General features: G+C 69.6%; 61 protein-coding genes (1 of these 61 running past the window's edge). 51 read left to right on the top strand and 10 right to left on the bottom strand.

What is annotated here, in order from left to right; all coding sequences use genetic code 11:
* Positions 1 to 94: 94 nt before the first annotated feature.
* A complete protein-coding gene (locus APZ21_RS34910) occupies positions 95 to 706 on the top strand; it encodes a hypothetical protein (protein ID WP_040712486.1) in 612 nt (203 codons plus the stop codon).
* 201 nt (positions 707 to 907) lie between these two features.
* Here APZ21_RS34910 and APZ21_RS31235 read toward each other — a convergent pair whose 3' ends face one another.
* Positions 908 to 1,456: a hypothetical protein gene (locus APZ21_RS31235; RefSeq protein WP_156371422.1), complete on the bottom strand. Its 549-nt coding sequence runs from the start codon at positions 1,454 to 1,456 to the stop codon at positions 908 to 910.
* A gap of 262 nt (positions 1,457 to 1,718) precedes the next feature.
* On the opposite strand from APZ21_RS31235, the gene APZ21_RS31240 reads away from it, so the two are divergent.
* The 38 genes from APZ21_RS31240 to mobF all read left to right on the top strand — a co-directional run bounded on the left by APZ21_RS31240 (position 1,719) and on the right by mobF (position 39,249).
* Positions 1,719 to 2,789: a DUF4192 domain-containing protein gene (locus APZ21_RS31240; RefSeq protein ID WP_051030114.1), complete on the top strand. Its 1,071-nt coding sequence runs from the start codon at positions 1,719 to 1,721 to the stop codon at positions 2,787 to 2,789.
* Positions 2,790 to 3,056: 267 nt separating this feature from the next.
* Positions 3,057 to 4,088 (top strand): DUF4192 domain-containing protein, encoded by a 1,032-nt coding sequence (locus tag APZ21_RS31245; RefSeq protein WP_040712482.1) that lies wholly within the window; start codon positions 3,057 to 3,059, stop codon positions 4,086 to 4,088.
* A 325-nt stretch (positions 4,089 to 4,413) separates the two neighbouring features.
* A complete protein-coding gene (locus tag APZ21_RS31250) occupies positions 4,414 to 5,292 on the top strand; it encodes a phosphoadenosine phosphosulfate reductase domain-containing protein (RefSeq protein ID WP_239476953.1) in 879 nt (292 codons plus the stop codon).
* Positions 5,293 to 5,394: 102 nt separating this feature from the next.
* A complete protein-coding gene (locus APZ21_RS31255) occupies positions 5,395 to 5,937 on the top strand; it encodes a hypothetical protein (RefSeq protein WP_040713614.1) in 543 nt (180 codons plus the stop codon).
* On the top strand, positions 5,934 to 6,290 hold the full coding sequence (locus tag APZ21_RS31260; protein ID WP_156371423.1) for a hypothetical protein: 357 nt from the start codon (positions 5,934 to 5,936) through the stop codon (positions 6,288 to 6,290). Before APZ21_RS31255 ends, APZ21_RS31260 begins: the two co-directional genes overlap by 4 nt.
* Before the next feature lie 141 nt (positions 6,291 to 6,431).
* Positions 6,432 to 7,241, top strand: a complete 810-nt coding sequence (locus APZ21_RS31265; protein ID WP_082393604.1) for a methyltransferase — start codon at positions 6,432 to 6,434, stop codon at positions 7,239 to 7,241.
* Positions 7,242 to 7,361: 120 nt separating this feature from the next.
* Complete coding sequence (locus APZ21_RS31270; protein ID WP_051030271.1) at positions 7,362 to 8,615, top strand: hypothetical protein; 1,254 nt, start codon at positions 7,362 to 7,364, stop codon at positions 8,613 to 8,615.
* 171 nt (positions 8,616 to 8,786) lie between these two features.
* Positions 8,787 to 9,416 (top strand): hypothetical protein, encoded by a 630-nt coding sequence (locus APZ21_RS31275; RefSeq protein ID WP_156371424.1) that lies wholly within the window; start codon positions 8,787 to 8,789, stop codon positions 9,414 to 9,416.
* 54 nt (positions 9,417 to 9,470) lie between these two features.
* Positions 9,471 to 10,205: a hypothetical protein gene (locus tag APZ21_RS31280; RefSeq protein WP_040713620.1), complete on the top strand. Its 735-nt coding sequence runs from the start codon at positions 9,471 to 9,473 to the stop codon at positions 10,203 to 10,205.
* A 91-nt stretch (positions 10,206 to 10,296) separates the two neighbouring features.
* Positions 10,297 to 11,715, top strand: coding sequence for a DUF3560 domain-containing protein (locus APZ21_RS31285; protein WP_063719986.1), 1,419 nt, complete (start codon positions 10,297 to 10,299; stop codon positions 11,713 to 11,715).
* Between the two features lie 195 nt (positions 11,716 to 11,910).
* Complete coding sequence (locus APZ21_RS31290) at positions 11,911 to 13,446, top strand: ATP-binding protein (RefSeq protein WP_040713622.1); 1,536 nt, start codon at positions 11,911 to 11,913, stop codon at positions 13,444 to 13,446.
* Positions 13,447 to 13,629: 183 nt separating this feature from the next.
* Positions 13,630 to 14,160: a hypothetical protein gene (locus tag APZ21_RS31295; protein ID WP_040713624.1), complete on the top strand. Its 531-nt coding sequence runs from the start codon at positions 13,630 to 13,632 to the stop codon at positions 14,158 to 14,160.
* Positions 14,161 to 14,249: 89 nt separating this feature from the next.
* Positions 14,250 to 15,233 carry a DNA-processing protein DprA gene (locus APZ21_RS31300; protein WP_040713628.1) on the top strand — a complete coding sequence of 328 codons (984 nt, stop codon included), beginning with the start codon at positions 14,250 to 14,252 and terminating at the stop codon, positions 15,231 to 15,233.
* Positions 15,230 to 15,853 (top strand): magnesium chelatase domain-containing protein, encoded by a 624-nt coding sequence (locus APZ21_RS31305; protein ID WP_040713629.1) that lies wholly within the window; start codon positions 15,230 to 15,232, stop codon positions 15,851 to 15,853. The genes APZ21_RS31300 and APZ21_RS31305 overlap by 4 nt, the downstream gene beginning before the upstream one ends.
* 51 nt (positions 15,854 to 15,904) lie before the next feature.
* Positions 15,905 to 16,555, top strand: a complete 651-nt coding sequence (locus APZ21_RS31310) for a hypothetical protein (protein ID WP_040713630.1) — start codon at positions 15,905 to 15,907, stop codon at positions 16,553 to 16,555.
* Between the two features lie 177 nt (positions 16,556 to 16,732).
* Positions 16,733 to 17,563 carry a class I SAM-dependent methyltransferase gene (locus APZ21_RS31315; RefSeq protein ID WP_051030273.1) on the top strand — a complete coding sequence of 277 codons (831 nt, stop codon included), beginning with the start codon at positions 16,733 to 16,735 and terminating at the stop codon, positions 17,561 to 17,563.
* A gap of 51 nt (positions 17,564 to 17,614) precedes the next feature.
* Positions 17,615 to 18,187, top strand: coding sequence for a hypothetical protein (locus APZ21_RS31320; protein WP_040713632.1), 573 nt, complete (start codon positions 17,615 to 17,617; stop codon positions 18,185 to 18,187).
* Between the two features lie 58 nt (positions 18,188 to 18,245).
* Entirely contained in the window at positions 18,246 to 18,707 is a 462-nt protein-coding gene (locus APZ21_RS31325; RefSeq protein ID WP_040713633.1) for a hypothetical protein, read from the top strand.
* Positions 18,708 to 18,814: 107 nt separating this feature from the next.
* The gene (locus APZ21_RS31330) at positions 18,815 to 20,053 is read left to right on the top strand and encodes a hypothetical protein (protein WP_040713635.1); all 1,239 of its coding nucleotides are present in this window, start codon (positions 18,815 to 18,817) and stop codon (positions 20,051 to 20,053) included.
* 31 nt (positions 20,054 to 20,084) lie between these two features.
* Complete coding sequence (locus APZ21_RS31335; protein WP_040713637.1) at positions 20,085 to 20,303, top strand: hypothetical protein; 219 nt, start codon at positions 20,085 to 20,087, stop codon at positions 20,301 to 20,303.
* A 57-nt stretch (positions 20,304 to 20,360) separates the two neighbouring features.
* The gene (locus APZ21_RS31340) at positions 20,361 to 20,678 is read left to right on the top strand and encodes a hypothetical protein (RefSeq protein WP_051030274.1); all 318 of its coding nucleotides are present in this window, start codon (positions 20,361 to 20,363) and stop codon (positions 20,676 to 20,678) included.
* A gap of 105 nt (positions 20,679 to 20,783) precedes the next feature.
* Positions 20,784 to 22,718, top strand: a complete 1,935-nt coding sequence (locus APZ21_RS31345; RefSeq protein WP_051030275.1) for a ParB/RepB/Spo0J family partition protein — start codon at positions 20,784 to 20,786, stop codon at positions 22,716 to 22,718.
* Between the two features lie 94 nt (positions 22,719 to 22,812).
* Positions 22,813 to 23,145, top strand: coding sequence for a hypothetical protein (locus APZ21_RS31350; protein WP_040713638.1), 333 nt, complete (start codon positions 22,813 to 22,815; stop codon positions 23,143 to 23,145).
* Entirely contained in the window at positions 23,142 to 24,014 is an 873-nt protein-coding gene (locus APZ21_RS31355) for a bifunctional DNA primase/polymerase (protein WP_162240401.1), read from the top strand. Before APZ21_RS31350 ends, APZ21_RS31355 begins: the two co-directional genes overlap by 4 nt.
* 30 nt (positions 24,015 to 24,044) lie before the next feature.
* On the top strand, positions 24,045 to 24,806 hold the full coding sequence (locus tag APZ21_RS35285) for a hypothetical protein (RefSeq protein ID WP_063719987.1): 762 nt from the start codon (positions 24,045 to 24,047) through the stop codon (positions 24,804 to 24,806).
* Positions 24,803 to 25,240 carry a DUF3085 domain-containing protein gene (locus tag APZ21_RS31365; protein ID WP_051030276.1) on the top strand — a complete coding sequence of 146 codons (438 nt, stop codon included), beginning with the start codon at positions 24,803 to 24,805 and terminating at the stop codon, positions 25,238 to 25,240. The genes APZ21_RS35285 and APZ21_RS31365 overlap by 4 nt, the downstream gene beginning before the upstream one ends.
* A gap of 122 nt (positions 25,241 to 25,362) precedes the next feature.
* Positions 25,363 to 25,695: a hypothetical protein gene (locus APZ21_RS31370; protein ID WP_040713640.1), complete on the top strand. Its 333-nt coding sequence runs from the start codon at positions 25,363 to 25,365 to the stop codon at positions 25,693 to 25,695.
* A 102-nt stretch (positions 25,696 to 25,797) separates the two neighbouring features.
* Positions 25,798 to 26,733, top strand: coding sequence for a DNA processing protein DprA (locus APZ21_RS31375; protein ID WP_051030277.1), 936 nt, complete (start codon positions 25,798 to 25,800; stop codon positions 26,731 to 26,733).
* Between the two features lie 142 nt (positions 26,734 to 26,875).
* On the top strand, positions 26,876 to 27,409 hold the full coding sequence (locus APZ21_RS31380) for a single-stranded DNA-binding protein (RefSeq protein WP_040713641.1): 534 nt from the start codon (positions 26,876 to 26,878) through the stop codon (positions 27,407 to 27,409).
* Between the two features lie 213 nt (positions 27,410 to 27,622).
* Positions 27,623 to 27,829, top strand: coding sequence for a hypothetical protein (locus tag APZ21_RS31385; protein ID WP_040713642.1), 207 nt, complete (start codon positions 27,623 to 27,625; stop codon positions 27,827 to 27,829).
* Between the two features lie 91 nt (positions 27,830 to 27,920).
* Positions 27,921 to 28,442 (top strand): hypothetical protein, encoded by a 522-nt coding sequence (locus APZ21_RS31390; protein ID WP_156371426.1) that lies wholly within the window; start codon positions 27,921 to 27,923, stop codon positions 28,440 to 28,442.
* 17 nt (positions 28,443 to 28,459) lie between these two features.
* Positions 28,460 to 28,888: a hypothetical protein gene (locus APZ21_RS34555; protein WP_040713646.1), complete on the top strand. Its 429-nt coding sequence runs from the start codon at positions 28,460 to 28,462 to the stop codon at positions 28,886 to 28,888.
* A gap of 143 nt (positions 28,889 to 29,031) precedes the next feature.
* Positions 29,032 to 29,424, top strand: coding sequence for a hypothetical protein (locus APZ21_RS34560; protein ID WP_040713648.1), 393 nt, complete (start codon positions 29,032 to 29,034; stop codon positions 29,422 to 29,424).
* Positions 29,425 to 29,453: 29 nt separating this feature from the next.
* Complete coding sequence (locus tag APZ21_RS34565) at positions 29,454 to 29,831, top strand: hypothetical protein (RefSeq protein ID WP_040713653.1); 378 nt, start codon at positions 29,454 to 29,456, stop codon at positions 29,829 to 29,831.
* A 402-nt stretch (positions 29,832 to 30,233) separates the two neighbouring features.
* Positions 30,234 to 31,826 (top strand): hypothetical protein, encoded by a 1,593-nt coding sequence (locus APZ21_RS31410; RefSeq protein ID WP_054816793.1) that lies wholly within the window; start codon positions 30,234 to 30,236, stop codon positions 31,824 to 31,826.
* A gap of 101 nt (positions 31,827 to 31,927) precedes the next feature.
* Positions 31,928 to 32,344, top strand: a complete 417-nt coding sequence (locus APZ21_RS31415; protein WP_054816794.1) for a hypothetical protein — start codon at positions 31,928 to 31,930, stop codon at positions 32,342 to 32,344.
* 133 nt (positions 32,345 to 32,477) lie between these two features.
* Positions 32,478 to 32,888: a DUF4326 domain-containing protein gene (locus APZ21_RS31420; RefSeq protein WP_051030278.1), complete on the top strand. Its 411-nt coding sequence runs from the start codon at positions 32,478 to 32,480 to the stop codon at positions 32,886 to 32,888.
* A 310-nt stretch (positions 32,889 to 33,198) separates the two neighbouring features.
* Positions 33,199 to 39,249, top strand: a complete 6,051-nt coding sequence (gene mobF, locus APZ21_RS31425; protein WP_063125126.1) for a MobF family relaxase — start codon at positions 33,199 to 33,201, stop codon at positions 39,247 to 39,249.
* 115 nt (positions 39,250 to 39,364) lie between these two features.
* Here mobF and APZ21_RS31430 read toward each other — a convergent pair whose 3' ends face one another.
* The 3 genes from APZ21_RS31430 to APZ21_RS31440 form a co-directional block, all read right to left on the bottom strand.
* Positions 39,365 to 39,766 carry a hypothetical protein gene (locus APZ21_RS31430; RefSeq protein WP_156371427.1) on the bottom strand — a complete coding sequence of 134 codons (402 nt, stop codon included), beginning with the start codon at positions 39,764 to 39,766 and terminating at the stop codon, positions 39,365 to 39,367.
* 61 nt (positions 39,767 to 39,827) lie between these two features.
* Positions 39,828 to 40,652 (bottom strand): SAM-dependent methyltransferase, encoded by an 825-nt coding sequence (locus APZ21_RS31435; RefSeq protein ID WP_040713660.1) that lies wholly within the window; start codon positions 40,650 to 40,652, stop codon positions 39,828 to 39,830.
* A 38-nt stretch (positions 40,653 to 40,690) separates the two neighbouring features.
* The gene (locus tag APZ21_RS31440) at positions 40,691 to 41,587 is read right to left on the bottom strand and encodes a helix-turn-helix domain-containing protein (protein ID WP_040713665.1); all 897 of its coding nucleotides are present in this window, start codon (positions 41,585 to 41,587) and stop codon (positions 40,691 to 40,693) included.
* Between the two features lie 215 nt (positions 41,588 to 41,802).
* Here APZ21_RS31440 and APZ21_RS31445 point away from each other — a divergent pair, with 215 nt between their 5' ends.
* From APZ21_RS31445 to APZ21_RS31490, 12 genes are all read left to right on the top strand, one after another.
* Positions 41,803 to 43,290, top strand: coding sequence for an NsdA family TPR-like regulatory protein (locus tag APZ21_RS31445; RefSeq protein WP_156371428.1), 1,488 nt, complete (start codon positions 41,803 to 41,805; stop codon positions 43,288 to 43,290).
* Between the two features lie 10 nt (positions 43,291 to 43,300).
* Positions 43,301 to 44,209, top strand: a complete 909-nt coding sequence (locus APZ21_RS31450; protein WP_051030280.1) for a phosphotransferase — start codon at positions 43,301 to 43,303, stop codon at positions 44,207 to 44,209.
* A 484-nt stretch (positions 44,210 to 44,693) separates the two neighbouring features.
* Positions 44,694 to 45,587, top strand: a complete 894-nt coding sequence (locus APZ21_RS31455) for a hypothetical protein (protein ID WP_040713669.1) — start codon at positions 44,694 to 44,696, stop codon at positions 45,585 to 45,587.
* Positions 45,584 to 46,132, top strand: coding sequence for a hypothetical protein (locus tag APZ21_RS31460; protein WP_156371429.1), 549 nt, complete (start codon positions 45,584 to 45,586; stop codon positions 46,130 to 46,132). The genes APZ21_RS31455 and APZ21_RS31460 overlap by 4 nt, the downstream gene beginning before the upstream one ends.
* Positions 46,129 to 46,722, top strand: coding sequence for a hypothetical protein (locus APZ21_RS31465; protein WP_063125125.1), 594 nt, complete (start codon positions 46,129 to 46,131; stop codon positions 46,720 to 46,722). The genes APZ21_RS31460 and APZ21_RS31465 overlap by 4 nt, the downstream gene beginning before the upstream one ends.
* Before the next feature lie 50 nt (positions 46,723 to 46,772).
* A complete protein-coding gene (locus APZ21_RS34570) occupies positions 46,773 to 46,955 on the top strand; it encodes a hypothetical protein (protein ID WP_156371430.1) in 183 nt (60 codons plus the stop codon).
* Between the two features lie 39 nt (positions 46,956 to 46,994).
* Positions 46,995 to 47,189 carry a cold shock domain-containing protein gene (locus APZ21_RS31470; RefSeq protein WP_040713673.1) on the top strand — a complete coding sequence of 65 codons (195 nt, stop codon included), beginning with the start codon at positions 46,995 to 46,997 and terminating at the stop codon, positions 47,187 to 47,189.
* A complete protein-coding gene (locus tag APZ21_RS31475; RefSeq protein ID WP_040713676.1) occupies positions 47,186 to 47,803 on the top strand; it encodes a TetR/AcrR family transcriptional regulator in 618 nt (205 codons plus the stop codon). Before APZ21_RS31470 ends, APZ21_RS31475 begins: the two co-directional genes overlap by 4 nt.
* A 3-nt stretch (positions 47,804 to 47,806) precedes the next feature.
* Positions 47,807 to 47,956 (top strand): hypothetical protein, encoded by a 150-nt coding sequence (locus APZ21_RS34575; protein ID WP_156371431.1) that lies wholly within the window; start codon positions 47,807 to 47,809, stop codon positions 47,954 to 47,956.
* Positions 47,957 to 47,969: 13 nt separating this feature from the next.
* The gene (locus tag APZ21_RS31480; RefSeq protein WP_275426237.1) at positions 47,970 to 48,800 is read left to right on the top strand and encodes an SAM-dependent methyltransferase; all 831 of its coding nucleotides are present in this window, start codon (positions 47,970 to 47,972) and stop codon (positions 48,798 to 48,800) included.
* 343 nt (positions 48,801 to 49,143) lie between these two features.
* A complete protein-coding gene (locus APZ21_RS31485; RefSeq protein WP_156371432.1) occupies positions 49,144 to 50,874 on the top strand; it encodes a hypothetical protein in 1,731 nt (576 codons plus the stop codon).
* A 344-nt stretch (positions 50,875 to 51,218) separates the two neighbouring features.
* Complete coding sequence (locus APZ21_RS31490; RefSeq protein ID WP_156371433.1) at positions 51,219 to 51,899, top strand: hypothetical protein; 681 nt, start codon at positions 51,219 to 51,221, stop codon at positions 51,897 to 51,899.
* Between the two features lie 233 nt (positions 51,900 to 52,132).
* Here the strand turns inward: APZ21_RS31490 and APZ21_RS31495 are convergent, their stop codons facing one another.
* The 6 genes from APZ21_RS31495 to APZ21_RS31520 form a co-directional block, all read right to left on the bottom strand.
* Positions 52,133 to 53,677: a flavin-containing monooxygenase gene (locus APZ21_RS31495; protein WP_082393609.1), complete on the bottom strand. Its 1,545-nt coding sequence runs from the start codon at positions 53,675 to 53,677 to the stop codon at positions 52,133 to 52,135.
* Entirely contained in the window at positions 53,674 to 54,342 is a 669-nt protein-coding gene (locus APZ21_RS31500; protein ID WP_040713683.1) for a GNAT family N-acetyltransferase, read from the bottom strand. The genes APZ21_RS31495 and APZ21_RS31500 overlap by 4 nt, the downstream gene beginning before the upstream one ends.
* A gap of 103 nt (positions 54,343 to 54,445) precedes the next feature.
* On the bottom strand, positions 54,446 to 55,111 hold the full coding sequence (locus APZ21_RS31505; protein ID WP_040713685.1) for a GNAT family N-acetyltransferase: 666 nt from the start codon (positions 55,109 to 55,111) through the stop codon (positions 54,446 to 54,448).
* A 34-nt stretch (positions 55,112 to 55,145) separates the two neighbouring features.
* Positions 55,146 to 56,003: an MBL fold metallo-hydrolase gene (locus tag APZ21_RS31510; RefSeq protein ID WP_051030282.1), complete on the bottom strand. Its 858-nt coding sequence runs from the start codon at positions 56,001 to 56,003 to the stop codon at positions 55,146 to 55,148.
* 169 nt (positions 56,004 to 56,172) lie between these two features.
* Complete coding sequence (locus APZ21_RS31515; protein WP_156371434.1) at positions 56,173 to 57,090, bottom strand: hypothetical protein; 918 nt, start codon at positions 57,088 to 57,090, stop codon at positions 56,173 to 56,175.
* Positions 57,087 to 57,671: the 3' portion of a hypothetical protein gene (locus APZ21_RS31520; RefSeq protein ID WP_040713688.1), read on the bottom strand. The gene runs 294 nt beyond the window's last position; the window shows 585 of its 879 coding nt (coding positions 295–879); its start codon lies beyond the right edge, outside the window; the stop codon is at positions 57,087 to 57,089. The genes APZ21_RS31515 and APZ21_RS31520 overlap by 4 nt, the downstream gene beginning before the upstream one ends.

A 57,671-nucleotide genomic window follows, 5' to 3' on the forward strand; every position in this document is an offset into this window, starting at 1 on the left:
CGGCGGTGTTCAATACGATTTGCCAGAGGTTTCATCGCAGGCATCCCCGCGTCGCCGTGAGGTCGACGTGGTTGCCCGATCGGGAGATCCGCGGATGGAGATCGACATCACCTGCCCGAGTTGCGGGCGGCTGGACTGGGTGCAGAGTGTGCCCGCGTTGTGCTCGGACGGGACCGCAGTCTCGTTCGGCAGCGGATCGTATTCGGGGTTCGGTATCTCGAGCGGTGGGTTGGTGCCGGTGTTCGGCACCATGACCGTCGATCGCACCCATACCTCCGCGTTGGCCGGTAGTTTCGCTCGCGAACCCGCCTGGAAGCCGACGCGACGGCTGACCCGTTGGGGCTGTCTGTTGCTGATTCCCGCGTTCTTCATGGCCCTCGTCCTGACCCTCGGCATCATCTTCTCCACGGACCCAGGAGGAGGCCAGGTGAACATGGCTCTGGCAGGGGTGTTCATGGTCGGGTTCACCGCGTCACCGGGCCTGTTGTGCCTGGCTGTCGTGTGGGCTCGCTGGCGTCACAACAACCGGATCCGGCGCGGGCGCCCGGCTGCGCACGGGCTGTGGCGGGCCGGGTTCTACTGCCATCGGTGTGGTTGGGCGTTCTGGCCGTATTCGCCGGTGGCGGGTATTCCGGTGCGACAGCCGTTGTCGCCGCAGCAGTTCCGCGGGTATGTGTGGCAGGTCGGCCGCTACTTCGTCAGCTGATCCACCCTCCTGTAGCACGCATCCCATCGGCGGATACTCACCCCGTTCATCCTCGAACGAATCGCCGTCCCTGAGTCGGTGAACTGTTGCGAGGTCGTTGGCAATGCTGTGTTTCAGCGTCGGCCAACGAGCCAAGCGATTCGGTGCTCGCTGACGGTGTGACGCGCAACTGATCCGAAGTGGTCGCTGCCGAGCCCGGCGTCATGTCGATTGGTCGGTCGGTGCCGAGTCACCCGCTGTCGTCGGTGGTCGAGCACTGCCGGTACCGGCCTGTGGCTCCTCGGTCTGCACGGCGTGGTCGGGGGTGGTGTCGGTCGGTGCGGCGACGTCGGCGGACTCGGCTGGCTCGTTGGGCTGTGTTCGAGCGAGGGTGATGAGTTGGCGGACTTGTTTCGGGGTGATCTCGAGCAGGTCGGCGACGTCGTCGTCGGTGTGGCCGGGCTGGTCACGAATGATCGCCGCCGCGTGGCCCTGGTCGGCGCGCAGACCCGCGATCTGGGTAGCGGCTTCGTCTTCGACGACGCTGATCCGGCGTCGTAGTTCGGTGATCTCGGCGTCGCGTTTGGTCTCGCACGCGGTGATCGCCTGCCAGTCGGTGAGGTAGCGGCGCACCGCCGCGGACACTTCGCGGTCGCGTTCGCGGGCGAGTTCGCGGCGTCGGCGCACCCGCTCACGTGAGCGCTGCACCCGCTGGGTCATTTCCGGTGATCGAGCCGTGCGCGGCGAGCGCGGTGGTCGACGTTCAGCCATGTGCTGACCTCCAACAAATCCGGCCAGCCTGCTGATCCTCCACCACCGATGCTACTCCCCGCCCGCGGGCGTGATCACCGATCGTGTCCTCGCGTCCGACAGACGACCACCGCGACGTCACCGCCCTGTTCAGGGTCGTCCCCCGACCGACAGGCATCGACGGCGCTCCGCGGTGCTTGCTCGCTGTGGCGTTGCGCTGCGGCCCCTGTTCCCGCACACCGCCATCGACATCCCCGTATCGCTCACCGAAAGGAGTTTCGCCGTGTCCACCCCCATCCCATTCCCGTCTGCGAGCCGGTTGATCGCGTCGGTGCCCGGCATCATCGGGTTCCTCCCGCAGCGATCGTTGATCCTGATCCTGATCCCGGCCACGACCGATCCCGGCCACGACGAGCCGGCGGCGCTTCCCCACTTCGATCTCACCGAGGATCCCGCCTCGATCACCGACCGCCTCGCTCCCCTGCTCACGACGCTGGGTCCGGCGATCGGTTACGTGCTCGTCATCGACGACCGACTACACCCTCCACACCACGACCCGACCACGACCACGACCGGCCAGATCCGCCATCACCGCCTGGTCGAACACGTGGTGCGCGCGTTGACCGACAGTTCTGTCCGGTGGCAGGGGAGCTTCGCGACTACCGCGATCGTGGCGGGCGGGGTGTGGTGGTCGCTGTCGGGGCCCGCCGATTCCGGGACCCTACCCGACCCCGCTCACTCCCCCTTCGCGCGCGAGCGCGCGGCGCTCGGGGTACCGGTGCTGGCGTCCAGGACCGCGCTGGCCGACTCGCTGGCTACCGATCCCGCACTCGCCGAACAGGTCTCGGCGGCACTGCCCCAGGCTCTCGCCGACGTCCACGGCCGCCGCGCGGGGATCGCCCACGCCGAGGCGATCTCGGATCAGGACCGTCGTGACCTGGAAGCGGTGCTGTATGCGATCGCCGATCACGCCGCCGGGGAGGAGTTCACCGCGGGTCGCCTCGCACGGCTGGGGGCCGCGCTCGGTATCCCGGCGGTGGAGCGATGCCTGCCCGCGACCGCCGCCGGTGCGCACGCCGTCGCGGCCGAGGGCTTGTGGGTGTTGTTGACCCGCAGCCTGACCGGCCCCCACCGCGCCCACCCGGCGGTTCTGCTCGCCCGCAGCGCCCACCTGCGCGGCGACGGCGTGCTGGCCCGGATCGCCGTCACAACAGCGCTGGAAGCCGACCCCGCCGACCTCTACGCCCGCCTGCTCTACGCCGTGATCGAACGCGGCCTGCCGCCCCGGGCACTGAACCGGCTCACCCGCTCGGCCACCACCGCCGCCGCCGACCTCGGCATCACCATCGGCTGAGAACCCCGGCATCCGCTACTCGGCCGCCGGGGTCCGCGCACAGCCACCCCGCGCCCGGCGCATCGCAGCACCGGCACCTCCGCCGAATCGGCGAAAAACGGGTTGCCGTACCGATATCAGCCGCTCAGCGCAGCCGCAGCCGAACCGAAATCGTCTGTCACACCCTCGGATACGTGCCTGTAGCCGAACTACGCAGCCGCGATGGACACCACGGCAGCGGCGGCACTCCCATCTATCTCCCTATCTCCACCAGCGAAGGGATCTCTCGTGCTCGACTACGAAACGCCGTCCCCGCCGCGCGAGTGGATCACCTCGATCCACTCCGCGTTGGACTTCACCCCGACCCGATCACTCATCGTGATCGGGCTCCCCGACCAGCACACCGACCAAGCCCGTGCTTCGGTGTCGTGCGTCGAATTCAGCGCCAGCGCACCGATCCTTGCTGCGTGGCTGCGACGCCGCCTCGCCTCCGCCGATACCGGGATCGGATACGCGATCCTCATCGACGACCGCCTCACCCCCACGACCACACCCGAATCCGACCATCCCGGATACCGGCTGACCGAATACCTCACCGACGCATTCGCCGGAGGTCCTGTCCCGATCGCGGCGAGCTGGGCGACCCACGCACTCACCCCCGACCAACCCTGGTGGCCGCTGCCCGCGACCGAGGACTCGACCACGACACGGCACCTCCCCGCCACGCTTCCCGCCTTGTCCCACACCCAACGCTTGGGCGAGGTATTGACACCGGACCTCGACCTGTTCGACGCGGTCACCGCCGAGCTCCCGGCCGCGCTCGACGCACGCGCGTGCCGCCTCTGGGCCGACCACGACGAGCACGTGCGCGATCTCGACCGCCGCGACCTGGAACTGGTCCTCGAGACGATCGCCGATATCGACGACGGCGCCACCCCGACCGCGCGGCGACTCGCGCGCGTCGCTGTCGCCCTGTCGGTTCCCGCGGTCTCCCAATGCCTGCACGCCACCGCCGCGAGCGAATACGCCGACATCGCCGAGACGTTGTGGGCACTGTTGGGTCGCTGCCTGAACGGGCCGCTGCGCGCGACCCCGGTGATGTTGCTGGCCTACAGCGCGTTCCTGCGCGGTGACAGCGAACTGACCGCGGTCGCGACCTCGGTCGCGCTGCACGCCAACCCCGGCGAAATCACCGCACGGCTGATCTACGCCGCCTTCGACAACCCCCTGCTCGCCGAGTCCCTCGACATCAACGTGCGTTTCGGCGCCGCCGCCGCGACCGACCTCGGAATCACCATCGACCACACCGGCACCGACTGAACCACCGCGCCGTCCGACGACCCGCCGCCGGCCCGGCGCGCGGTCACGCCACCGCGCCAGCGATCCCCTCGGGCCGCACCACACCCGGCGCGACCTCACCGGCACCGCCCAGTCACAGGCCGCCACCCGACGGGATCGACACCTACCCGACGCGATCGACCGACTCCGGTTACCGGGTGCTCGCGTCTTCCCGCCTCTGCTTCGCCCTGGCGGGCGACTTCGACCGAGAAAGGCGGTCCGTTCCGTGCCCATGTCCATCATTACCGGCCCCGCCGTATCGCGTGGCACCCGCCGCGCCCGCCGCCCGGTCATTTCCCTTGGTGCGGTGGATTTCTCGCTCGCACCGGGCCCGGACCTGCTCGACTACGACCACTATCTCCTGTCGCTGTCGAGCGGCAAGGACAGCCAAGCGATGGCAGATGTCCTGGTCGAGGTGTTCCACCGCCTCGGCGTGCTGGACCGGGTCACCACCGTCCACGCCGACTTGGGCCGCGTCGACTGGCCCGAAACATCGGCGCTCGCGCGAGAACACGCTGAGTACTACGGGCTGCGCCATGAGGTGGTAGCCCGCACCGGCGGCGATCTGCTCGACCGCGTCACCGAACGCGGCAAGTGGCCATCGCATAGAAACCGTTGGTGCACAAGCGATTTCAAGAGATCACCGGCGCGGCGGGTGATCACGATGCTGGTCGCGGAATCCCGCGCCGCCGGGATCGTCGACCGCCCGATCAAGGTCTTACACGCGATGGGTCATCGGGCCCAGGAATCGCGGGAACGCAGCAGACGGCCCGCGTTCGTGCACGAGCCCGGCCGGACGTGTCCGTGCCCGTCGTGTGCCGCCGCCCGCGCGGACGGGAATCCTCCCAAGGGCGGTGTCTCGAACTCGCGACGGATCGTGGACACCTGGCTGCCCATCCACGCCTGGGACCTGGCCACGGTGTGGGCACGGATCGCGGCGGCGGGCACCCGGCCACACAGTTCCTACCGGGCTGGATTCGGGCGAGCGTCGTGTGTGTTCTGCATCTATTCGTCCAGGTCAGGGCTGGTTCGGGCCGCGCGCCTGCACCCGGAGTTGGCCGCGCAGTACGCGGCGGTCGAGGCCGAGATCGGGCACCGCTTCCGGGTGGATGTGTCCATGGCCGAGGTGATCGCCGACGCCGCCAGCGATACCGGTGCCGGGGTGGTCGCCGACCGGATCGACTGAACCCGCGATGACCCGCCGCTGCGACCGGCTCCGGTCCGTTTCCTGGCACGCCGAGCCTTCCCTCTCCACGCATCATCCGAACTCGCAGAAAGGCGAGAGATTGTGAGTGACAACGAGATCGACGCCTATCACCCCGATTTCGATCCGTACATGCCCGATGAGCATCGGATCGAGGACGCGGTGAAGGTGTACATGGTGTTCGAGGACGGCCGCTGGTGTCTGGACGCGTTGATCCAGCAGGGCGATCCCCTCGACGAGGTGACCGGCACCCGGTGCAGCTACGAGCAGCCGCGCGAGGATTGCGCGGTCTGCTCGACCCCGCAGGGCCTGGCCGCTGTCGAGGCCGCCGACCGCGCCCCGATGCCCACCCCGCGCGAGTTACTGGACATGCTGGCCGCGGAGTTCGGTGTCGTTCTCGTACCGGCCGCGATGGCAGGACCCGGACCCCACATCACGCGCCTGAGCGCGCAGATCCAGCAACTGCTCAACAGGCGCAGCGAAGTCGACCAACTCGGCGAACAACTGCGCGAAGCCTTCGTCGCCGCGGTCGAACTGGCGACCTACCTCAACACCCAGCCCCGGCACGGACGACTGCACACTGTGCGGTCCCTGATCGCCCGCATCACCAGGAACCCCAGCTCATGACCCACCCTGCCGGGGTGGCGGCGGCCTGCGGGTGCCCCGAGTCCGCATCCTCGGTCGTGGGCGGTGTCCATGTCCGCCATCACCCGCGGTGTCTGCACGGTGAACCCCGCCGCTACGTCTGGTCCTACGCGGGCGCCTTGTACACCGGCAGCCTGGCCGACTACGGCGAGCACTTCGAATCCCTGGACCCCGACGCCCGCCACCGGCTCACCGCCGCCGGGGACGAGTTACGCACCTGGACCGAGCACTACCAGCTGCACGTCACCACCACCATGACCCCTGAGCACCGCGTGCTCTGTCGCCTCGCCGTCACCGGGGAATGGGTCGACCTGCTCATCGACATGTCCCGTTGACGCCCAGGCGCGCCGGCGCAGCTCCGGACGTTCGAGTCCGCCGACGCCCCGCCGAGTGCGCGGCCCGCGGTGCGGCGTCGCCCCGACGGCGGGCTGCCGAGCCCCTCGTGTCCCTGCCCCCAGTGTGAAAGGTGATCATCGATGGCTGTCAGAACCTCGGTGCCGGTGCCCGAGTTCGCTCGCGAGATCCTGGCCGAGTCTCGCATCGAGGGCAACAACCTGGTGTTGCCCCAGCAGTTGAGCCACGCCGACTACCGGAAGATCAACAGGGTCATCGAATCCATGGGCGGGCGATGGAACCGCCAGGCGCGCGCCCACGTCTTTCCCGACGATCCCACCGAGATCATCGCCGCCGCCCTCGCGCGCGGCGCGACCCCCAACACCGACCGGAAAGTCCTGACCGGGTATTTCGCGACTCCCGAACCGGTGGCCCGCCATCTCGTGGCCGGTCCGCATGCCGGGATCGCGGCTCTGCCGCCGGGTGCGCGTGTGCTCGAGCCCTCAGCCGGGGACGGTGTGCTGGTGCGGGCGATCCTGGCCACCAACCCCGGCGTGGAGATCACCGCCGTCGAACCCGACCCCACCCGTGCCGCCGCGATCGACTACGACCCGCGGGTCACCATCGTCATCGACGGATTCGACGAATTCGCCGCCACCGCGGAACCCGGGTACGCCGCGGTGGTGATGAACCCGCCCTTCGCATTACCCGGGCGGGCGACGGTGTGGATGGACCACCTCTACACCGCCTGGAACCTGCTCGACCAAGGCGGGCAACTGCTGGCCCTGGCGCCCGAGAACTACACCTACCGCGCCGACCGCGACCACCACGCCATGCGCGAGTTCATCACCGCCCACGGCGGGTACGAGTCACTGCCGCCCGGATCGTTCGCCACCTCCGGCACCGGCACCGCCGCCGTGCTCCTGCACGCCCGCCGCCCCCACGACCACTGACACCGGCACTCATCCGAACCACCGGTCTGCACCGACGCCGGGCCACCGCTGTCGATTCCGGCCAAGGTCGCGGTCCTGTGCACGCCGGACCGCGTCATCGTGCTGAAAGGAACGGCTCCCATGCGCGAGGACGTCGAGGGATTGTTCCCTCTCGCAACGCTTTTCGGTGACGAGGCGATGCCGATATGCTGGTCGTTCGGATTAGGCGTCGATAGCGCCGCCGGCGTTACCCGCACGCTGCTCGATCCGGGGTTCCGGCCCCCGCAGTTGCTCGATGATCTGTCGAACCTCACCGTGATGGTCGCCCAAACCGGTGACGAGTGGCGAGTGACCAATGACCTTGTCGCCCAACATATCCTGCCGCTGCTCGCTGCCCGTCGGGTGCGTTTCGTCGAAGTCGCGCGCGCCGGTCCGAGTGTCGCCGATGGGATCGTGGTCCTGCAAGACACCCGGACCCCGACCCGGCTGCATCCCGACCCCGACGAGCACGGCTTCTACCCGCTCTCGGCCGAGCACCGCGGCAACGGCGTCATGCCCACCCTGGCAGGGCGCGCCTGCTCGGCCAAGGCCAAAGGCCAGCCCCTAGATGCTTGGCGCGCAACACATTTGGGTCCGCGACCCTACATCCACGCGATCGGTTATTCCGCAGAGGAGTCGGGGCGGATCGCCCGCGACACCTCGGTCACGATGGGCGGGCGCCGCCACCCGATCTACCCCTTGTACGAGGCGGGAATGACGCGCGCGATGAGCCAGGGCTACCTGTACGGATTGTTCGGTGTGTGGTGGCCGAAAAGTTGCTGTAGGCAGTGTGGCTATATTTCGGTACCTAGCTGGCCCGATCAGCTCGCCCGCTACCGCACCTTTCCCGAGGAAGCGTTCAAACATCTCGTCGACGAGTACTGCGCGCTGGCGCTCAACCATCGCAGTGGCCTGTTCGGGCCGGGTAAATCGTTGCGGGACCGCCTGCGCGCCGACGGTGCTTGCGAGGTCCATGCCCTGGCCGACGCGGCGATGGATGTGTGTGAGTGGGCGGTGTATCGGGTACGGCGCTGCTACAGCGCCCGCGCCCAAGCATGGCGCGCGGTCGAGATCATCCACCGCGCCGACCGCGCCGAGGCCGAGCGGTTCATCGGCAACCTCGCCGATAGCCTCCAGATAGCTGTCCGTGTCGACGGTGAGCACACCCGGCTCTGGCTGACCGTCGAGACCGAGGACTATCCACGCCTGGAAGAGTTCTTCGTCGCGGCCCCGAACACGATAAACCCGAAGAAACGTTCGGGTTTCGAGACCCGGTGGGGCGGACACGCCGACGAACGGCTGCTGGCACTCGAACACGCCGCCCTCCACTACGCGGACTCTCCGGTCGCCGCCTGAGCGCCGGTTCCCCGGTTCCTCACGCCGACTGCCAGTTTCGCACTCCGCGCCCCGCGCCGCATCCGGTCCACACCGCGCCGAGAGCTGTTCCATTCCCGGCTCCCGATGCGGTTGCGGCTTCCGACGGCCCGGCGCGAGCTGGCCTGCCTCCCTACCGAAAGGACGATGATCGTGTCCCAGATTCAGCACGAGTTCACCGCTTTGGAGACCGAAACCCTGATCTGCACGGCCGCGGAGCTGTGGGCCAGTACCGGCGACCCCCACGACATCCTCGGCAAGCACCAGAAGCAACTGCTCGACCGCGCACACGAACGTCTCACCGACGACGACCCCGACGACGGCGAACACCCCGTCGCCGGCCCCACCGGCGAGAAACCGGCGACGGCCTTCGTCATCGCTCACCACGACCCGGTCCCGTTCGCGATCGACGAACCCGCCTTCGCGCGGTGGCTGGCCGCCCACCACGACCGGGTCGAGGGCCTGCTCCCCGGCGAGCACGACACCCTGCCCGCCAGCGACCTCGTGGCGTTCTTCGACGCCGCGCGCGAGGCCGAGGTCCTCACCGAGGACCCGCGCCTGGAGCTGTGCCTGGACCACAACGACCCTCCCGGCCTGCCCGGGTTCACCCTCATGCTGCGCAACCAGCACGGCGACCAGGACGGGCTCGGGCTAACCACCGGATTCACCCAGATGTTGTTCCCCGACTCCGGGACCTCCACCGCCGAGGCCGCACGGTTCCACCTCGAACACATCCTCGAGGTCGCCAACGGCGTTCTCTCCCTGCTCACCGGCCGCCTCTGACCTGCGCAACGCCGCGCACCTCCTCTCCCACAATCAGTGAAAGCAGGACTCGCCATGATCCCCGTTCCGGAACTACGTACCTGGGCAGCCGGCCTGGACCTGTCCCACCACGTCGGGATCGACGAGGGCGGGCTGACCCTGGTGGAGATCCCCGACCACGACCGGTCCTCCGGCGCCTACCTCGAGGTCGGCGGCTGCGACGACGACCCCGACCCCACCGACCCGCCGACGATGGAGACGGGGCCGGTGAGTGCGGCGCCGGGTTCGGTGGTGGTGTCGGTGGCGGATCTGCTGGCCCTGGTCGGCGGGACCCTCACCCGCGCCGAACTGCCTCGCGTGCGGGCCGCGATACGGGACTCGAGCGTCGGTGACACTTTCAGTGAGGTGGTGTTCGCGGTCATCACCGCGCGCCGACACGAACTCCTCGCCGGGCTGCGGGAGTTCTTCAATCCCGGCGCGTTCACCGGCCGCCTCACCCACCGACCCCTCGCCGAGTTGCCGAGCGATCACATCGGTCGGCTGTTCGGTCAGATCGAACACGCGTCCAGGCTGTCGCTGATGCGGGTGTGCTGCGGGGACGCGGCCCGGGTCTGTGTCCTCGACCGCGAGACCGACCGGTTGTTCGACCTCGGCGAGACCTTCCAGGCGTGGCTGCACGGCGACGCCCCGCTGCCCGGGGCGGTCACGGGGTGGATCGGTGATCCCGTCGACGACTTCACCTACGACGAACTCACCCACATCGGCCGCCACGACTACCGGCTGCCCGAACATGACGCCGCCAGCGACTGACGTCGTGCCGGATCACAAATCCGGCAGCCACACAACACACCCATAAACATGCGTACATCTGCATGTCGATATTGGATGGAGGTGGTGCTCCGTGTCGGAGCCACTCACGATCTCCCACACCGCCGAGGAAGGCACTCTGCTGGAAGGGACCGCCCGCGGCGACGGCACCTACGAGGTGATGCTTCAGGTGCGCGAGGCGATCGGGCATTGGAAGTGGGGCCGCAGCCTCGACGGCTGGTATGTGGTGTCCTCGCGTGATCGCCAGCCCAAGCAGTACCACATCGACTACGCCGCGACGAAGCTGCGCGAGGCCGGATACACCGTCGAAGTCGACATCGACCGCACCGCGCGCGCGACCGCCGACGCCGAGACCGACCGCGCGAGCCGTCAGGCTGATAGGGTCGATGCGTTGCGGGACAAGGCATCCCGCAAGGACGCGAAAGCCAGCGCCGCGGAAGCCGCGGCTCAGCGGGCCCACGACAGCTTGCCGCCGTTCGGCGAACCGATCAAGATCGGGCACCATAGCGAACGCCGTCATCGCAACGCGATCGACAAGGCGTGGAAGACATTCGGGCGCTCGGTCGAAGCCGACCGCGAGGCGACCCGCGCCCACCAGCGTGCCGAGTCCGCCGCCCACACCACCGAACAGCGGTACTCCCCGCGCACGGTCGCCAACCGCATCGACACCCTCGAAGCCGAACAGCGCGGGGATCAACGTGTCCTGGACGGGCACACCCGCCGGTTCCTCGACGGCCGCGGCGAGGTCTACCAGACCGAAACCACGACCCCGGCGACCGGCGAATATCGGGAGCGGGTGCTGGCCCGGATGACCCAGCGCGAGCGCGACATCGCCTACTGGAAACAGGTCCGGCAATCCCAGATCGATGAGGGTTTGACCCCGGGCTGGGGCCGCGACGATTTCACGGTCGGGGACTTCGTGCGCGCCCACGGCTCGACGTGGCGTCAGATCACGCGCGTGAACGCGAAATCGGTGTCGGTGGTGAACTTTTCACTGTCGCCGATGTTGCTGCACACGATCACCGCGAAGATGACCGGGCACCGGTGGATCACCACCGACGACACGGTGCGTTTCCACGAGGTCACCGCCGTCATGACCGAGGCCCAGGCCCGCGACCGGTTCCCCGACATCTTCGCCGACCTCGACACCACCACCGTGCCGCCGCGCCCGAAACGCAAGACCGGCAGAACCAAACTCGACTACCAGCAGGGTCTCCAGGCCGAGCACTGGTCCTGGACGGTCGAGGGCATCGACTACGACGCGACGTGGCCGCATCCACCGTACTGGTACGCCACCCCACCCGAGCCCATCACCGAACCGGGTGTGCTGCGGCTGCGCGCGCGGCACCGCCCGGACAGCCGCGTGTTCGGTGACCCGGTCGAACTCCCGGTGACCGAGTTCGCGATCACCGGGCCGGTGCGCTGGCCCGAAGAGGTCCACAACCAGGTCCGTGACCTGGTCGAGGCCCGCACCTACCTGCCCGCCGCCTGACATCCTCCGCGCACGACATCGCGCCATGACGATTCCGCGCGCCACGGATTGCTCGATTCCACTGCACCACAACAGTATCCGTCGAGGTCGGTGACGACGCCGACTTTGTTCGGGCAGCCTGTCGGCCGAATCCCCGCCGGCGGCCGGGCTTGCGTGGCGTCGTGTCCCTGTCCTGTCCGAGATCGGAGAACTGTCATGCCCGCTATTCCTGCTCGTCACGATGCGGTGGCCTGGTCGGTGACCGTGCGCGGACTCACCGGACACCTGCGACAGGTCACGGCCGAGGTCACGCCGGGACTGCCCTCGCTCACCGTGACCGGCCCCGGCGAGGATCGCCCGCCCGCCTGTATCGACCGCGTCCACGCCGCCCTCACCGGGGCCGGGTGGGCGTGGCCGCGGATCCGCCTCACCCTCACGACCTCCCCGCCGGTGCCTGCGGGCATCGACGGTATCCACGACCTCGCCGTCGCCGCGGCGATCCTGGCCGCGAGCGACCCGGCCACCGTATCCGCGCCACGCCTGGCCGGGGTCGTGCTGCTGGGCCAGCTCGGCCCGGACGGGAGTGTGGTCTCGGTGCGCGGGATCCTGCCCGCGGTCCTGGCCGCCCGCGACCACGGACACACCGTCGTGATCGTCCCCCACGCCAACCTGGCCGAAGCCGCTCTCGCGCCGGGGATCACCGTGCTGGGCGCGGTCCACCTGCGCGGGGTGCTGGCCTGGCTCGGCGGCGACAAGGACGCCGTGACCGGCCCCGCCGCCGTCCCGGCGCCACCGGAATCGACCGGTGTGGACCTGGGCGATATCCGCGGTCACTACCGGACACGGTGGGCCCTCGAGGTCGCCGCCGCCGGGGGCCACCACGTGCGGCTGATCGGGCCTGCGGAGGCCGGGCTCGGTGCGCTCGCCCGCCGCCTGCCCGGACTCCTGCCGCGCCTGACCGAGAGCGAGTCGCTCGAGGTCCGGGCGATCGCGTCGCTGACCGGCACCCTGCCCGAGGGACCGCTGCCCGCCATCGCCGCCCGCCCCTTCGTCGATGTCCACCACTCGGCGAGTGCCCGCGCGCTGCTGGGCAGTGCCGGCTTCGCGCGTCCCGGCGCGCTCGCACGCGCCCACCACGGGGTCCTGCACCTCGAGTCCTATCCCGATCTGCACGAGCGCGCACTCGACGCGCTGCGGACCTCCCTGGAAGCCGGGGAGGTCGTCGTCGCCAACCGCGACAACCTGCTGCGACTGCCGTGTGAGGCCCTCGCGGTCTTGACCTCGTCCGAATGCTTCTGCCCCGCAACCCATCAGGGCGCGTGTGCTTGCCCGGCGGGGGCAAGGCGCGGCCACCAGGACCGGCTGCGCCGGGTCTTGGCCGACCGGGTCGACATCACCGTCCGCGAGAACCCCGACGACCGTGCGGGTTTCGGGAACGACTCGCGCGAGACCAGCGCCGAGGTCCGCCACCGGGTCACCGCCGCCCGCACCGCGGCAGCCCACCGGTGGCGCGAGCACGGTCACACCCTCAACGCCCGCATACCAGCATCGCTGCTGCGCCAACAGTTCCCATTGTCCCCGACCGAATCCGCACCGCTCGAAGCGGCACTGCGGGAGGGCCGGATCACCCGCCACGGGGGTGACCGTGTCCTCGCGGTCGCGGTCACCATCGCCGACCTGCGCGGCGCCGATCATCCCAGCACCCACGACCTCGTCGAAGCCCTGCACCTGCACGGATTCGGCAGACCATAGCCCCATCCGAATCCTGGCCCACCGCGCCCACATACCCACCGCGACCGACGGCAGAGCCGGTCCGCGCTCACCACAGCCGATTCGCCGGGGATCGGGAATTTCATTGTCGGACCGGCTGATACGCCGCCTCTCCTTGCACACGCAACGGCATCGGTCGCCCATGTCGAAGGAGTCGTTCGTCTCGTGTCCACACCCGCGCCCACCGACCCGCACACCACCGAGATCGGCATCCGCGTCGAGAATGCCCGCGCGCGAGCCGAGGGCTTCGTCTGGGGCGTGCTCCACATCCAGCACCCCGGCACCCGCGAGGCGAGGACCGCCGCCGCGTTCGCCGCCGCCTACGCCGACCAAGTCACCCAATCCCTCACCGACGGCAGCGTTTCCGTGCCCGGTCTCGCGCAGGCGTGGGTCGCGTGGCGGGTCAGCGGTGACCTCACCGCGCACCTGGCGCCCGTCCCGTCGCCGGTCGAGCGGGTGCCCGGGTTCGCCGAATACGACGCGGCGCTGCGCGATCGCACGGCGTATTGGCTGTGCGCCGAAGCCCTCGGGTACGTGCGCGGCTGGTGTGATGCCGCCGGGGTCGGCTCCGGGGACGCGGTCGATTTCGCCCACGCCTACGCCGTGCTCGTCGCCGCGGGCGGATCGCGGCCCAGTATCGACGACGCCTGGACCAACTGGCGCGCAGGCCGCCCCCTCACCGCCATCGGCGGATGAACACCCGCCACCCCGCACGCCCGGCCGCGCCGAGCGCACCGCCCGGACATGCCCAGCCGACTCACGCACCGACAGAGAGGAATCCGCCAATGAACACTATCGATCACCGGCCGTCCGTGGCGGTGCGTGACCCCCGGCGGCTGGCGTGGGCGCTGCTGTCGCGCGCCGCGCGCGGACCCTCGAAACCGGTGTGGGAGCTGATCGACCGCCTCGGTGTCGAAGACGCCGCACACGCGCTCGCCACCGGCGCGGCCGAGGTGGAACCGGGGGTCCTCGCTCGCGCGGATCCCGATCGCGCCGCCGCGGATCTGGTGGTGCACTACGCGGGCGGGGGACGGTTGATCACCCCCGACGACACCGAATGGCCGAGCGCGCATCTGGCCGCGCTGCACGCCCCCGAGTGGGGCGGCGAGCACTTCGTCGGTCCTGTCGCGTTGTGGGTGTCGGGCACCGCCGCGCTGTCACCGATCGTGGAGGACGCGGTCGCGGTCGCCGGGACACCGCGCCCGAGCGGTTACGGGATCGAGGTCACCACCGCGATCGTCACCGAGGTCACCGCCCGCGAGATGACGATCGCCGCCACCGGCGGGCTCGGTATCCCCGCCCACGCCCTCACCACCGCCCACCAGGTCCCGGCACCGACGTTGACGGTGCTGTCGTGTGGCACCGATCTGGCCTACTACCACCACAGCCGCCACCTCCAGCACCCACGGCCCGGCACCGGCTTGTTGGTCAGCGAATACCCACCCGGCACCCCGACACGACCCGCCCGGGTCGCCGCGGCGCATCGGTTGCTGGCCGCGCTGTCCCGCGCCACGGTCCTCATCGAGTCCGACTGGCGGTGTTGGAGCGAAGCAGCGGTCCGGTGGGCGCAGCGGCTGGGCCGTAACGCCTACGCCGTTCCCGGGCCGATCACCTCCCCGACCTCCCGCAGCGTCAACTGCCTCATCGCCGACCACGGCCTCACCCCGGTCGCCTCACCCCGCGACATCTACCTGTGCGCCGGTGACCTGCCGGACGAACCGTTTCCCGACGACGACGCCCCGGATCGATCGAACGGAGAACCCGCGTGATCGAGCACTTCGCCTGGACCGCGCACCCGACCCGCGACGGCGACACCGAGCTGGCCCTGCTCGCCGCCAGTCCGACCACCGAGGTGGACACGGTCGCGGCGGTGCTGGCCGCGCACCCGGTCGTGCGCGAGCCCCGCAATCGGATTCGGGCCGCCTTGGCCAACAGCGACGCCGCATATCCGAGCGACCCGTATCGCCTCTACCGGCTCGGCGGGGCCGGCCATCACACCCAGCACGATCTGGCCGCCGCGCTCACCGTGCACCAACTCGCCACCGACCCGCTCTGGGGCGGGCTGCTCGACCGCATCGTGTTCCTCGCCGAACTCGGCCTCGACGGCAGCCTGCGCCCCCGCCTCCCGGCCCACGCGATCGCCGCCGTGGCCGCGGTGGCGGCGCGCGCCGAATTCCGCTACGCCGTCACCGCACCCCCCACCGACAGCACAGGTCTCGGCCCGGTCGACGGCATCACCGTCGTGTCTCCGACCGATCTTCGGGGTGTCCTGGACTGGCTCGACTCGCTGACCAGCGACCCGCCCGCACCCACGACCGCCTCACCTGCGGTCACCGTTGGCGGCGACGCCGATCCGGACGGACTGTCCAGCGACGCGGAGGACCGCTGATCGCGGCGGTCTCTCGGCTCGTTCATCTACCCGACTATCGAGGAGGCCGGCATGGGTTCGACCGGATATCACGTGCCCATCGAGACCGACACCCACCGCTTCGTCCTGGACAACCTGCGCGAACTCCTGCCCGACGGGCACCGCGTCGTGGAGCACTGCCGCACGTCACTGGGGACCGGCCGCCACGGTGGCTGGTCCTACGCTCTCTACGCCGCGGTCGCCGACACCACCACCACACCGGTGACCGTGTCGGCGTCGGTGGTGCTCTACCTGCGCCAGCACCGCGAGGGTGCCTCGGAGATCGTCGTCAAGCACCTGCACGAGACCGAGGGACCCGTCGACCACGAAGGCGTCACCCGCCGGGTCCTGCAAGCCCTCACCCCCACCGAGGATCCCGCCGCGTGTGAGTGGCGCGGGCACGCGATCGACCACCACCGTGCTGTCGCCGAGGGCCGCCGTCGCGCCCGTGACGCGGTCGGTGCGGTGATCCGCCTGGACCGCGCCTACACCTACGGCCATGGCGTCGGTGCCGTCGAGCAGGTCCTCGTCGTGTCCCCGACAAGCTGGCGGCGCGCCGAGATCACCGAGGGCCGGACAGTCACCGACTCTCCCCTGCTGCGCGCCGCCCCCGGGTGGGCGCTGCGCGAATTCGAGATCCTGCGCGCACCAACGCAATCCACGCCACCGATTCCACGATCCTGAACCGCAACGGATCACCGTGCGTGACCGCGCAGCCGCACCAGAGGCCCGCGCTGGCCTGTCCCGGGCGCATCTGGTTCACCCCATCCATCCATCCGGTTCACCCCATCCATCCCCTTGTCGTCGCATCCCCTGCCCTGGGGGTGTGGCGGCTTTCCTGTGTTCGGAGGTTGATCTTTCATGGGCAGACTCACTCGTGACCAGGCCGCCGCGCATCGCGAAGCCCTCGGGCTGGCCGGGCTGCGCCGCGACCTCGACGAGGACGAGAAACGTTTCGTTCTCGCCCATTTCCAGGAATCGGCCGACCCCAGCCATCCTGTCGGGGGCGCGTTCTTCACCCCGGAAGACCTCGCGGACTGCATGTCCCTCGATGTCGTCGGTCCCCGGGTGATCGACCTGTGCGCCGGGATCGGCGCGCTCGCCTTCGCCTGCCGTAACCTGGATGAGCAGCGCAGGGGGCTGCCCGCACGCGAAATCGTCTGTGTCGAAACGAATCCCGCGTTCGTGGCGGTCGGGATGAAGGTGGTTCCCGAAGCGACCTGGGTCTGCGCCGATGTGTTCGATATCGGGCGGCACCGGTGGCGGATGTTCGATACCGCGATCGCCAATCCGCCTTTCGGCAATCACGCCCGCGCCGGCAACGCTCCCGGCTACCGCGGATCCCGGTTCGAGTACCACGTCATCGCCTTGGCCTCACACCTGGCCCGCAGCGGCGTCTTTCTGATCCCGCGCGATTCGTCGCCCTTCCACTACAGCGGCGGCCAGGGAATGCGTGAGGGACGCGGCGATGCCGAATACAAGCGGTTCTCCTCCGGCACGGGCATCGCGTTGGAGCCCGGGTGCAGTGTCGATACCGCCTTCCACGACCCGTACTGGCATCACCGCCCGGTCCGGACCGAGATCGTGACCACCGACTTCGCCGATACCGCCCTCGCGCGCCGCCGCCGCACCCGCGCCCGCGGGGCTGCCGCGTTGACGCCGCCGTGGGATCGCCCGGCCCGCGCCAGCTGACCACACCCTCCACTTCTACCTCGCCGTTTCCGGCAGGAGTCTGGATTCGTCATGCCCACACCAGGTTTCAGCGTCAGTACCACGACCAACACCACCGAGTTCGGGGCCTCCTACACCCTGTTCGCCACCGACGACGCCCCCTTGACCGGGACGGTGTTCACCGACATGGGCGAACACACCGTCTCGGTCGACGGGATCCCCGAGCGCCGGTCGATGGTGGTCGTGCGGTTCTTCGGCCTGCGCTCGGGCAGCGAGGCGTTGGGCAATCCGCGGGTGGCGGCGCGGTTCGTTCCCGGTGAGCCCGGACGCGGGGCCGCAGCGGCGATGTGCCTGGGCGAGCCCGGTCGCCTGCACCTCGACCTCGGTCACCCGCTCGGCGGCCTCGAGGCCGATCTGCGGGAACTGGTGACCGACACGGTCATCGAGATCACCGCCGAGTTCCTGACCGACGAACGCGCCGCACGGCATCGCCATCACTGCGCCGAGGAGCGCCGCCAGGACGCCGCCACGGCCCTGGGAATCCTCGACGTGCTCCAACAGCGCGGCTACCGGCGTCTGGCCGCCGCCCGCGCCGAGACCGACGCTTCCTGGGCACTGGTCGAAGCATTGCGCCGCCCGAGCTGACCCCACCGCGCGATCGATACCCGCCCACCGAGCGCGCCAGACCCGAGGAGCTTCGACGATGTCCGACACCTATCTCGCTCTGACTCCCGCGGTGTTGTCCGATCTGCGTTCCGTGCTGGCCTATGCCGAGATCGGCGAAGACCGCGACTACGAGGAATGCGACGCCCTCGCTCGTGCCCATCACATCCTGCACCCGATCCGACGCCTGAACGCGTGGCTCGACGGTGCCGCGGATCCGGAAACATCCTTCGTCTACATCCAGCAGGGCGGGGTGGGCACCGAGTACTACCTGCACGCCTTCGACACCGCCGACGACGCCGAAGCCGGGCGCGTGGACTGCGCCGGAGACGACGGCGGAGGTTTCCCCACCACCGCGGTCGTGGCGATCCCCGCGCTCACCAGCGACCAGCTCGACGCCGTCGAAGAACTCATCCAGCAGATCGACACCCTCACCTACGCCGTCACCGACACCGAGGACGACGAGGACGAGAAGGAGGACGGTCTCGACGCCGTCGCCTGAGCCTTCGAGAACTCACCGATCCCATCTGCGCACACGCGAAATCCGCCCGCCGCGAGCGGTGGTGCTCGCGTGTCGTATCCGCCTGTCCGAGAGAGGAACACACTCTGATGTCGATCGCTTCGACCGTGCGTCACGCCGAACTGGGCGACCTCGTCGCCCTGCTCAACGATCAGCAGGCCGCCAAACTCGACGTCCTGGCCCCGGCCTCGGCGCTGCGCGCCTGCGACGGGCTGTTGCAGCTCTCGGGTGTCGAGCCGGTACTCGACGAGCGCGGCTTCACCGATGTGGATGGCCTGTATCGGCCGACCAGCGCGGCGGATTCGCATCTGGGGTCGAAGCTGAAGATCCCCGCCGGCTACCTGAAATCGTTGCGGGAGATCGAGCGCACCGATCTCTACGACGCCAACGTCAACGGCCTGCTCCACGGCCCGACCGATCCGCGCCTGCCCGGCGGCCCCGACGAGCGCTCGTTCCTGCTGCGCCTGTTCACCTCGTCCGTGCCGAATCAGCCGGGGATCGTGCGGGCGGTGCTCTCGGACCGGTACGGGATCATCGACAACCTCGACGTGCTCGCCGCCGTTCTCGACGGTATCCGCCTGGCCGACACCGACGTCGAGGTGCGCTCGTGTGACCTGTCGGAATCCTCCATGCACTGCAAGGTGTATTCGCCGAAGATCCGCGCGCTGGCGCCGACGTTCCTGGCCGACTATCGGACCCCGTTCGCCAACCCGGAATTGGAGGCCGAACGCCGCCGCGTCGCCGGGCAGATCGACACCGGCCGCCGCCTGGCCGCCCGCGAGGGCCGCGGCTACCGCCCCGGCGCCGAGCCGGTGGTGTTCGCGGGGTTGCGGTTCTCCAACTCCGAGATCGGTCATCACGCGGTCACCCTGAAACCGGAGCTGTTCGTGCAGATCTGCGGCAACGGGCTGACGCTGCCGTTGTTCGCGTTCACCAAACGCCACGTCGGGGACCGCCTCGAGATCGGCGGTACCCGCTCCTGGTCCCAGGACACCCAGCGCAAACGGCTCGCGGTCATCACCGCCGAGACCCGCGACAAGGTCTCGGAGTGGATGTCACCGCAATTTCTCGCCACCCGCGTGGCCGAGTTGGAACGCGACGCCGGGACCCCGGTGCACCAGCCCGAACGCACCCTCGAGGTCATGAGCAAGAAACTCGGGTTCACCGAGGACGAACGCACCGGGATTCTCTCGCACTTCATCGCCGGCGGGCAGCTCACCGCGGCCGGGATCGCCAACGCGGTCACCAGCTACTCCCAGACCATTCCCGATCCCGATCGCGCCGACGACCTCGACGACCTCGCGCTGACCGCGATGACCCTCGTCTGATCCCGCCTATCCCCTTAAGGAGTTGTGCCTCATGACCGAAACCACCACCTTGACCCGCGCCGAGTTCGACACCGCCGAGCACTTCGGCGCCGCCGGCGCGGTGACCGCACTGGGCGAAGACACCGTGGCCCGCTGGCGCGAACAGTTCCCGGACTGGAAGGCCAAGCACTGGGGCTACACCGACCCCGAGGCCCCGCACGGGGCGCGGCACCTGCGCCCGATCAACGTCGCCCCCCGCACCAAGAAGTAACCCGCCACCCCGCCGAACGCCACCACCGGTCGACACCGGGAAAGGAGCTCGCACACCGTGACGAACAAGAAGCGGCAAGTGGTGCTGCCCGCGGAGTTCGACGCCGTCGCCGACATTCTGGGTCTCGACTCGCAGGGCTGTGTGGTCATCCGGTTCGGAACCGACCACACGATGGTGCTGACCCCGTGCTGTCACGCCAGCGGCAAGGGCAGCGCCGATTCGATCTCCGGGGTCGTGTGCCGGGCCTGCTACCGCGACGTGCCCATCAAACACGGCGGCATCGACGCCGAGATCGTGATCGCTCGCGCCGATCTCGACATCGTCGTCGCTGACGCGCCCGCGCGCCCCACCGAGACCGAGCCCGAGCGCGGGTAGGCGCCGCTTTCTTTCCATCCATCGAAGTCCCCTCCCCCTGAGGCAGGGACCGGCCAGTCCAAAGCTGGCCGGTCCCTGCCTCTTTCACGTTAGGAGCCCGTCTCGATGCCCACCGACACCGACACGCCCACCACCGACACCGGATTCGACGTCGACGCCCAGGTCCCCGCCCTCGATCCCGATCCGGCCGCCGCCGAACCCGACGGCCAGGACCACGCCGGCTCCGACGCCGACGCCGCCGACGACATCACCGCCGAACCCGGCCGGTTCGACGAGTTGTGCACGGGGCCGACCGTGGATCCCGCCGATCTCGAGATTGACGAGAACGTGCGCAAGGACTTCCGGCTCGAGGACCACCCCGAGGTCACCGATTCCATCCGCGAGCACGGCGTGCTCACCCCGATCCTGGTGATCCGCATGCCCGACGGCCGTCTCGTGGTGCGTGACGGGCAGGTCCGGACCCTGACCGCGCTGGCGTTCGAGTTGCCCGAGGTCCCGGTCTACATCCGCGACTACGACCCGGCCGTCGACGCGACCGAGGCCGAGATCGCGCGGATCTTCGAGCAGATCACCGTCAACGACCGGCGCATCGCGCTCACCAACGGCGACCGCGCCGCCGGGGTCACCCTGGCCCTCGAGCTCGGGGCCTCGGTCACCCGGGTCGCCAAGGCGTTGCAGACCAAACGCGAGGACGCCAAACTCGTCGGCAAGGTCGGCGCGTCGGCGACCGCGCGCCGCCTCATCGACGAAGACGACCAGTACGACCTCACCCACGCCGCGGTCATCGCCGAGTACGAGACCCTCGGCGACCACGACGCGGTCCGCCGACTGCTCAACGTGCGCACCGGCGTGTTCGACTACGAGGCCAAACGTATCGGCGTCGAACGCGCCGAACAGCGCGCCTACCTCGCCCACGCCCTGCCCTACGCCCAGGCCGGGCTCGGGGTCCTCACCGACTACCCCGACCTCCACGACACCGACACCGACACCGAGCTGTTGTGCGCGGCCGAGATCGTCGACGCCGAGGGCAACGCGCTCGAATTCGCGACCATCGCCGCGAACCCCGGGCCGTGGCTGGTGTGGCTCGACCTCGACCAGGACCCGGTCTGGGTCGAGATCGACTCCGGCCACATCATCGACCCCGACACCGTGGACTGGGACACCAGCGAGGACCCCGACGCCGAACCCGCCGACGGCCTGCGCCACGCCCGCGAGGTCGAACAGCGCGACCAGATCGTGACCGAATACTTCCTGCCGCGTGAGCACCTCGACACCGTCGGGCTGCGCGAATACACCGAACCCGAACCCGAACCCGATTTCGCCACCGATGACACCGGCACCGATATCGGTGACGTCGCCGACGACGGCGAGGACCCCGACACCGGCGAGCGCCGCAGCCGGTTCCCGCAGGTGGACCCCGAGCAGGCCGCCGCCGATCGGCGCGCCGCCGCCGACGCCGCCGCCGAGGCCGCGGCGCAGAAGGCCGAGATCGATCGGGCCGCGCGGCGGCGTGTGCGCGAACTCAACAAGCTCGGGCTGGCCGCCAAGCAGACCCGCATGGAATTCGTCATCCGCCTCATAGCGCGCAAGACCCCGCCCGCCCAAGCCGCGCTGTTCCTGACCCGGTCCCTGCTGGCCGATCCCGGCCTGACCGGGGAATACCACAGCTTCGACTCCGCGCTGAAACTGCTGGGCATCGAGGGCTACCGGTCCCGCGCCGACCTGCTGGCCACCCTCGACACCCTCAAACCCGCACGCGCCCAGGTCATCGCACTCGCGCTCGTGCTCGGTGGCTACGAACACCGCGCCGACAAGGAACTGTGGCGCTACACCCAACCCGCGGTCCGCCGCTACCTGAACTTCCTGCGCGAACTCGGCTACACCCTCGTGCCCGTCGAACTCGCCGCCCTCGGCGAACTCGACCCCACCGACATCGACATCGACAACCCCACCGCGATCAGCGAACCCACCGACACCGATGTCGAGGCCACCAACGAGGAAACCGACAGCGACGAGCAGGACCTGCCCGAAGCCGCCTGACCCCCTCCCGAGTCCCGGTGCGCCCGGCAGAGTTCGGGCGCACCGGGGACCGCGTCCCGCCTCTTCTCGCGGCATTCTCCGAAAGGAGTCCGTTGTGCGCACCCCCGACGATCCCACCATCGACACCCTGGCCCGCACCGACAACGGCTATCGCGCGCGCAGCCTGTGCCTGGTCTTCCACCAGCCCGCCGACATCACTCTCACCGTCGAGGCCGACGGCCGCTTCCGCGCCACCGTGCGTGTCTTCGACCAGATGAGCCTGTCGTGGCATGTGGTCCTGCGCGCCGACCACCACGACTACCACCCGCTCGCCACCGACCCGGACCAGCCCGCCACCTTGGAGCAGGTCCGCGCTCTCGTGGACGATCTCCACGCCACCGCGGTATGGGTCAGCAGTACCGCCTACCACCAGGGACCACGGTGGTGACCACCACGTCGGCGCGCACCGACGTCGTGGACCTGCGAGGCTTCGCTCTCGACCTCGCCGCGCGCGGGTGGCCGGTGTTCCCGGTCCGGCCCGGCGCCAAGAAACCGCCGGTGTTCAAACGGTGGCCCGACCACGCCAGCACCGACCCGGCCCGCATCCGCCGGTGGTGGGACGAGGCCCCTGCGCGGAACGTGGCGATCGCGACCGGCCCGGCCGGGTTGTGTGTGATCGACCTCGATCCCCGCCACATGAGCCCGCCCGCCACCGGATTCGCCGACGCCGTGGCACGCCTGGCCAGCGCATCGACCGCCCCGGTGCCGGTGACCTGGACGGTGGCGACCCCGCACGGCTGGCACCTCTACTACGCCGCTCCCGCGACACCGCGGCTGCCGTGCACGATCGGGCGCCTCGGCGACGGGATCGACACCCGCGCCCACGGCGGCTACGTCATCGCGCCCGGATCGCGCACCCGCCACGGCCACTACACCGTGATCGCCGATCACCCGGTCGCCGAACTCCCGACCGAACTCGTCACCCTGCTCACCCCGCCGCCACCCGCGCCCGCCTCTCGACTGCCCGCGACCGCGACCCATCCCGACGCCTACCTCGCGGCCATCCTCGCCGGGGAAGCCCACCGCGTCGCGACCGCCCGGCTGCATTTCCGCAACCACACGCTGTTCCGGGCCGCGCTGGTGCTGGGGCGGCTGGTGGCCGCCGACGAGATCAGCGAACACCACGCCCACCGCGTGCTGTCGGACGCCGCGGCCGGACACGTCGGGGTCGAGGGATTCACCAGCGGCGAAGCCGATCGCACCATCGCCAACGGACTGCGCTACTCCCGCTCCCGTCCCCGCCACCTGCGCCGATAACTCCCCGACAGGCAGAAATGGAGACCTCTCATGCCGGATCCGCGCGTGGAAGTCGTGGTGGTCTGTGACCCGTCCGGAGAAACCGAGGTGTCGGTGTTCCTCGACGGAGTCGCCACCGACTGCGAATCGGTCGTGATCGACGCCGGTCGCGGCTGGGAATGGGACGAGTGGCGCGAGTTCCGCGACGCCACCCTCGCCGGACCGGGCAGCGCGGCCTGCCGCGCGAGGCTGATCGACGCCTTCGACGACCCGCCCGGCGGTGAATACGTCCTGGGCCGCGACCGCACCCACTGGCTCGACGGCGTCGACCGCGAAGACTGGCTCCCCTCCCGTTACCGGCTCACCGGGCCGCGCGCCCTCGCGGTCACCGTGCCCGCTGCCCCCGACGTCGACGCCTTCGCCTTGGCGTATCTGTGTCGGCACCTGCCCGAGGGGCAGCGCCTGATCCGCTACGACCGCACCCCGGCCGCCGACGCGGTCGCGGCCGGGGTCACGACGAGCTGGGACACGGTGTTGACCGCGGTGATCGCCGACACCACCACCGGCGAGGTCACCGCCCACCAGCTGCTCTACCGCCCCACACCCGACACCGATACCGGCCGGGTGCGGATCGAGTTGGCCCACCGCCACGAGATCGAAGGCAGCAACTACTACCGCCGCCTGGACCCGCGACTGCTCACACCACTCACCCCCATCACCCGCACCCGCGCACGCCTCTGGCGCGCCCAGGTCCGCCGATGCGCCGCACCACCACCGGCCGCCACCGTCGGAAAGGACACCTCACCCCAATGATCAAGGCCCCGCTCTGGTTCCGCCGCACCGACGTGCTCGAACTCGCCGAACACGCCATCGCCGCCCCCGAACACCGGCAAGCCTACGGCGACGAATCCCCGGTCGGGACACCGTCGCTGATATGGGTCAAGGACGACGGGATCTACCTGCTCAGCAACGGGCTTCCCAACCAACCCCGCACCGACACCGACCCCCCGACCAACAAGATGCACGTCGTCTACGCCCACGGCCACGGCCCCGGCACCCACTGGGACCACGGTGCGCCACTCGGCGACGACTTCGTCGAATACCTGACCCTGACCGAGCCCGACGGCGACGACTCCACCTCACTGCTCGGCCTCCTGCGCAACCCCGACGACCCCGCGAAATGGCTCGTCCTCACCGCACAGCCCGACACCGTCACCATCGAACTCAGCGGCACCGGCCCCTCCTGAGATCCGATCCGAACATCGCCGGGACACACACGCATCCGGCGAGTCCTGCCGGAGTCGGCGCGCCCATCGGCGGTTCACCTCACGCCGTCGACCCTCGATGACCCCGAGTCCGGAGGACCCCCATGCTCGAATCGACCTCGAACACCCCGACCACCGACCCGGTCTTCCGTTCGCCCCTCGACACGATGACGGCCAGCGAGGCGCGCCCGCATCTCCAGTTCTGCCGCGGCGAGGACGATCTCACCGCGCACCCCGGCGGTGAGGCCGACGCGACCGAGGTCCGGGTGTGGGCAGGCGAGCTGTGTCTGGCCGCGGTCACCCTCGATGCGGGCGGGTGGAGCTATGCCGGAGGCGACTGCGGGCACCGGATCCTCGAGGAAGACATGCACGCCCGCTTCCCCGACTGGCGCGCGGCCCTGTGCGCGCTCACCGGCCTCGCCCTCCCGCCCGAATAGACCCGCACGTCACCCCCGATTCCGGCGCGCGGTCACGACGCCCTTCGGCCCCTGGCCACGGGCCACATCCGCTCGACCCCACCACTTTCGAGGAGTACTGCCATGCACACGATCGCCCCGGTCTCCGATACCCGGCTGCGGGCGTGGGCGATCCTGGCCCGCGCCGCCCTCACCCCGACCACCTACCCGGACGTGGTCGTGTCCACCCGGGCGCTCGCACCCGATATCGAGGACGCCGCCGACCGGATCGGCGCGCTCCCGACCGGACTCGGCGCACCCGCCACGCTGGCGGAGCTGGCCGACCGGGATCTCGACCGCGCCGAGCGGGCCGGGGCGTGGCTGCTCACCCCCGACGATCCCGCCTGGACCGGACTCGCCTTCGACGACCTCGACGCCCGCGACAGCCGGTTCCTGGAGGCACCGATCGCGGTGTGGGTGCGCGGCACCGTCGAGGCGGTCTCGGTCCTGACCCGCGTCGCTGTGATCGGGTCGCGGGCGGTCTCCCCGCGCGGGGCCACCATCACCACCGAGATCGCGGGCGCGCTCGCCGAACGCGGTGTGCACATCGTCAGCGGTGGCGCCTATGGCGTCGACGTGTGCGCGCACCGGGCGGCCCTTGAGCGCGGTGTGGCGACCACGCTCGTGTCCGCAGGCGGGATCGACCGCGTCTACCCGGTCGCCCACGCCGAGGTGTTCGAGGCCGTCGCCGCGACCGGCGCGATCCTGTCCGAATACCCGCCCCGCGACGGTGTCGAACCCGCGCGGTTGCTCGCCCGTAATCGCCTCGTCGCGGCGATGTCGCGGCAGGTGGTGATTCCCGAGGCCGGTGTGCGCTCGGGCACCTTCGCGACCGCACGGTGGGCGCGGCAGTTGCACCGGCCCGTCCTGGCGGTGCCCGCCGCCCCCGGCGCAGCCGCGCGGGGCTGCGACCGACTGATCGCCGACGGCGACGCGCGCGCCGTGCACTCGGTCACCGACGTACTCGCTGCGCTCGACGAAACCGCCGACCCCGAACCCCGCCACCCGCACCACGACTAGCCACGCAGCCACGCAGCGTCATCGGCCACCACCCACCGCGCCGACGCCCGTCCGCGCGGTGACGATGGCTCGCGGGTGGGGCCTGACCCTGTACGCGAATTCGTTTGTCCCTGTTGATCATCGACCTTCGAGGAGAACCGCCATGGCCGGAGACACCGTCATCACCGTGATAGGAAATCTGACTGCCGACCCCGAACTCAAGTTCACCCCCGCCGGCGTCGCGGTCGCGAACTTCACCGTCGCGTCCACCCCGCGGTACTTCGACCGCACCACCAACGAGTGGAAGGACGCCGAGGCGCTGTTCCTGCGGTGCAACATCTGGCGAGAGGCCGCGGAGAACGTCGCCGAGAGCCTCACCAGGGGTGCGCGCGTGATCGTCAGTGGACGGTTGAAGCAGCGCTCCTACCAGACCCGCGAGGGTGAGAAGCGCACCGTCGTGGAACTCGAGGTCGACGAGGTCGGTCCGTCGCTGCGCTACGCCACCGCGAAGGTGAACAAGCAGAAGTCCAACCGCGCCAACACGAACAACGGTAGCAGTGATCGCTCCCGCGAACTCGTCGGGGCCGCCGCGGGTAGCCGCAGCGGTGACGACGACCCCTGGGCCACCACCGCCGGTAGCGGATTCGGCGGCGGCTTCGGCAACGGATTCGGCGGCGGCGTGGAGCCTCCGTTCTAGAAGGCCCCCTCCGCGCCTGCGCCCCCGCGCGTCGGAGGCGGGGCGCGAGCGGTGGCCGCACCCGACACCCCCGGTCGGGTGCGGTCCCCTTCCGTCCCACCGGTATTACGTGCCGCGCGGTAGTCGCGGCGCGAATCGCGGGCCTTCTCCCACGACCCGCACCGCGTCAGCGGGCACCGACCCCCGCTCCACTGTCGAAAGGTCGGTCTTCGCGTGAACGATTTCGAGAACTCGACCTACACCTGCGAGCAGGGCGACTGGGAGCCGCGCTGGTACAGCGTGCTCGGCCCCGACTGGCAGCTGTGGTGTGAAGCCGGTGACCGCGCCGAGGCCGTCGCGGCCATGCGCCCCGGTGATCGGCTCGTGCGTACCTGGCAGCGGATCCGCGTCGAGTCGCAGATGCGCGAAGAACACCCCTGAATCGAACCCCCGTTTCATTCCGACAGCGGTGGATCCCGCGCGAATCCGCGTGAATCCGCCGAAACCCCCGCCAGGACCAGGAGATCCCCCGATGAACGAGCCAGCACCTACCGAAGCTCCCGCCGTGACCGCGTCGGCAACAGCGGCGTTGATCGCCCTCGCCGAGCACACGCCCACGCGGGCGCGCGCCGCGATAACCGTGGCGCTGGCCGAGCTGACGCCTGCGGACTGGGCATGGCTGGGACTGGTCCACCGCGGCCACGCCCACTCACCCGACGCCGCCCTGTCCCGGGTCCTGACCCTGGCCGCGGCCCGGCTGGCCACCACCGCCACCACCGGTCCCCGCCCGCCCGAGCACCGGCCGCGCCCAGGCGGCGGCGTGGAGGTGCTCGAGGTCCCGGTCGCGGACGAGATCCGCGCCCTGTTGCGTGGCCCGGTCCGCGAGGACTGCTACGACCTGCGCCTGCACGCCGAACCGAACCCGGCCACCGACGCGGCGCGCACCACCGATGCGGCGATCGCGGCCCGCGCCCGCCACCGGGCGGCCCACCCTCGCCGAGTCGTGGCCGTCACTGCCGGGAGGACCGGCACCGGCGACCGGCTGGTGGCCTGACCCGGGAGAGGATCGCTATGAGCGTCGACGACCCGCGGGAGACGGCCACGATCCAGATCCGGTTCCTGACCCACGTGCTCGACCGCCTCGACGCCCTCGCCGAGCAGGCCAGCCCGTGGGACGGGATCCGCCGCCTGCACGCGGTCATCGCCGCACGCCTGGCCGTGATCACCGACACCGACCCGCCCGAAGCCGACGCCGACGACACGGTCGGCGGGCACGGTCGGCTCGCGTTGCTCGCGGTCGAGCTGCACCGGCTACGGCGCACGAGGACCCCGGCCACGCTCACCACCGGTGGCGGGCACCGCCTCCGTGTCCGGGTCCGGGCGGTCGGACGCCGCCACACCCTCGTTCACACCGACGGCGGACACACGCTCGCCGCGGTGCTGGTGCCGCTGCGGTTCATCGAATCGGTGGACCCGCTCGAACCCGGCGCGAGGCACTGACCACTGCCCTGCGCAACCGATACCCCACCACCCGAGGCCACCGCCCGAGCAAACAGCGATCCATCTCGGCTCGCATACACGCGCACTGCCCGGCCGAGGCACCGGCGTGGTGAGCACACCACTCCGGCCGAAAGGAGGGCGGCATGCCCATCGACTCCCCGAATTCTCCCGCGCCCGAGCACATCGCGGCCCCGCTGCTGGCCGCCCACGCTCCCGAGGTCGAGTTCCTGACCGGGATCGGCGGCAATCCCCGCGTCGTCGACACCGGCGGACACCCGATGTTCGCGTTCGTCGCGATCGAGGCCGAGGCCGGGCCGATCCTGGACCCGACCGGCACCCTCTACGTCCTGATCACCAGCATCGACGCCGGACTCGCCACCCACCGCGGCGACATCGACAGCTGGACCGTCGTCATCTACGACGCGACCGACTCCCACGACGAAGGAATCAGCGCCGGCGAGGAAGCCACCAGCTTCGCTGCGGCCTGGCAGCAGGCATGGATGGGCCTGGACCGCCCCGACGACCCGCACACCTGACACCGGCCACCCGCAAGGAGGAACTCGCTGTGCCCGACACCCTCACCGACGCCGACCTCCAGAAACTGCTCGCACTCGGTGTCCTGCGCCTCGAGCCGATCTCGGTCCTGACGATCGAGGACATCGAAGAGGTCCTGCACACCGCGATCTACGCCCTGGACGGGCAGCTGCGCGAAGACCTCGCCCAGATCATTCTGTGGCGCACCGACGACGCGCGCCTGCTCCTGATCGTCGAGATCAATGACCAGTTGCGGCTGACCAGCGCGAGCGTGGACGTCGCCGAGACCTTCATCCATCCCGAACCCGACGCCACCCGCGCCGATACCGTGCGCCACATCCTCGACCTGATCCTCGCCGGCCGCCACGCGCTGATCAGCGCCCTTGAGGCATACAGCGCACCGTTCTGACCAACCGGCCCCCAAGGGGTCACGCCGGGCAGCGCCCCGGGGCCGGTCGCGTCAGCGATCAAGGGTTGCGGTGGGGAGGGCTGACCGTCTGGCCATCTGCCCCGCCTGTCTGAGTGCTACCAGGGCGTGAGCCCGCCACGGCTCCGGGCCCGCGCCCGGCCGTCCCCGAATTCGCCCAGCGCGCCGCATGTCTCGCATCCGGCGGTAGTGCGGTCGTGCGCAGCGAATTCGGCGCCGACCGTTTCGGCGCGTTCCCTCCGCCGCGTCGGACTCCCACCCTGGTCGATCGCACTCAGGCGGGTCAGACGACCAGCCGCCCAGCCCCGTGCCGGGGTCACGTACACGTGCTGTGTGCGTCCGGCACGGGGCCGAGCTGTTTCCACGACAGAACAGGACCCAGTGATGACCGCAACGTTGAACGCACCCGTGACCGAACCTGCCACCGAGACCGTCACCGAAATCGCCGACACCGTCTCCCCGTTCGCCGCCGCGCTCGGTGAGATCGAATACCTCCTGGCATCCGATCCCGACGCCGCGCGCGAACGCTTCACCGACGTGCTGGCCCTGGCCTCCCCGGTCGAGCGTGAACTGCTCGCGCACGCCGCGGCGCGCATGGAGCGCGCCCCTTGGAAGACCGCGGCCCGCCAGCTCGGCTGGATGGCCAAGTCCCGGCCGGAACTGCGCGCCATGATCATCGACCACACCGCCGAGGGCGACCCCGGCCTCTACCGGCCCGAGCTCCCCGCCCCCTCCGAGGTGTCGATCGAAGCGGCCGAATGGGTGCGTCGCTCCATTCGCGACCGACGCTCCCGCGACCGCTACACCGCCACCCCGAGCGCGGCCACCGACGCCGCCCGCTTGCAGCCCGAGAAGATCGCCGCCCGCCGCGCCCGCATCCCCGCCCCCACCGTCGGGCTCGTCAGCCTGCGCCACCGGGACCGCGACCTCGCGGTCGCCGAACGCCGCCAGCGTGAATACGCCAGCTATGCCGCGCGGCGGCTGTACGCCATCGACACCGCCGTCGACGAGGACCGCACCCCGCCGGTGCCCGAACCGAGGAAGAAGGCCGGGCAGGTGTGGGCGCACGTACAAGCCGAGTTGTGGGATCGCTCCTACTTCCTGCACGTCGCCGAGTGCTACACCGAAGCCGACCGGCACCTGCTCGCCCCGGAGGTCCCCGAACGCCACATCGCCCCCGACCGCCGCTACGCCGGTCTCGAGGACGCGGCACGGGAGTTCCTGCGCGGACACGACAGCGAGCCCGAACCGTCCGCGCGGGGGCGCGGCGGGCGGGCGCGGCGCACCCGGCCGCAGTTCCCGCCGCGGATCACCACCGCCGACCAGTCCCGCTTCGCCGCCCGGCGTACCGGGCTCGCGGTGCCCAGCGACCGCGACGAGTATCTGCCCTACAGCGAACTCGACGTGCGGGAGTCCACCTGGCAGGGCTCGGGACTGGACTACGACCTCGCGGCGATGACCCCGTACCTGGGGTGGCCGTGCGTGAGCTGCTGGGTCGACCGGCCCGCCGCCGACCGCCGTCCCTTCCACACCCGCCACGGGATCGTGGTCAGCGACGACGGGCTCTGCGATGTGTGCCGCGCCGACGGCCACCCCGGCATCCCCGCGCTGACTGCCGGGTTCGGGATGCGGACCTTCGTCGAATCCCGCTGCGCCCACATCGCCACCTCCCATCCCGCCCAGGCGCGGGTGCTGCTGGACCGGGTACGCGCGGCGGCGGCGAACACCGGGCCGACCTGGCGGCTGATCACCCGGTGGATGGCCATGAACCTCGGCCAGCCCGAACGCGCACCCCGCACCGCCGCCGCGCGTCGGCCGCGCCGCGGCGGGTCCGCGCTCGGGGCCGGGCAGCGGATCGGACGCTGCGACGCCTGCGCCCGAAACGGTGTCGTGCACGCCGACAACTACTGCACCGACTGCCGCATCGACCTCGGCCTCGTACCCACCGCTACCCGCCGCACGTCCGCGGTGGCCTGACCGCCCCCTGCTCGATTCCCTCCCATGTTCCCCGGTCCGCCGCGGTGTCGACCCCTGCGGCGGGCCGGTCCACCATCCCCGATCCGGCAGGAGCCTGACCCGTGCATCGATTCCCGAACCGAGTCCGCCGTGTCCTGCGCGCGCTGCGCGATGCCGTGTCCGTACCTCATTCCCACCCGGGGGAGGTCCGGGTGCGGGTCTACCTCAACCGCGACCGGAACGCGCTGCTGACCGGATACGAGCCCGACGCGCCCCTCACCCTGGCCTACACCTACCTGCTGCGCGCCGACCCGGCCACCGACACCGACGAGGTTCTGCTCGAACGTGTCTTCGCCGCGTTCAACGACCACCCCGAACACGACGAGGACCAGATCCACACCGACACCTGGTACGCGAAAGGCATGCACGGCGTCACGGGACTGCGGTCGCTGTCGGTCGGCGACCTCGTCGGACTCGACGACCGTCACTACGCCTGCGAGTCCACCGGATGGTCACCCGTCCCCGCCCCGACCCTCTGACCCACCTCGGCGTCCCCGCGCAGCTCGGTTCGATCACCCGAACCGGGCCGGGCGGGCGGGTCGGGCAGATCTCCCGACGCGGCCCGCGCGGCTCGGGCACCGTCGCGAGCACTCGAACCGGAGGAAGGCCACCATGGTCCACTACATCGATCCCGCACAGCTGAACCTCACCGATCTCGAACAGCACCTGGCCGCCGGTACCCCGGTCGTGGTGTCGATGCGCGCCGCCGCCGGGCACGTCCCGCTGATCGACTGGGCGCGACGCCACGACCTGTTCGTTCGCATCGACCGGGCCAGCGACTGGGGCAACCCGTTCATCATCGGCCGCCACGGCAACCGCGACGACGTCCTCACCGCCCACTCCCACCACACCGCCGAACAGGTCGGCCTACTCGCGCGCCTGCGCGGCGGCGAGTTCGCCGGGCGCGTGCTGGGCTGTTGGTGCGCGCCGCTGCACTGCCACGGTGACACCCTCACCGCCCTCACCCTCGATCCCGACCTGCACCCGCTCGACGCCCTGCACCTGTGGCGGCCACGCCACTGAACACCCACACCGACCACCGACCACCACCTACGGCTCCCACACCAACCCCGCCACACCACTCTCCCCCTCCACCCCGCGCACCGCCCCATTCCCCACTCCTCCTACTATCATCTCCACACTGCTGCCATCCGCACCCACCTCTTCCTCTCTTCTCCACTCCTCTTTGTTAAGCACACCTCTTGCATTCCGGCCCCTCCCCGACCCGATCTAGATAACGATCTGGTCTCGTCCTGGGGTTTCTCGCGAACAGCCGGAATCTGCATACCCTGGATTCCTCGACTTTCGTCGGTTCGGGGTGCTCGATGGATTTATGACCGCGACGATTCATAAAGTCGTCGCAGGCAATGGCTATCAGTATTACCTGCGAAATATAGCCGCGAATGATGTCGACTCCCGCGGCCGTTCCGCGCTGTCCGACTACTACTCGGCCCATGGTGAGTCTCCTGGGGTGTGGAGCGGTTCCGGTTTGGCCTCCCTCGGCATCGATGTGGGTGCGGAAGTGACCGAGTCGCAGGTGAAGTCCCTGTTCGGGGTGGGTCGACATCCCGACGCCGAACAGATCGAAGACACCGTCTTCCACTACGCCTCCGCGCGCGGTGCGACTCCGAAACAGGCGAGCGACGCGGCCGATAAAGCGTCGCGTTTGGGTAATCCTTTTCGCGTTTACGCACCGAATTCTGATTACCGTAAACGGTGCGGGCAGGCGTATGCCGAACACAATATCGCGCACGACAGGCCCGCCGACGCACCCCTTTCGGAAGCGGATCGCACCCGCATTCGTACACATGTCGCGTTCGATATGTTCACCGACGAGTACTCCCGCCCGCCCTTGAACGCGCGGGAATTGTCGGGCTGGATCGCCAAGAACTCACGTCCACCCACTACTGCGGTCGCCGGTTTCGATATCACTTTCTCGCCGGTGAAGTCGGTGTCGGCGTTGTGGGCGGTGGCGCCACGGTCGGTGTCGGCGAAGATCGAGGCCGCCCACAACGCCGCAGTCGCGGACGCGTTGGGTTGGCTCGAGTCCCACGGGATCTACACCCGGCTCGGCCGCAACGGGGTGCGCCAGGTCGATGTCGAGGGCATCGTCGCGGCCTGCTTTTTTCACAGGGATGCGCGTTCGGGTGACCCCGACCTGCACACACACGTTCTCATCGCTAATCGATGCCGGACTGCGGACGGTCGCTGGCGGACCCTCGACGGCGCCGCCCTGTACCGGGTGGTGGTCACCGTCAGCGAGATCTACAACACCCGCCTCGAACACCACTGCGAACGCCTCGTCGGCGTGGAATTCGCCGAACGGGCCGGCACCGACCCGAGCAAGCGCCCGATCCGCGAGATCGTCGGCATCCCCCTGCGGTTGATCGAGGCATGGTCACGGCGCGAGAGCGCGATCCGCGCCCGTACCGGTGAGCTGTCAGCGCTGTTCCAGCAGGCCCACGGCCGCGAACCGACACCGATCGAGATCCGCGACCTGGCCCAGCAAGCGACCCTGGAAACCCGGCCCGCCAAACACCTCCTGCGCTCGCTCGCCGAGCAGCGGCGTGCCTGGCGCGAGCAAGCCATCGCGGTCCTCGGTGGTCGGGAAGCCCTCGCGGCAATGGTCTCAGTGGCGCTGAATCCGGTACGCGCACCGCGGGTCACCGCGACGCGGGAGTGGATCACACGCACCGCCGACCGGGTCCTCGAAACCGTCGCCGAGCAGCGATCCACCTGGCGCTCGGCCAACGTCCGCGCCGAAATCGAACGCCAGATCCGCGGCAAAATCCACGGCAGCCAATGGCAGCAGATCAGCGAAGCCGTGCTGGAGGCGGCCCTGGACCCGGCGCGGTCGATCCCGATGGGCGACCCCGATATCACCGCCGAGCCCGAACTCGCCGTCGTCCCGGACGCGTTGCGCCGCCGCGACCAGTCCAGCAGCTACACCCCCGCCGGCGCCCAGATCTACACCTCCACCCGCATCCTGGCCGCCGAAGACGCCCTCATCGCGCTGTCGGTGCAGCCCGGCGCGCGCGTCGTGGCCCCCGAGGTGGTGGCCGCGGCGATCCGTGGCTACGACGCCGCGCATCCGGATCAACGGTTGAATGCCGGGCAGCGCAGCGTGATCGAAGGATTCGCGCGCTCCGGGATGCGTGTGCACACCGCCAACGCCCCTGCGGGAACCGGCAAGACGACCGGGATGGCGGTGCTCACCGCCGCCTGGAACACCAGCGGCGGCACGGTGCTCGGGCTCGCGCCCACCGCCAAGGCCGCCGCGGTGCTGGGCGAATCCATCGACGCGCGTTGCGAAACCGTCGACCAGCTACTCACCGTCATCGACCTGCACACCCCCGACCCACACAACTCCACACCCGATCGCGGGCATCCGCCGCCGTTGCCGCAATGGGTCCTCGACATCACCGGCGACACCCTCGTGATCGTCGACGAACACGTCAAGATCGGCACCCTCAAACGCCTCAACCTCTTGCGCTTCCTCGCTGATCGCGGCGCGACGATCCGCTGCCTCGGCGACGACCGCCAGCTCCCCGCAATCGAGGCCGGCGGCGTCGACGCCGACATGACCGCCGCCGCACCCGAGCAGACCCTCACCCTGACCCACGTCGTGCGCTTCGCCTCCACCGCGGAGGCGTCGGCGAGTTTGATGCTGCGCGAGGGCGACCCGGCCGCGCTGGGCTGGTACCTGGACAACGACCGCATCCACGGCGGGCACACCGGTTCGACCCACGACGACGCCTATACCGCCTGGGCCGCCGACCACGCCGCCGGGCGCGACGCAATCATGTTGGCCGCCAACCACGACACCGTCACCGCGCTCAACGAACGCGCCCGCGCCGACCGACTACTGCGCGAAGGCGGTCTCGACGGCCCGGAAGTGGTGCTCGGCGACCGCACCGCGGCCTCGGTCGGTGACACGATCCGCACCCGGCAGAACGCGAAGAAACTGCGTTTCGGTGCCCACGATTGGGTGCGCAACGGCTACGTCTGGACCGTCACCGCCGTCCATTCCGACGGCAGTATCACCGCCCGACACCACAGCAAAACCGGCGCGACTGTGCGGTTACCCGCCGAGTACGTCGCACAGAACGTGCGTCTCGGGTACGCCGCGACGATCGATTCCGCGCAGGGAATCACCGCCGACACGTGTCATGTCGCGCTCACCGGCGGCGAATCGCGCGAGCAGCTCTACGTCGCGATGACCCGCGGCATCCACGCCAACCACGCCTACATCCCCTCGGCGTTGAGCGGGGACGAGGGCTCGGATTTCACCGAGAGCGCGGCGTTCCCGCGGACCGCGGTGGAGAACCTCGTGCGGGTTCTGGGCCGTGACGGCGCGCAGAAGTCCGCACATACCCAGCTGCGCGATGCCCTCGATCCGCACCGGCGCATCGGGCGCGCGCTCGATATCTACCTCGACGCCCTCGGGCTGGCCGCCGAACACACCCTCGGCGAACCCGCACTCGCCCGCGTCGATGCCGCCGCCGAACGACTGCATCCCGGGCTCCCCGACGCCCCCGCCTACCCCACTCTGCGTCAACACCTGGCCACCCTCGCCGTCAGCGGCATCGATCCGGTGCACGCGTTGCGGGCGGCGATCGCCGAGCGCGAACTCGACACCGCCGCCGACCCCGCCGCGGTCTTGGACTGGCGTTTGGATCCTTCCGGCGCGCATTCGACCGGTACCGGGCCACTGCCCTGGACACCGGCCATACCGGCGGGGGTCGACACCAGCACCACCCAGGTCGACGCCCGCGCGCGCATTCTGGGCGACCTCGCCGCACAGATCCGGGTCGCGACCGAGGAATGGACGCCGCTGAGCGCGCCGGTCTGGGCGCGGCCCCTGCTCGGCGCCACCCCTGTCCTGTTGGCCGATCTCGCGGTATGGCGGGCCAGTCTGCATGTCGCCGACATCGACATCCGCCCGACCGGGCCACGCCGCTACCCCGTCCGGGAACGCGACCACCAAGACCTCCTCGACGACCGCGTCACCGCCGCGCTCGGTGACCCGAGGCGTCCGGTCAACCGGTGGGCCGAGACCGTGTCCGGAATCGAACCCCGCATCCTTGTCGACCCGTACTGGCCCGCGATCGCCGAACGTGTCGACCTCGCCGCCCGCGCGGGCATCGACATCACCGCGCGACTCCACACCGCCGCCGCGATTCGGCCACTACCGGATGAGATGCCCGCCGCCGCCCTGTGGGCCCGTTTGGAACTCGACGCTTCCGCCCTCGACGCCCGCGACCACAACCTGCGCCCGGACTGGATCACCGACCTGACCGACATCCTCGGCCCCGACACCGCCGAGCGGGTCGTCGACGACCCGGCCTGGCCACGGGTCGTGGCCGTCCTCGAGCGCGCCACCAGCACCCAATGGGCGCCGCGCCAGCTCCTGGCTACCGCGTACGAACTGCTGCTCGCCGCCACCCCCGACGACGGCGGCGGCCTGCGCCCCGACCAGATCGCCGCCGCCTTGGCCTGGCGCATCGATGCGCTCCTGCACCACACCCCCTCCACCCCACCCACGGTAAACGGAGCACCCATGAGCGAGAACACCACCCGCCCAGCGAACTCCGCAGCGCCGGCCCGCGAGCATCCACCCGACCCCGAACCGCCCCGCAGCCCGCAGCCCGCACTGGTGGCGTCTACTCCGGTCGACATCAATGCCTCCGGCTTCGATCCCGAGCTCGCGGCCATCGCGCAGCTGTATCGCGACGGCCGAGTCCGCGCGGCCGTCTACCGATTCCGGCAGTTCGAGCACCAGCTCACCGACGAACAACGCTGGGTTCTCGGCGCGGTCACCGACACCCTCTACCGCTACGCCTACCCCGTCGCCACCGCCCGCCTCCGCGACGCCGGACAACGCTTTCCTCAACATCGGGCGCTCATCGACGCCTGCACCCCGGCCACCGACCCCGGTGTCCACGACGACCGACCCGATCGCACACCGCCTCCACCGGGGTTCGAGCGCGCGCGCCGTCACCGAGCAGCCCGTGATCACGACACCCGCGTCGACCGCGACCTGGTCCGCGATCCGCTGCCCGATCCGCAGGTCCGGGCTCGCCGCCACGAACAGGACTACCACGACACCCGCGCCGGAACCGATGACCAGCCCTGGGCGCGCCCGGACGCGCACGAGGTCCGCGGCCTCACCGACGACCCCGCACTCCCCGACTCACAGCTGCCTCCCCTCCCGAAGCATGCGGCACCGACGCCGCGCGAGGCCGACCTCGCCGACCGCAGCTACCGCCGCGACGAAGCCAAAGACCCGACACCGGCCGCGTATTCACTCGACTACGACAAAGCCGCCACCCACCGCACGCGTGGGCTGGAATGCGTCGCGTGCAGCATCGAACGCCGTCCCCAAGACGCGACACCGATCCCCCCGCGCCGCGCCGACGACGGGCTCTGCGGGGAATGCCGCGACAACGGCGAAGCCGGTATCCCCGACCACGACCCGAGTCGGCACATGACCGCGCGCGCCGACCACCTCGCGGCCGGCAAACCGCTTCCTGCCGTGCACGCCATCCTGCGCCGGGACTGGAAAGCCGTCACCGATCCCGAACGCCGCGCCCAGATCGAAGCCTGGATCCGCGCCCACCCCGCACCGAACGGCGACATCGATCATCAACCGCCCGTCACCGATCCCCTGTTCGCGCTCAGCGACACCGAACTCGGCGTCCGGCTGGACGAGTTGCATCAGCAACTCGCGCTCACCGACACCTACGCCGTCGCGTTTGCTCCGGCGCCGCCCGAGCAATCCGACACCGTCGATATCGCCGAACTGCTCCGGCGCCACCGCGACGCGCAAACCGCCATCCACGCCGCACTCGACGCCGAGCAACATCTCCACGAAGCGACCCGCGCGCTGCACGCCACCCGATCCGAACTCGCGACCCACCGCGAAGGGCTCGACACCACACCCACCTACAAACGCCACGTGCGCCATGTCCTGCGTACCCGGATCGATGAACTCGTGCGGCAGCAAGCCGCACACGAACGCGCCCGCACCCGCGCCCGCGGTGACGCGCGAGAAGCCCACCGCGACGCGGTCAACCACGCCGGAACACCCGACAAATGGGACGAGGTCCTGAACACCAGCGCCGAGGACATCCGCGCCCGGGACAGCCGCGCTCATCCCCGCGACGCCACGCCGGACGCGACCGCTGAGAGGTTCGCCGCCGAGACCCGCAGTGAAATCGACCGCGTCTACGCCGAGCGACAACGCCGAGCCGAACTCAGCCCGGCGCAGACGCGTCATGAACAGGCACTGCGCCTCACCGACGATCCTCACACCACACTCGACCCCACGGGATTGAACCAGCCCGATCCCAGCGATTCGCCAGAGCCCGACCTCGGATTGTGAGCTCGGCTTCCGGACGGGTGGTCCTGCCTCGTCGTCGTTTCGGCCCGCCGTCTCGTGCGGGTCGGTGACAGTGTGGTCCTTCGTCGACGGTGACGCGCCGCGCGGCCGGTAGGGCCTACAGCCGCTGTTGCGTGGTAGCCCCTCGGTCGAACTCGCGGTTGCGCACTGCGGTGGCGAAGGCGAGGTATTCGGCGGCGTCGAAGAACAACGTTGCCGTTCCGGCGCTGCTCGCGTACCCGTCGGCGGCGGTGAACAGGTAGCCGTCGCCGCTGGTGCGGGTGATCGTAAGCGGGATCCGGACCGGATCGCCGGTACGGATCGCGTGTTGGATCGCCTCGAATTGGTCGTGGTCGAAGCTCAAGCACTCATCGAGAGGGACTTCGTGGTCACCGGTGTCGGCGAGTTTGTCGTCCCACATGATGGTGCGGGTGGTGTCGCGGTAGATCATGACGCATGCCTGTTGGGGTGAGCTGGCGGCGGCCTTGCGGAATTGACTCACGGTCGGTGTCGGCAGCACGGGGTGTTTCCTTTCGAGCGCGCGGAACCGTCGGGTTGTCCGGTTCTCGCACCAGTCCACGTTACGAGAGAGTGCCGATAGCGGCGAAGTTGCAGCGGCGTGCGTCATCGTCGCTGTCGATATCGGTGTCGGGGTGCCAGTCGGTGGCGTAGGTGATGCCGGGTTCGGTCAGTGTCCATCCGTCGAAGAAGCTGGCGAATTGTTGGCGGGTTCGCAGGGTGACGGGGGTACTCGCGTCGGCGAACACCGAGGCACCGGCGGCGACCTGGGTCCTGATCTGGGGTCCTGCGTCTTCGAGAGAGACGTGGGTCATCGCGATCTGGCTGCCGGGCGGCATCGCGTGGCGGAGTTGGACCAGGAGTGCGGCGGGGTCGTCTTCGTCGGTGATCCAGGGCAGCACCGATATCAGCAGCAGTCCGATCGGCTGGGTGAAGTCGAGCAGTCTGCGCGTGTCGGGGTGTTCGAGGATGCGCGGGGGTTGGCGCAGGTCGGCGTCGATCATGGCGGTCGTGTCGAGGAGCTGGTGTTCGGTGAGCAGGTCGCGGGCGCGGTTGATGGCTTCTTCGTCGTTGTCGACGTAGACGACGTGGGGGTCGGTGATGAGTTCGCGGGCGACTTGGTGGGTGTTGCCCCCGGCGGGCAGTCCCGATCCGATGTCGAGGAATTGCCGGATGCCGTGGTCGGCCATGTGCCGCACGGCGCGGCCGAGGAAGGCGCGGTTGTGCCGGGCCCATTTCGGGTAGAAGGGGATCGCGGTGTAGAGCTGTTCGATGAAGGGCAGGTCGGCTTCGTAGATGACCTCGCCGGTGATCATGTGCAGGTAGATGCGCGCCGAGCTCGGCTTGGCGGTGTCGAGATGGCGGGGTTCGAAGTCGGGTTCGGACATCGACGGATTTCCTGTTCGGTTGTGCTCGCGCGCAGTGGCTATCGCGTGACGGTGGGCCGGTTGCGCAGTCCGCGCAGCAGGTGGTGCATGAATTGCCGCGAATCGGCGGGGCTGAGCGCGGTCATGGTGAGACGGGTGAAGATCGTGTCGCGGATGGCGACCGCGGGTTTGTCATCGATGTAGCGGATCTCGCCCTGCGCTTCGACCACCGCCATCTCGAGATCGCCAGCGGCGCCCGGGGAGGGGACGCGGACCAGGATGTAGCGGTCCTCCATGCCCGCGCCGGGGGCTTGGTGGGTGAAGGGCATGACCTGGAGCTGGATGTTGGGTCGCCCGGATAGTTCGATGAGGTGGCCGATCTGGTCGGCCATCACCTGATCGTTGCCGTAGGTGCGGCGCAGGCAGGACTCGGACAGGATCGCGTGGAACTCCGGTGCCGGGCGGGCGAACAGGATCTGCTGACGCGCGGTGCGGGATTGGACATAGTCCTCGACGGTGATGGCGTCGGGGTCGTGGTCGTCGGGTGCGAATGGTTGGTGCAGCGCGCGGATGTAGTCGGGATGCTGGAGCAGGCCGGGGATGATCTCGGCGGCCGTTTCGCGCAGGCGATCGGCCACGGCTTCCAGATCGACCAGCAGTCGTAGTTCCTCGATGTAGGCACGCCGGTACCCCGAAGTCCAGTACCCGCGACGATGATTGTCCTCGCGCAGCTCCAGCAGCATCTGGAGATAGCGTTCATCGCCGATACCCAGTTCGCCGACCAGCTTCTTCAGCGCGTCGGCGGTGAGATTTCCGGTTCCCGCGATCGCGGCGGCGATCCGCGACTGGCCGACACCGACGATGCGCCCCGCGTCGGCCTGCGTGACACGCCCCCGTCGCAGCAGGTCATCGATTTCGCGTCCGAGCAGCACTTTCCGCGCGGTCCTCGTCGCCATGCACTCCCACCGTCATCTCATCGCCCGATCGGACTCTTCCCACCCATAGAGGTGATTATCAGGTTAGATTATCAGTAAAGATAATCTGTCCGAGATAGGACGCTTCGGTCGTCGATGTCCGGCAGGACATCGACGCGCGGAGCGAATGTGGACGCCGGATCGGCGCGTACGGCGTCAGGGCCAGCAGGTGGTGTCCAGAGGTAAAGGGGTAACCGGTGGAGCCGACGACGTTGCGCGAACCCACCGCCGAGTTCACCGTCGGCGCTGAGCCGAGCCAGCGATCCTGGGGTGTCCGCCTGCGATCGTTTCGGCTCGATCACCTCCAGATAAGCCGCAAGGATTTCGCCGAGCGCATCAACGCCCGCGCCCGCGAGGAGCGGGTCAACGTCGCGTGTTCCGAGCGTCATGTCGCACGGTGGGAAGACGGCGACGTCCGGACCCCGAGCGCAGTGTATCGACGTCTGCTGGCCGCGATCGGCGCGCCTGTCCCCCACCACGACCCGAGATCGACACGCCCGCGACCGGCTCCCGATGGCGTGCCCGTGCGGGCGTCGGTGTCACGGTCCGTCGGGCCGGGTGTGCCCGATGTATCCGAGCCGCTGCGGCGCGCGCCTGAAGCGACGTTGCTGGAGGCCGTCGCCGCTACGGTCGTCGGCTCCTCCTCCGCGCTGCTCCCGTGGCTCCCGCGACTCGATCAGGCAGGGGCACCGGATCGCATTCGCGGCGACAGGCGGGCCGCCGACGCCGGTGGCGTGCGGGCGGCCACAGCGCATTTGCGGTCTCTGGATCAACAGCGTGGTGGCTCCGCGGTCACCGATTCGGCCACCGCGTTGCTGGGTTCGATACCGAATCTGGCGACACTACGCCACGACGAGACCGCCGATCAGGCGGTTCTGGTCGCTGCTGCCGACCTGGCCCGATTGATCGGCTGGGCGTTCCACGACGCGGGAGATCAGTATCGCGCGCGCCAGTTCGCCACCCTGGCATTGAGTTTCGCGCGGCGGGCCGGCGCGGACAGTCTGGCCGCGTCCATCCTGTACGTGCTGGGCCGCATCGAGGTTATCGAACGCGACCCGCGCACCGCGCTGCGCATGTTCCAGCTCGGGCAACTGCCCGCGCGCGACGCCGCCGACAGCGGCGAATCGGCTCGCCTATACGCCAACGAGGCATGGGCACACGCCATGCTCGGCGACCGCAACCGCATGCACTTCGCCTTGACATGCGCCGAAGACGAAATGGGCCGTGTCGGCGATATCGTCGCGCCCTGGACTCGCGTGTTCTTCACACCGGGCGAATACACCGGCATCCAGGCCGTGATCTACAACGAATACGCCACCACCGCGCCCCACCCGGTCGCCGACCGCTACAGTCTCGCCGCCCTCGACAGCGCCCGTGCGTCCCTGCGCGCCGCCGCGCCGGGACGGCCCGCCCGCAGCATCGTGTTCGACAACATCACCGCCGCCACCGCGTGCTTCCGGCTCGGCGAGATCGACTCCGGCCTGTCCTTCGCCACGACCGCGGTCGAGATGTCCGAACAGATCACCAGCGCCCGAGTCGCCGAACGCCTGGAGACCATGCTCCGCGCCGCCACCACCGCGACACCACGCAGCGACGTCCGGGACCTATCCCACGCGGTCAGAGCGAGCCAGGTGGCGATCTCGCGCGCATCACACATGACCATGGGCCGTGCCACGAGCGCCTAGGCTGGAGGGTGTGGCGACCGATATCGCGGCCGAGCGCGCCGCCGAGTTGCATCGCATCGTCGAGCTGGCCTGCGCCCGAATCGGATTGAACTCCCACGGCGCCGAGCTGATCAAATACACCGTCAACGCCGTCTACCGGCTCCCCCGCGAACGCGTCGTCCTGCGCGTCGCCTCCGGCCCGGTCGCGATGTCGCGGGGACAGCGCGTGGTCACCATGGCCCGCTGGCTGCACGCCCGCGACGCCCCGATCGCGACCTTGCTCGACGCCGATCAACCACTGACCGTCGACGGCGACTACACGGTGACGTTCTGGCACGAACTCGGCCGGCGAACCGACTGGACCGCAGACGATCTGGCATCGCCGCTGCACCGACTCCACGCCCTCGACCTCGACTCGGCCGACCACGCCGTCCTGCCGACCTGGGACCCGTTCACCACCGCACGCGACCGCCTCGCCCACGCCGACACCACTGTCCTGGCCCCCGCTGACGCCCGCTGGCTGGGCGAGCAATGGGACAGCGCCGAACAGGCGTTCCGTCACGTCCAGGACCAGTTGCCGACCGGCATCATCCACGGCGACCCCCACACCGGAAACCTGCTGCACCGACACGACGACACGGTGCTCTGCGACCTCGACGAGACCGGGATCGGTCCCCTCGCCTACGATCTCGTCCCCCAAGCCGTCGGAGCGACACGGTTCGGTCGCCACGACTTCTACCGCGACTTCGTCCACGCCTACGGCAGCGAGGTCCGCGACGATCCCGCGTGGCCGATCCTGTCCCGTATCCGCGAACTGATCATGGTCACCAGCGTCCTGCCCGATCTCCAGCACCGCCCCACCGTCGCCGCCCAGCACGCCCACCGCCTGGCCACACTCAGAACAGCCCGGCACGACATCGCCTGGGATCTCTACATCTGATTCCCGCGCGCAGCGGCTGAAAGTCCCTCCGATCCGCGGGACCGGACGACGACCGCAGCAACAAATCGTCAACGGATCCGACCCGATTCATCACGGCCGGGTGTCCGAATCTGTCATGTCACCGTCGGCGGACGTGCCCGATTGTGCCCGGTGCAATGTCATGGTGCCCAGCATCCGGCAGCGATTAACTCTGTCTATGACAGCAGATGACGCACTCCGCGCCCCACCACGTCGGCACCGAACCGCATCGACACGGTAAGTCACACACGCCACGTCGGCGGCAGCCACCTCCGCGCTGCCGAACCCGAGGTTCCCGCAACCGCCTTCCCTGATCGCTTGTTGCCGGAGCCGCACAGCCCCACCGCACGGCAGCCCGCAGGCACCCGTCGTGCCTGCCCGAACACCTTCGGGTCGCCCGCTGGGGGGTCATCGGTCACTACCGCCCTTCGCCTCTTCGAGGACAAGCGAAAAGGGGTCACAGGAAATGTGGATTGGCTACGCCCGTTCGGACCTGCTGTCCAGACACGACGCCGACGCTTTCGATCGATCCGTGCACGAGTTCGCCGCGCGCAACGGGTTCGGGGACGGCCGGGTGTACTTCGAACCGCTCGCAGCCGAAAACGTGATCGGTGACCTGCTCACCGAGATCGACCACAGCGTGCCGGTGTTGAACCGCCTCGAATCACTGGCACGAGGGCGACGGATCGACCTCACCCGGCTCCTCGCACCGCCCCACCGGCGAGCCGATCTGCTCTGGTCGATCCTGTCCCGAATTCCGGAAGCCACCGACCTGCGGTTGCTGGTGCCCTCCCGACTGCACCTGTCCGACCTCGACCCGTCCGGACGGGCGGCACTGTCGCACCTCACCGCCCTGCCCACGCTCACCCTGCACTATCTCGACGCAACCCCGCATCGATCGGCTCCGGTCCCAGGGCCGCTCCCCCAGCACGACGCGGTCTCCGACCACGACGCGGGCCGCGAACAGGTCGTGGTCGAGTCCCGGGTCGGGGCCATCCCGGCCGCAGCGCAACTCGACGCCGTCGAAGCGCTGACCCGCAACGGGTGGCCCGAGGCGATCGAACGCGTCGACGCGGTCTATGTCGCCCTCATCGGCGACCGCCACCACCCGCCACGGTCGCTGTGGCTCGAACCCACCCCGCTCCCCGACACGGTGATCCGCACGTTGGTCGACACCGCGACCGGCGCGCTGGCCGTCGAACTCGACGAACCGTATCCACGCAGCGATGAGCCCTCCCGCGATCTGGTCGGCGTGTGCGAGCAGGTGCGCCGCTTGCCCAGCGGCACGCACACCATCACCCGCTGCACCCTCACCGCCCGCGTGAGCACGACCGGCCAGACGGGGGCGAGGATGCGATGAGCACCACGACGCCAGGCAGCGGCCAGCCGTCGATGACCCGACACCATGCCCGCCAGCGTGATCGCGGCACACCGATCGAGAACCTGCTCGAAGCTCGTGAACTCCACCTCGCGGTGGCCGGACGCCATGTCGAGGGCCCGTCGCCACTGACCAGGTGGGCGCGCGAGCTCGCCGACATCCACGCCAGCCTGCTCAGCGCGGCGGTGTCCCCGCAACGGCGTCCCGCCGATTACGACGACATCGCCACCCGCGACCAGATGAACGCGGTCATGGCGGCGATCGACGAGTGGGCGATATTCCACCTGCCACGACCGGTCAACGCCGACCACCACACCCACCCTCTGGGCGAGGTGATCAGCCACTACGCCGAGGTCTTCGCCCGATCCCAATGGATCCTGCGCCACACCACCAACACCGAGCACCACCACGACGCCGCGCTGCGGATGGCCCAAACCCACCGAGGCTACGCCGATCTGGTCACCGCTATCCGCACCCGCCGCGTCCAACTACCGCTGGGCTGGCGAGCAATCCAGGAGCTGCGATGAACCCCACACCCCCCGCACCCGGGCACCACCCCGACCCACCGACACCACGCGCCGTCGGCAACGACTCGTCCTGGTTCGGACAGATCCCGTCCGCGCACGTGCTGTTCCGCGCCTGGCACGCACCGGAATTCGTCGCTGCCCACTACCCGTTCCCCACCCTGGTCGATATCGCGGTGCAGATGCTCGATGCCCACCACGAATACCGCGCCGCATTCGGCCAGCTGCTGCGACTGCCGCCCGGCCACACCGACAGCGCCGACATCACCGTGCTCACCGACTCTCTGCACAGCGCCCACCACCGACTCGGCCAATTGGTCGAGCGCATCGACGACCACCTCGCCGCCACCCTCACACCGCCGGGGCACCGCGCGGCGACCAGTCACCGCGACGGACTCGGCACCGAGATATCGCAACTGTGCCGCTGCTGGATCACCGCGATCGATCCCACCATCCCGAGCAAGCCCGGTCCGCGGGCGCATCACTCACTGTTCGGCCGAGCCGTGGTCTACGACCTGCTCGCCGCCGACGTCGCGGCCGGACGCGTCCACCTGCCCGCCCGCATCCCGCAACCGGCCGACCCACCGCACTGACCACGCCCCCACACCGCATTTCTGCTCACCCACCCGAAAGGTACTGCGCCATGCGACTTCTACACCGGATCCCCGCACTCTTACACACCACCGTGCGCACGCTGCTGCAAGCCCTTATGTACGCGCTGGTCGCCAGCTTCGTGCTCGACACGGTCACCGCACTCACCCGACGCCGCAGTATCGCCGCCGCCCACCACGCGGTCACCCACTTCGGCGACCACCACACCCAGTAGCCGCGACGACCCAACCGGTAAGAAGAGGAAGGTGAGAGCGTGACGTTCGGGACCGTGAAATGGTTCAACCACGAGAAGGGATTCGGGTTCATCACCTCCGACCTCGGCCCGGATCTGCTCGTCCGCCAAGCAGACATCCACAATCGCGACGCGTTACTCCGCGATCAGCGGGTCACCTTCGACCACGTCGACAGCCCGAAAGGCCCTCTCGCGCAGAACGTCCGGCCCCGATGAACGCCCCGAGGCCCGGCCGCCTGCACAGCAAGCGACGGACCCGGCGACGTCTGCTGGTGGCCGCGCGGCGACTGTTCCTCACCCACGGCTACGCGGCGACCCACGTCACCGAGATCGCCGCTGCCGCCGGGTACACCACCGGTCCGCTGGGCAAGCACTACCCCTACAAACACCTGCTCGGCCACGAAGTCGCTGAAACCCTGACCGCGATCGCCCTACACCGCATCCACGCTGCCCGCCCGACCAACCGCAGTGACCTGGTCATGATGCTGTCGGCGTGGGCGGCCACCGTGATCAGCCACCCCGGATGGCTCTGGTTCGAACTCGAACTCGCCGCGACAGGTCCCGAGAACCGCGACCAGCACGTCGACCGCAGACAACGCATCCACACCGCACTGACCGAACTGCTCGCCACGACAATCGAACCCGCTCCCGAGAACGATCCCGCCACCACCGCCGCGTCACTGATCGCCACCCTGGTCGGATTCACCGTCTGCCCGCTCGATGACACCATCGCAGACAACCAGCGGGTCCGAACGCAGATCGAAATCCTCCTGCGCGGCGACACCGACCGCCCGTCTCCCGACACGACCACCCCGGCCCAGGAGAGCTGACCCATGAGCCGTCCCACTCGATCCGACACCGACCACGACCACCCGGCCCGCACCCCACGCAGCGACGAGCCCGCCTTCACCGCTCCCACCGACGACGATCCCGACGTCGTCACCGTTGTGCGGGCCGCACTCGAGGCGGTTCGCGATTACTGAGCCCGCCGTCCCGTTGCCCGGTACACCGTCGGCGTCGGCTCGAGACGGGTACTGCGCAGGTAACGGTTTCGATGAGACCCGGCCTGCGGCGGCGCGCGTGATCGCGTCCTGCCTCGGCGGCAAGGACGCCTACGAGATCGACCGCCATGCCGCCGCGCGCCTGGACGCCGCCCTGCCCGGCTTCCCGCGGCTGGCGCAGACGAACCGGGACTGGCTGCACGGAGTTGTCGCCGATCTCGCCGCCGCCGGAGTACGCCAGTTCCTCGACCTCGGTACCGGCCTGCCGTATCCGCCGTACCTGCACCACATTCTCGGCGAACACCACCGCGATCATCGGGTGGTCTACGTCGACCGCGACAGCATGGTCGTGCGCCACGCGGTGGCCCACTACAAGGACCGCGCCGTCGCGGTGATCCACGCCGACCTCACCGACCCCGATGTGGTCCTGCGACTGGCCCAACGTCACGGCCACCTCGACCTCGACCGGCCGGTCGCCGTCCTGCTGTCCGGAGTCCTGCACTATATCGATGACCGACACGTCGATATCGCCGCGCTCACCCGCGCCTACACCGACCTGCTTGCCCCCGCCTCGTATCTGGCCATCAGCCACTACCACCGGCCCGGCACCGACAGCGACACCGCACACCTGGCCGAAACCGCCCAAGCCAGCTTCCTGGACATCCTCGGGTGCGGCTGGTTCCGCACCCGCGAACAGATCCACAGCTACTTCGCCGACCTCGCGATCCTCGCCCCCGGCCTGCGCACACCCCACGCCGACGCGCATGCCAGATTCCGCACCCCAGCCGGTCAGCTCCTGCTCACCGGCCTCGCCCGCAAAACGTGACTCCACGCAACGGCTCGCCCTGGGCGGCTCGGCCGAGGCTGCCCGACAGTGGTGATCGCGGACCGACTGCCGCGCACTGGTGTCGGCGTGCTCGCTCGGCGGTCGTCGGCCAGACGGCCGGGGGTCCGATCAGTTCGCGACTACTCCTGATGATCCGCTGTACTGGGTGACCCGATAAGCTTCGCTGGGTGGCGCACCCGTTCCCGGCGAATCCTTCTGCGATGCGATATCGATCGGCCGCGCGAACGAGTCCCGATGGCGGCCGATGAGGCCGGTCACGCTCCCTTCCGAGGTTCTCGATCGTGAGGACTTCGACCGTCACAAGATTCCGATCCCCGCCGCGGTGGATGATGCCACCGTCGAGTTGGTCGCGGCGAGGTCGGGTAAGTGGCATGCCCGCAACGGCTGTCAGTACGGGCGCGAGGGCACCCTCCAGCAGATCCCGTTGCTGGGGATCCGGTGGGACCAGGTGTGCCGCAACTGCGGCAACGCCGCCAGATCTGTCGACCCGAACCACGCGGCCACGCTCCGAGCCGTCGCTGAACTGAGCGCGATGCGCCGACACCTCGACGCGTTCACCCACGCGCTGGCCGATCCCGAGGCCACCTTCGTGTGGCTCGATTACGCACGATGGCGTGCCGGATGCCCGATCTCGACGGCGTCGATAGCGGAATCGCTCGACCAGATCCGGGGTGTTCGGGGCTATTCGCGCACGATCGCGGCCATCAACAGCGCGGCCCTGGACTACTCGCGCCGACACGAGGAGTTGCTCGCGCAGTTGGCCACCCGGCTCGGCTCCGACGCCGAGGACGGACTGCTCGATCGAGCGATCGACATCGTGGACACCGACTCCCCGGCCCGCGCGGAAAGCGAATTGCTCGCCGCCATCACCGGGACCACCTATTCCGGTTTCAGGGTCTACGGCCGGCCCGATCGGTCCTTCGACGCGTGGACCTCGGTCGCTGGTCTCTGGCTCGCCGCGCACCGGCAGGGCCGCGACGATCCCGCCACGATCACCGCCGACATCACACGGCTTGTCGCCCACCACCTGTCACAGGTGACCGACCTGCCCCGGTTACCGGTCGATCCCACGGTGTCGGTCCATCCCGCCGATACACCGCAGAGCTGGGCGGATCGGATGTTTGCCAGGTTGCGGGACCGGACCGTCACCGCCTGGGTGGACCGGGCGGAAATGGCCCTGCACGGGCTGCGCGGAGTTCATCGCCGCGACGAAAGCACCGAGCCCGAACGCGCCCTGTTGGTGCCCGGGTGGCCACTGCACATCGAATCCCGCGCGCGACTGTCCTACCTGACCCAATATCCGCACCTGCTGGCGCCCGTGCCGATCGAAAACCGGTACGGCACCAGCGTGTCCTACGACTTCGACGACCGCGACGGGACCACGGTGGCGGTGCTGCGGGTGCCCGACCATGCCGCCGAACAGGCGCACGCCATTTCCTCCCACATCCGCTCCATATCCCTGACCGGCGAGGTCGACCCCACCACGGCGGCTCGCCAGCTGCTGCGCGAAGTCGGGGTCGTGGTCCATCCGCTCGACCTCGCTGACTCACCTCGACCGTCCTCGCGTGTCGAGACCGAACGCCGCCGCCTGGTCACCGCGCACAACGACACCCAGTTCCGGTACCACTCACGCCCGTTCGCCCTGAACAGCCGCGCGCGTCCCTCGCGCCTGCACGGCCAGGACGGTAGCTGGACCACCTGGGAGGCACGAGCGGCGTTCAACGACCTCGGCTCGATATTCATCCCCGGGGTCGATGATCTCGAACTGTTCGCGTTGGCCTTCTCCCACAGCAACGTCCACACCCCCACCGACGTGCAGGTCCGACTCGAAATCGCCGCCGCGCAACCCCCGACAGTCCATCCGCGGCTCGGCCTGCTCCCCGCGATCGAGCATCCCCTCACCGAACAGAGCGCGGGACTGATCGATCTCTCCGCGGCCCTGCACGGGATCACCGCGGACCACAGCGCCGTGCTCCTGGAGATCAGTCCGTGCCGTGAACCGGTCACCGTGCCACTGAACAGCATCGCCGTCATCCAGAGCGTGCGCCGCTAGACCCACCGTCGCGGCATCGGCCAACCGAAGTCAAGCCGTCCCTGCTGTACGAACTACGCAGTAGCAACCTCTCGCACGGCAAGGCGAGCGCCGCGGGCAACAATAAGGGCATGACGACCGACACCCTCACGGCGCGGACCATCGAATTGTGTGACGACCGGGTACATCGGGCAGCTGAGATCCGCGAAGAAATCGGTTGCCGGTGGGCCGACTACCTCGGCGAACACCCACGGTCGTTGACTGCGGTTCCTGGGCAGACCGACTGCGAGTGGATATTCGGCGTCCGCACCGTCATTCCGATGCCGATTCGGCTGAGTACCCTGTTCGGGGAGTGGCTCTACGAATTGCGCGCGGCACTCGACGCCACCGCCTATTACCTCGCCGTACGCGACAGCCACCAGGACCCGCCACCGAACGCGCGACGTATCTACTTCCCCATCAAGCTCGACGCTGCGGGCTACGACAAGAGTCAGCACCGTTCCGACCTGAAAGCCCTCTCGGACCGAACTTTTCAACTGCTCAGACGAGTCCAACCCTTCCAGGCCGAGCCCGACCACCTTTCCAACGCCCTGTGGTGGATCGAGGAACTCGCGCGCATCGACCGGCACCGACGTGGGCACGCCTTGGCACCGCACATCGGCAGAATCAGGCTCGGCCTGAAAACGCCGATCACAAGTCCGCGCTGGCTCGTTCCCGAGGGTTCATCGAAGCGAATTCCGGCAACGGATGCACTGACCCCGCTGCTGGCCTTCACGACGCCGCCGGGTTGGACCGAAAAGGACGTTCGCGATCACGTCGAGCTGACCGACGATTCGGTAACCAGTTGGCTCGATGTCACCGAGTGGGCGGACAAGGCATCCGACCCGATGAGTGCCATGAATCTCGAGCGCCGCATGGGCAATTGCGAGCAGCAAATACTCGACGGAATCGTTCGGCCACTGCTGACCGGCGAAGTCGATCCATCCACTACCCCGTCACGGTCTGGAGCCGCCGAGACCGAACACGCAGTCGAAGGTGCCCCGTAGGCGGCCAGCCGTAAAGACCGGCTACGCCAGGGGCATCGCACACACGCAGTGTCTGCCGGTGGCCGATCGGCTGTGGTCCGCTCTCGAACGCCTGGTGTGAGGGGTGCTGTGGGCGTATCGTTCGCGGGAGGTCGGCACGCACGCTGATCGTCGTCCGAGTGCCGCCGGATCCCCTTCCCGGCGGCACTCGGACGGTGTCGAGCCCGTCGACTCGGTTCGCGCGGAGTGCGAGTTCACCCGGCGAATGCCCTCGCCGCGGCGTGGTGGGCAGTCGAGGTGAAGCAGTGCATGGGCGGGTTGCGTCGCAACATCGTGCGATAGCGGCCCACCGTCGCGGGCCAGGGGTTGGTGACCGCGCCGCTGGTGTGTTTGTACCAGCTGTGCGGGCTGTGCGGCCACACCGTCTTCTCGATGGCCCGGTCCAGCCATTCCTGGTAGGCCGACATCACACCGGCGTCGACTTCTATTGCCGTGGCACCGGTTTCGTCCCGCATTCGCAGGCAGGCCAGGATGTAGTCGATCTGGAGTTGTTTCATCGCCGGGTTGCTGCCCGCGGCGGTGAAGGTGTTGGGTCCGGCGAGCAGGAACATGTTCGGGAACCCCGGCAAGGCCATGCCGTAGAAGGCCGATGCCCCCTCGGCCCACTGCTCGTGCAGCAGTCGGCCTTCGCGTCCGGACACGGCGACCTCGGCCAGGAATCGGGAGGCGTGGAAGCCGGTGGCGTAGATGATCGTGTCGGCGTCGTGGTGTGCCCCGTCGGTGGTGGTCAGTCCGTGGGTGTCGAGTTCGTGGATCGGTGTGGTGATCAGCTCGACGTTCGGTCTAGCCAGGCTCGGGTAGAAGCCGTTGTCGAACACGATCCGTTTGCCGCCGATCGGATAGTTCGGTGTCAGTTTCGCGCGCATCACCGGATCGGGTATGTGGTGTCGGAGGTGACGGCGCGCGAACGCCTCGGCGGGGCGGGCTGGCCAGGCGCGGCGCATGATCGGGGCCAGCAGGTGATCGGCGCTGTGGTGCAGCAGCCGACGGTAGGCAGTGTGTGCGCCCGGAACGGCCAGCAGCCCGGTGGTGATCGGCCCGAACGCCGGGCTGGGTTTGGGCAGTACCCACTGCGGTGTGCGTTGGAAGACGCGGACCCGGGTGGCGGTGTCGGCGAGGTGGGGCAGGATCTGGGCGGCGCTCGAGCCGGTGCCGATGACCGCGACGGTCCGCCCGGACAGGGGGTGGTCGTGGTTCCAGCGCGCGGTGTGGAAGGTGGTGCCGCCGAATTGCGTGTGTCCGGGCAGGGCGGGGACGTGGGGGCGGTGGAGTTGGCCGAGCGCGAAGACCACGGTTTCGGACCGGATCCTCTGTCCGGAGTCGGTGACCAGTTCCCAGCAGCCGCGCTCATCGAGATAGGTGGCGGCCGTGATCCCGGTCCCGGACCGCAGGTGCGGGGCGAGTCCTTCCTGGGCGACGATGCGGTGCAGGTAGTTCAGGGTCGCGCGTTGATCGGGGTAGCGGATGCGGCGATCTCGGTAGGGCGCGATCGGCAGCGAGTACAGGTGGGCCGGGACATCGCAAGTGCATCCGGGATAGGTGTTGTCGCGCCACACTCCCCCGACGTCGCCGGATCGCTCGAAGACCGCGAACCGGGTGACACCGGCTCGCCGCAGTGCCGCGGCCATGCCGATCCCCCCGAATCCGGCGCCGATGACCGCGACCTGGAGCCGCGCTCGGTTCTCGGTGGATCGTTGCCGGTGTGTGGACGGCCGCGCCGTGTCGAACGGTCTCGTCATCGGCGATCGCCGATCGTGAGATGGCAGACCGACCCCTCGGGGGTTCGCGGGGTGATGAGCGCGGGCAGGTCGGTGTGCGGGTGTAGGTCCAGTGGTGTTCCCGGTTCGGATATGTGCCATCGATGCTGTCGTGCGAATCGCTTGTGCATCGGTTGGGTGGGGTCGAGGTGTGCGTAAATGATCTGGACGTCGGATTCTTCGCAGATCTGGACGGCTCGGCGCAGCAGTGTGGAGCCGATTCCGCAGTGCTGCCACAACGCGTCGACGGCGATTCCGTGGACTTCGACGGTGCTCAGCGCCGCGTGGAGCACGGCGGCGTGTCCGGCATCGGCCAGGCGCACGCACAGTGGCATCGACGGTCCCGCGGTCAATCCACCGACCGGTATTCCGTCGACGAACGCGATCAGGGCCATCGTTCGTGCGGCGACGACGGTCGGGATGCTGACCGGTGCGCGTAGCCTCCGCAGGACGGTCGACGCGAATCCTCGCGTCAGTCCGGTGGACAGTAGTCGGGCGTCGTGGATGCCGAGGAGGTGGCGTGTGGCCTGTCGTGGCATCGGGTTTCCGGCCTCGCGGCGCCAGCGGGCTACATCGCTCACTTCGTTGCGGGTGACGGCGTGGCGTATTTCGACCCCGGGTGCGGTCGAACGATCGGTGGTGAACATAGGGGCAGTCCTTCGGTGTGTTCTGCGGCAGGCGCGGCCGATGGGCGCGGTTGCGGGCGGGGGTTCGCGCGCCCGGCAACCGCGTCGTCGTCGTGTGCTGCCCTCAGCGGAGGTTGTGGGTGAAGAAGCGGTCTTCGCTGGAGGTGTAAATCCTCAGCTCGAGTCCGGCGAGGGAGTCGAAGTCGATAGCCGCGCCGGGGGTGTGGACGGTGAGTCCGCAGCTGCGATAGAAGGTCGATAGTGGTGGGGTGTTGGGGAATTGGCCGTAGAGCACGTGGGATTTGAGTGCCCGCGAGGAGCGGATGGCACTGCGGACCAGGGCCGCTCCGGCGCCGGTGCGCCGGTGTTGTTCGTCGACGGCCAGGACCTGGATCTCGCTGGTGCGCAGGAGTGCGAGCAGTAGGTGGTCGGGGCTGTTGGCGATGACGCGGGTCAGCAGCCACATGGTCGGCCCGCTGATGACACCGCCGGCGATCTCGCCGTCGACAACGGCGACCGAGGCACTGGTGCGGGTGGCCGCAGCGGCAGGAACGCCGTGGGTGTCGAGGGTGCGGCGCAGCGTGGCGCGGGCGCTGGTGTGGCCGCTGCCGAGTAGTCCGTCCTGATGGAAGCCGAGTAGCTGCTCGACGAGGAAGTCCGGGTCGCCGACGCCGCTCATGGCGGCCCAGCGCACAAACTGGTGTAGTTCGGCTTCGCTGTCGATCTCGCGCACGGCGATGCGGGGTTCGCCTCGATCGGTGTCGAGGGTGGCGCTGTGGTGGTGGGTCATGGTGTCGTCCTTCTTCAGCGGTGTGTGATCGCGGCTATTCGGGCTGCCAGTGGGCGGTGTGTTCGTGGTCGACGACGCGGCCGAACTGGATGTCGGCGAAATGCATCCCGAACCCGCGGGTGTGGGGCTGCGCGAGTTCGCGCAGCAGCCGGGCGGCGGAGTCGCGCGACTGGGCGGGGTCGTCGTCGGCGGCGCTGGTCAGGCGTGGGTGGGTGATCTGGATCGGGGTGGTGAGGGCGTCGCCGAACACGACCAGGCGCTCGCCGAGGCTGTCGAGCAGGTAGCTGGTGTGGCCGAGGCTGTGTCCCGGTGTGGGCAGGGCGCGCACGCCGGGGAAGAACTCGCCGTCGGGTACCGGTCGGATCTGGGTTTCGAAGGTGGCCAGGACTTCCGGGGGTGTGCCGTCGGCGACGGCGAGCTCGCGGTGGTCCCATTCGGTGGCGCCGATCAGGATCGGGATGCCGGCGAAGATGTTGATGGTGGTGTCGGTGTGGGCCTGCCACAGCCAGCCGATGTGGTCCATATGCAGGTGGGTGAGCGCGACGAGGTCGATGTCGTTGACCGATTTCCCGGCCGCGGCGAGGCTGTCGATGAGTTGCCCGCCGCGCAGCTGCCCGACCGGGGTGGGCACGGCCAGGGGGCCGAATCCGGCGTCGATGAGCATGGCGCGGTTGCCGTATTCGATGAGCAGGGCGCCGACGCTGGCCACGAGGTAGCCGTCGGGGTCGACCAAAGCCGAGAACTGACGCCACACCTGGGCGTCGGCGTCGGGCAGCCAGCGGCGCGCGTCCAGCAGCGCCACGCCGTCGGGCAGGTAGGTCACGCGATGGTGCCCGAAGACTCGGCGGCGCAGTCCGGCCGGGCGGGTGAGTCGGTCGTTGGTGACGGTCACGGTGGGTTCTCCTTCTCGGGGTGTCCGAGATCTGTTGTCTCGGTGCGGGATCGGCCGACGGGTTCGTCGGCGGTCGCGATGGTTGTCGGGTCCGGGCGGGTCGTGTCGCCCGCGTGGGCGGGTCACGTCTGCTCCTGTGCTGGTTGCGGGCGCGCCGAGAGCGGCCAGGTCACGGGTCGGGTCCGGACTCGATGGCGGCCTGATGGTCGGCGAACTGGTCGAGGCGGGCGTCGTGGTCGCGTTCGGGCTCGACGCCCTGATCCGGATCGGGGTCGGTGACGGCCGCGGCGACCGCGGCGACGATGTCGTCGGCGGGGGCGGTGCGCGGTGTGGCGGCCAGTCGGGTGCGGGCCTGTTCGAGCCATTCCGTGGGGGCGGGCAACGCCGCGTCGGTGGTGTCGCGTTCGGGGGTTTTGGTGAGCTTTCGGCGCGCGGTGTCGCCGAAGGCGGCTCCGGTGTAGGTGTGCCACAGGGTGTCGAGGTCGTCGAGGGACAGGTCGCGGTAGAGGGTCAGGCGCTCATCGAGGCGGGCGGCGGCGGTGGCGGTGATGCGTTCGCGCTGGGCGGTGCTCATGCCCAGCGTTGTGGCGGTGACGACGGCGCGCTGCCAGAGCGTGTGCATGTTGCGACGGAATTGGTGCTCGTCCACCGAGTTCGGGTCGACACGGATCTGGTGGTGGGCCAGCAGATGCTCGCGAACTGCCGCGACCGCGGCCATGTCGGTGAGCAGGCGGGTGTCGGAGGCGACCCGGTGGCGGTTGCCGCGCCGTGGTGTCGCAGGTAGGGGCGGGGGCAGGATCTGGTGCGGGGTCCATGGCTGCTGGGAGAATCCGAGTCGCCGTGCGACATCGACCCAGGCGGCGGGCACCCCCGTGCTCCGGACCCTGACTTCGAGCAGGCCCCGCTCGCGGTCGACCCGATCGAGCTGTTGTTGCTGGGCGAGCCGATCGGTGACCGAGAGCCCCGCGGTGTCGAGCAGATGCCTGCGTCGGGTGGCTTCGGCGGCCAGCTCGTGCACGCGCCGCAATCCCTCGGCCTGATCGGACGGGATGTCGCGCACCCGCACCGGCAGCGAATTCGCGCTCACCACGGACTCGCCTGCGCGCTCGAGAAAACCGGTGCGGTGCCGACGTTCTCGCCGACCCACGGCTCATCGGGAGCGGCGACATCGCTGAAGCGCACCTCGAGGCCCGATCCGTTGTCGCCGTGCAATAAGGATTGCTGGTCGCTGTCGGGCAGCGCCGCGTCCAGCGCCGCGCACAGTTCGCTGGTGGGCGCGGTCCGCAGTGCCTCGGGAGCAGGCAGTGCGGGGCTGGTCTCGGTATCGACACCGGCGGCGGCCAGCGCGGTGGCTTGTGCGGTCCAGCCGCTGGTGTCGGTGTCGGCGGCGGTGTGCCAGCGGTGCCGGATCTGCTCGGCCGCCACCCCCTCCAGGGTGGCCGCGCCCGCGGCGGCCCAGTCGTCGAGCTCGCCCCACAATTCGGTCGCCTGGTCGGCGGTCAGCCCGAGCAGGTTCGCCACACCGGCGGTGCGCATGTAGAGGGCGACCGTGTTCGTGCGCAGGCTCGCCGACACTGCGGTCGGGGTGTGGGCGTGCAGCTGTCGGTAGGCGGTGTCGAGGGCTGCCCATTCCTGGATTCGAGCCACGTCCTGGCCGAGACCGCCCAG

The sequence above is a fragment of the Nocardia arizonensis genome (assembly GCF_001310275.1).
Lineage (GTDB): Bacteria > Actinomycetota > Actinomycetes > Mycobacteriales > Mycobacteriaceae > Nocardia > Nocardia arizonensis.

Coding starts and splice junctions, on each gene's coding strand:
- APZ21_RS34910 (WP_040712486.1), top strand. CDS start 95: ATGGAGATCGACATCACCTGCCCGAGTTGCGGGCGGCTGGACTGGGTG.
- APZ21_RS31235 (WP_156371422.1), bottom strand. CDS start 1,456: ATGGCTGAACGTCGACCACCGCGCTCGCCGCGCACGGCTCGATCACCG.
- APZ21_RS31260 (WP_156371423.1), top strand. CDS start 5,934: ATGACCCACCCTGCCGGGGTGGCGGCGGCCTGCGGGTGCCCCGAGTCC.
- APZ21_RS31265 (WP_082393604.1), top strand. CDS start 6,432: ATGGCTGTCAGAACCTCGGTGCCGGTGCCCGAGTTCGCTCGCGAGATC.
- APZ21_RS31270 (WP_051030271.1), top strand. CDS start 7,362: ATGCGCGAGGACGTCGAGGGATTGTTCCCTCTCGCAACGCTTTTCGGT.
- APZ21_RS31280 (WP_040713620.1), top strand. CDS start 9,471: ATGATCCCCGTTCCGGAACTACGTACCTGGGCAGCCGGCCTGGACCTG.
- APZ21_RS31290 (WP_040713622.1), top strand. CDS start 11,911: ATGCCCGCTATTCCTGCTCGTCACGATGCGGTGGCCTGGTCGGTGACC.
- APZ21_RS31300 (WP_040713628.1), top strand. CDS start 14,250: ATGAACACTATCGATCACCGGCCGTCCGTGGCGGTGCGTGACCCCCGG.
- APZ21_RS31310 (WP_040713630.1), top strand. CDS start 15,905: ATGGGTTCGACCGGATATCACGTGCCCATCGAGACCGACACCCACCGC.
- APZ21_RS31315 (WP_051030273.1), top strand. CDS start 16,733: ATGGGCAGACTCACTCGTGACCAGGCCGCCGCGCATCGCGAAGCCCTC.
- APZ21_RS31320 (WP_040713632.1), top strand. CDS start 17,615: ATGCCCACACCAGGTTTCAGCGTCAGTACCACGACCAACACCACCGAG.
- APZ21_RS31325 (WP_040713633.1), top strand. CDS start 18,246: ATGTCCGACACCTATCTCGCTCTGACTCCCGCGGTGTTGTCCGATCTG.
- APZ21_RS31330 (WP_040713635.1), top strand. CDS start 18,815: ATGTCGATCGCTTCGACCGTGCGTCACGCCGAACTGGGCGACCTCGTC.
- APZ21_RS31335 (WP_040713637.1), top strand. CDS start 20,085: ATGACCGAAACCACCACCTTGACCCGCGCCGAGTTCGACACCGCCGAG.
- APZ21_RS31345 (WP_051030275.1), top strand. CDS start 20,784: ATGCCCACCGACACCGACACGCCCACCACCGACACCGGATTCGACGTC.
- APZ21_RS35285 (WP_063719987.1), top strand. CDS start 24,045: ATGCCGGATCCGCGCGTGGAAGTCGTGGTGGTCTGTGACCCGTCCGGA.
- APZ21_RS31365 (WP_051030276.1), top strand. CDS start 24,803: ATGATCAAGGCCCCGCTCTGGTTCCGCCGCACCGACGTGCTCGAACTC.
- APZ21_RS31370 (WP_040713640.1), top strand. CDS start 25,363: ATGCTCGAATCGACCTCGAACACCCCGACCACCGACCCGGTCTTCCGT.
- APZ21_RS31375 (WP_051030277.1), top strand. CDS start 25,798: ATGCACACGATCGCCCCGGTCTCCGATACCCGGCTGCGGGCGTGGGCG.
- APZ21_RS31380 (WP_040713641.1), top strand. CDS start 26,876: ATGGCCGGAGACACCGTCATCACCGTGATAGGAAATCTGACTGCCGAC.
- APZ21_RS31390 (WP_156371426.1), top strand. CDS start 27,921: ATGAACGAGCCAGCACCTACCGAAGCTCCCGCCGTGACCGCGTCGGCA.
- APZ21_RS34555 (WP_040713646.1), top strand. CDS start 28,460: ATGAGCGTCGACGACCCGCGGGAGACGGCCACGATCCAGATCCGGTTC.
- APZ21_RS34560 (WP_040713648.1), top strand. CDS start 29,032: ATGCCCATCGACTCCCCGAATTCTCCCGCGCCCGAGCACATCGCGGCC.
- APZ21_RS31410 (WP_054816793.1), top strand. CDS start 30,234: ATGACCGCAACGTTGAACGCACCCGTGACCGAACCTGCCACCGAGACC.
- APZ21_RS31420 (WP_051030278.1), top strand. CDS start 32,478: ATGGTCCACTACATCGATCCCGCACAGCTGAACCTCACCGATCTCGAA.
- mobF (WP_063125126.1), top strand. CDS start 33,199: ATGACCGCGACGATTCATAAAGTCGTCGCAGGCAATGGCTATCAGTAT.
- APZ21_RS31435 (WP_040713660.1), bottom strand. CDS start 40,652: ATGTCCGAACCCGACTTCGAACCCCGCCATCTCGACACCGCCAAGCCG.
- APZ21_RS31440 (WP_040713665.1), bottom strand. CDS start 41,587: ATGGCGACGAGGACCGCGCGGAAAGTGCTGCTCGGACGCGAAATCGAT.
- APZ21_RS31455 (WP_040713669.1), top strand. CDS start 44,694: ATGTGGATTGGCTACGCCCGTTCGGACCTGCTGTCCAGACACGACGCC.
- APZ21_RS31460 (WP_156371429.1), top strand. CDS start 45,584: ATGAGCACCACGACGCCAGGCAGCGGCCAGCCGTCGATGACCCGACAC.
- APZ21_RS31465 (WP_063125125.1), top strand. CDS start 46,129: ATGAACCCCACACCCCCCGCACCCGGGCACCACCCCGACCCACCGACA.
- APZ21_RS34570 (WP_156371430.1), top strand. CDS start 46,773: ATGCGACTTCTACACCGGATCCCCGCACTCTTACACACCACCGTGCGC.
- APZ21_RS31475 (WP_040713676.1), top strand. CDS start 47,186: ATGAACGCCCCGAGGCCCGGCCGCCTGCACAGCAAGCGACGGACCCGG.
- APZ21_RS34575 (WP_156371431.1), top strand. CDS start 47,807: ATGAGCCGTCCCACTCGATCCGACACCGACCACGACCACCCGGCCCGC.
- APZ21_RS31495 (WP_082393609.1), bottom strand. CDS start 53,677: ATGACGAGACCGTTCGACACGGCGCGGCCGTCCACACACCGGCAACGA.
- APZ21_RS31500 (WP_040713683.1), bottom strand. CDS start 54,342: ATGTTCACCACCGATCGTTCGACCGCACCCGGGGTCGAAATACGCCAC.
- APZ21_RS31505 (WP_040713685.1), bottom strand. CDS start 55,111: ATGACCCACCACCACAGCGCCACCCTCGACACCGATCGAGGCGAACCC.